Below are 57,671 nucleotides of genomic sequence, written 5' to 3'. Positions count from 1 at the left end.
GTTGCGGGGGTGGACGTTGTTCCGGGCCGTGGAGTCGGGGGTGCGGGCTCGGCGGGTGGGACGGCCGCGGGACGCGGAGCTGTTGCTGGAGTTCGCCGGCTGGCTCTAGGGCCCTTCTGATGGATCTCCGTGGGAGAAGGAGCGGCGTCGTGGGGGTCCCTCCCGCTCGAGCGGAGCCGAGAGTGGGGGAGCGTGCGCTCGGCGTGCGGCGTGGAGGGTCTTGTGGCGGAGCCACCTGGCCCTTCGCGGCGTGCGGCGAGCGTGCGTGCCGGACGCCGCGACGCCGCGGAGATCCATCAGAAGGGCCCTAGCTCCCAGTCGTCCTGACCGTCCCCCTCCGTAGTGGCGTGCGGTCACGTCCTACGGTCGGGGAACGGTCCGGGAGGGGTCGGTGAGGCGGTCCTACGCCTCACCGGAACTCTCTGCGAGGTTGCTCAGACCGTCAGGCGGGCGATCGCCTCGTCGACCGTCAGCTCCTCGCGCTCACCGGTCCGGCGGTCCTTCAGCTCCAGGACGCCCTCGGCGGAGCGGCGGCCGGCGACCAGGATCTTCGGTACGCCGATCAGTTCGGAGTCGGTGAACTTCACGCCCGGGGAGACACCCGCGCGGTCGTCGACCAGGACGCGGAGGCCGGCGGCCCGCAGCTTCTCGGAGACGTCGAGGGCCAGTTCGGTCTGGAGGGCCTTGCCCGCCGCGACCACGTGGACGTCGGCCGGGGCGACCTCGGCGGGCCAGCACAGGCCCTTGTCGTCGGCGGACTGCTCGGCGAGGGCGGCCACCGCGCGGGAGACACCGATGCCGTACGAGCCCATGGTGACGCGGACGGGCTTGCCGTTCTGGCCGAGGACGTCGAGCTTGAGGGCGTCGGCGTACTTGCGGCCGAGCTGGAAGATGTGGCCGATCTCGATGGCGCGGTCCAGCTTGAGGCCGGTGCCGCACTTCGGGCAGGGGTCGCCCTCCTGGACCACCACGACGTCGACGTACTCGGCGACCTCGAAGTCCCGGCCCGCGACGACGTTCCTGGCGTGCGTGCCCGGCTTGTTGGCGCCGGTGATCCAGGCGGTGCCGGGGGCGACGCGCGGGTCGGCGATGTACGTGACCTTCTCGCCGAGGCCCTGCGGGCCGACATAGCCGCGGACCAGGTCGGGACGGCCGGCGAAGTCCGCCTCGGTGACCATCTCGACGGCCGCCGGGGCGAAGTGCGCCTCGACCTTGCCCAGGTCGACCTCGCGGTCGCCGGGGACGCCGACGGCGACGATCTCGCCGTCGACCTTGACGAGGAGGTTCTTCAGGGTGGCGGAGGCCTCGACACCGAGGTACGCGGCGAGGCTCTCGATGGTCGGGGTGTCCGGGGTCGGGATCTCCTCAAGGGCGGGCACGCCGTCGGCGTCCACCGGCTTCAGCTCGAAGGTGATCGCCTCGGTGTTGGCCGCGAAGTCGCACGCCGGGCAGTCCGCGAAGGTGTCCTCGCCGGCGCCGGCCGGGGCGAGGAACTCCTCCGACTTCGAGCCGCCCATCGCGCCCGCCGTGGCGGCGCAGATGCGGTAGTCGAGGCCCAGGCGCTCGAACACCTTCTGGTACGCCTGGCGGTGCAGGGCGTACGACTGGGCGAGGCCCTCGTCCTCGGTGTCGAAGGAGTACGAGTCCTTCATCAGGAACTCACGGCCGCGCAGGATGCCGGCGCGGGGGCGGGCCTCGTCGCGGAACTTCGTCTGGATCTGGTAGAGGATCACCGGCAGGTCCTTGTAGGAGGACGCCTGGTCCTTCACGATCAGCGTGAAGATCTCCTCGTGGGTGGGGCCGAGGAGGTAGTCGCCGCCCTTGCGGTCCTGCAGACGGAACAGCTCGGGGCCGTACTCGTCCCAGCGGCCGGTCGCCTCGTACGGCTCCTTCGGCAGCAGCGCGGGGAGCAGTACCTCCTGGGCGCCGATCGCGTCCATCTCCTCGCGGACGATGCGCTCCACGTTGGCGAGGACCTTCTTGCCGAGCGGCAGCCAGGTCCACACGCCGGCCGCGGTGCGGCGGACGTATCCGGCGCGGACGAGGAGCTTGTGGCTGAGGACCTCGGCGTCCGCGGGGTCGTCGCGCAGCGTCTTCGCCATCAACTGGGACATGCGCTGGACCGGTGCGTTCGCCATGGTTGTCGTACTCCTGCCGGGGTTTGGTTGATGGCAGGAGGTTAGCCGGGGGGCGGGTGCCCGTGGAAATCCGGTGGTGGCGGTGGGGGTCGGGCCGGCTACCGGCGGCGCAGGGGCAGGGGCGCGCCCATCACCGCGTACGGCTTGGGGGCGCTGGGGAAGACGACCCGGCGGGCCAGGTCGGTGTAACCGAGGGAGTGGTACAGGCCGCGGGCCGGGCTGTCGACGTCGATCGCGGAGAGGATCGAACGGGGTTCGACGGCGCTGTCGGTGATGGTGGTGATGAGGGCGCGGCCGACGCCGTGGTTCTGGTGGCGGGGGTGGACGTGCAGTTCGGTGATGACGAAGGAGTCGTCCAGCCAGTGGTCGTGGCCGAGGGCGCGGAGGTAGGGCTCGACGACGGTGGACCACCAGTGGGTGCGGTCGTTGGGCATGCCGTAGACGAAGCCGACGAGCCGCCCTTCGGACGTGGCGCCGAGTGCCCTCGCCCCCGGGTACGTCATGTGGCGGAGGACGATCTGGCGGCGGACGGCGACCTCGTCGGGGCCCAGGCCGAAGGCTACGGCTTGGACTGCCAGGGCCTCGTCCACGTGGGCGGAGAGGTCCAAGGGGCCGATGACGAGGTCCATGGCCGGGAGCCTACAGGGGGGTGCGTGTTGTCTGCGGGGTGCGGGTTGTTTGTGGCTGGTCGCGCAGTTCCCCGCGCCTATGGGGGGCGCGATCCTCGTCCGGAGTCCAGAAGTTGAGCCCTCCGCAGCCGATCCCTCAGAGCGGCTCGCTCTTGAATCAGAACAGGACGCTCATGAAGGCGCCCACCTCTTGGAAGCCCACTCTCTGGTACGTGCGCCGTGCCGCCGTGTTGAAGTCGTTGACGTAGAGGCTGACCAACGGGGCCACGTCGGCGAGGGCGTAGCGGAGGACCGCTGCCATGCCGGGGGCCGCGAGGCCCTGGCCACGGTATTCGGGGGCGACCCAGACGCCCTGGATCTGGCAGGCCTGGGGGGTGGCGGCGCCGATCTCGGCCTTGAAGACGACGCGGCCGTCGGCGTCGAGGCGGGCGAAGGAGCGGCCGGAGCCGACGAGTTCGGCGACCCGGGCCTGGTAGAGGAGGCCGCCGTCGCCGGCCAGGGGGGAGACGCCCACCTCCTCGGTGAACATCGCGACGCACGCCGGCATGATCGTCTCCATCTCGTCCTTGCGGATCCGGCGGACGTACGGGTCGGGCGTGACCTCGGCGGGGTCGGGCAGCCGGTCGGTGACCATGAGGGGCTGGTGCGAGCGGACCTCGCGGGCCGGGCCCCAGCTGGGTTCGAGCAGGCGCCAGAGCTGGGCGGTGGGTTCGGCGGGGCCGACGACCGAGGAGCAGCGGCGGCCGGCCCGGCGCGCGCGGTCGGCGAAGGCGCGCACGGCGCGGGGGGTGGCGCAGATGGGGACGAGGTTGGCGCCGGCGTAGCAGAGGGAGGTCAGGGCGCCGTCCTCGTACCAGCCCCACATCTCGCCGCCCAGCCGCCATGGGTCCAGCCCGGCGACCTGGACACGGGAGGTCACGAAGGCGTTCGCGACCGGGTCTCGGTCCAGGACGGCGAGTGCGGCGTCCAGGTCACTCGGTTCGAGGACCCTGGTGGTGGTCTGGGTCAACACGTGCGGGGGCCTCACCCTGGGGTCTGCGCTGGTCCTGGCACGATACCCTGCCGGGCTGTGGCGGGGGCGCCTCGGAACTCGGGGGCTCCTGTGCATTGGCGGGTGCGGGTGCGTCGTGGCTTGTCGCGCCCACGCGGCGGAGCCGCACATCGATACAGCCCCGCGCCCCTGAAGACGGCCCTGACGGGCCTGTCTTCAGAAGGCGCCGAGTCCTCCTCAGCCCGCCACCGCCACCGTCGGTTCGCCCGAGGTAATGCCGTCTGCCTCCATCTGTTCGGCGATCTTCATCGCCTCCTCGATGAGAGTCTCGACGATCTTGGACTCGGGGACGGTCTTGATGACCTCGCCCTTGACGAAGATCTGGCCCTTGCCGTTGCCGGAGGCGACGCCGAGGTCGGCCTCGCGGGCCTCGCCGGGGCCGTTGACGACGCAGCCCATGACGGCGACACGGAGGGGGACCTCCATGCCGGTGAGGCCGGCGGTGACCTCTTCGGCGAGCTTGTAGACGTCGACCTGGGCGCGGCCGCAGGAGGGGCAGGAGACGATCTCCAGGCGGCGCGGCTTGAGGTTCAGCGACTCCAGGATCTGGTTGCCGACCTTGATCTCCTCGACCGGCGGGGCCGAGAGGGAGACGCGGATCGTGTCGCCGATGCCCTCGGAGAGGAGCGCGCCAAAGGCGACGGCCGACTTGATGGTGCCCTGGAAGGCGGGGCCCGCCTCGGTGACGCCGAGGTGGAGGGGGTAGTCGCACTGGGCGGCGAGCTGGCGGTAGGCGTTGACCATGACGACCGGGTCGTTGTGCTTGACCGAGATCTTGATGTCGCGGAAGCCGTGCTCCTCGAAGAGGGAGGCCTCCCAGAGGGCGGACTCGACCAGCGCCTCGGGGGTGGCCTTGCCGTACTTCTGCAGGAGGCGGCGGTCCAGGGAGCCGGCGTTGACACCGATCCGGATCGGGGTGCCGTGGTCGTTCGCCGCCTGGGCGATCTCCTTGACCTTGTCGTCGAACTGCTTGATGTTGCCCGGGTTGACGCGGACGGCGGCGCAGCCGGCCTCGATCGCGGCGAAGACGTACTTCGGCTGGAAGTGGATGTCCGCGATGACCGGGATCTGCGACTTCCTGGCGATCACCGCGAGGGCGTCGGCGTCGTCCTGCGTGGGGCAGGCGACGCGGACGATCTGGCAGCCGGAGGCCGTCAGCTCGGCGATCTGCTGCAGCGTGGCGCCGATGTCGGACGTACGGGTGGTGGTCATCGACTGGACCGACACCGGGGCGTCTCCACCGACGGCCACGGACCCGACCTGGATCTGCCGGCTCTTCCGGCGTTCGGCGAGCTTGGTCGGAACGGACGGCATGCCGAGAGAAATCGCAGTCATCTGCTGTGCAACCCCAAGTTGTGGATCAGGATCGGGTCCCGGTACGGGCGGGCTCCAGGCTTCGAGATTACGGCACCGGCAGGCTCCCGAGCACATCACCGTCCCCGGCGGCCGGGCTCCACCGTGTGAGTGTGCCCGGCCGTCGTGAACGTCGGGTGGCTACGAGATGCGTACCGGGTTCACGAGGTCCGCGATCAGGACCAGGAGGGTGAAGCAGACGAAGATGCCGGCCACGACGTAGGCGACGGGCATCAGCTTCGCCACGTCGAACGGGCCGGGGTCGGGCCGGCGGAGCACCTTCGCCGCGTTCCGGCGCAGCGACTCCCACAGGGCGCCCGCGATGTGGCCGCCGTCGAGCGGCAGGAGCGGGAGCATGTTGAACAGGAAGAGGGAGAGGTTGAAGCCGGCCAGCAGGATGAGGAAGCTGGCGAGCTGCTGGGTGGCGGGGATGTCCATGGTGAAGATCTCACCGCCGACGCGGGCCGCGCCGACCACGCCCATGGGCGAGTCGGCCTCGCGTTCGCCGTCGCCGAAGGTGGCGTCCCACAGGGCGGGGACCTTGGCGGGCAGGGAGAGCAGGGACTCGACGCCGTTCTCCATCATGTCGCCCATGCGGTCGACCGACTCGCCGAAGGAGAGCGGGACGATGCCGGAGGCGGGGGTGAAGCCGAACCAGCCGGCGGAGACGTACTTGTCGGCGACGTAGCCGCCGTTGCCGTCGGTCTTGCTGACCTGGTTCTTCACCAGCGTGGCGGTGAGGTCGAGCTGCTTGCCGTCGCGGTCGACGGTGACGGTGACCTGCTGGCCGGGGTTGGAGCGGATGTCGGACTGCAGGGAGGCCCAGTCGTCGACGGGCTCGCCGTCGAACGCGACGATCTTGTCGCCCGGCTTCAGGCCCGCGGCCTTGGCGGGGGCCTCCTCGTCGCCGGACCGGCACTTGGAGCGGTTCTCGCTGGCCTCGATGACGCAGTCCGAGACCTTGCTGACCGTGGTGGTCTGGGTCTGGGCGCCGAAGGTCATCATCACGCCGACGAAGATCACGACGGCCAGGATCAGGTTCATGAAGGGGCCGGCGAACATCACGATGACGCGCTTCCAGGGCTTGCGCGTGTAGAACAGGCGCTTCTCGTCGCCGGGCTGGAGCTCCTCGAAGGAGGCCGCGCGGGCGTCCTCGATCATCACGCGCCACGGGGAGGTCGAGCGGCTCTCGATGCGGCCGTCCTCGCCGGGCGGGATCATGCCGATCATGCGGATGTAACCGCCGAGCGGGATCGCCTTGACGCCGTACTCGGTCTCGCCCTTCTTCTTCGACCAGATGGTCGGGCCGAAGCCCACCATGAACTGGGGCACCCGGACGCCGAAGAGCTTGGCGGTGGAGAAGTGGCCCAGCTCGTGCCACGCGATCGAGAACGCCAGGCCGATCACGAAGACCACTATGCCGAGGATGAACATCAGGGTCGTCATGCACGGGCCTCCGCGGTCGTCCGCTCGGTGGGTTTGCCTGTCGAGGTGGTCGAGTTGGTCAGTTCACGGGCCCTGGCGCGCGCCCAGGTCTCCGCTTCGAGGACGTCCGCCACGGTCAGGGAAGTTCCCGCGGCGGGGGTGCCGTGCTCCTGGACGACCCGTGTGACGGTCTCCATGATCGCGTCGAACCGGAGACCCCCGTGCAGGAACGCGTCGACGCACTCCTCGTTCGCCGCATTGAACACCGCCGGGGCGGTGCCCGCGAGCTCTCCCACGTGCCGGGCGAGCCCGACCGACGGGAACGCCTCGTTGTCGAGGGGGAAGAACTCCCAGGTGGACGCCTTGGTCCAGTCGAAGGCGGGCGCCGCGTCGGGGACGCGCTGCGGCCAGCCGAGGCCGATGGCGATGGGCCCGCGCATGTCGGGGGGCGTCGCCTGGGCCATCGTCGATCCGTCCGTGAACTCAACCATCGAGTGGACATACGACTGGGGGTGCACGACGACCTCAATGCGGTCGAAGGGAATGTCGTAGAGGAGGTGCGCCTCGATGACCTCCAGGCCCTTGTTGACGAGGGTCGCGGAGTTCACGGTGATGACCGGACCCATGGCCCAGGTGGGGTGCGCGAGCGCCTCGGCGGGCGTCACATCGGCCAGCTCCGCCTTCGTACGGCCGCGGAAGGGACCCCCGGAGGCGGTGACGACGAGCTTGCGCACATCGGCGCGGGTGCCGGAGGCGAGGGCCTGGAAGAGGGCGGCGTGCTCGGAGTCGACCGGGATGATCTGGCCGGGCTTGGCCACGGCCTTCACCAGCGGGCCGCCGACGATGAGCGACTCCTTGTTGGCGAGCGCGAGGGTGCGGCCCGCCTCCAGGGCGGCGAGGGTCGGGGCGAGGCCGATGGAGCCGGTGATGCCGTTGAGCACGGTGTGGCAGTCGGAGGCGGCGAGAGCGGTGGCGGCGTCCGGGCCGGCGAGGATCTCGGGCAGCGGCTCCCCGGCGCCGTACGCCGCGGTCAGGGCCTCACGCAGGGCCGGTACGACGTCCTCGCGGGCGACGGCGACGGTCCGCACCCGCAGGCGGTGCGCCTGCTCGGCCAGCAGCTCCACCCTCCCTCCGGCGGCGGAGAGCCCGGTGACGCGGAAGCGGTCCGGGTTGCGCAGGACGAGGTCGATGGCCTGGGTGCCGATCGATCCGGTCGATCCGAGGATCACTGCGTCCCGTACGCCGTCGACCGGGTCGTAGACGAGATGCGGATCGGCGAGAGGGGCTGGACTGTCGCTCATCCCCCCATTGTGGCCGCATCCGGTACCCGTCAGGACCGCGCATCCCCCTGATGACCCGCTTCGTGCCGTCTGTGATTGACGGTGCCGTTTCTCCGTTTGTGAAGCACGCGTGAAGAAGGGGTGATATGACTTCTGACCTGTTGATCCGATTGTCGGATCAATCGACGTGAACGAGGACCCTGGGGGGACCCATGCACAAGCGCATACGCGCTGCCCTGCCCGCGCTCGCCGGAGCCGTCGCCCTGACCGGCACGCTGCTCAGCAGCCCGGCCGAGGCCGCGGGCGGGGTGATCATCTACCGCGTGTACTTCGACAGCCCGGGCAAGGACACGCGGACGAACGCGCAGTACAACGCGGAGTGGGTGCAGATCAAGAACACGAGCTCCTCGGCGATCTCGCTGAAGGGCTGGGTGCTGAAGGACCTCGACAACCACAAGTACACGTTCCCGAACATCAAGATCGGGGCGAAGAAGTACATCAAGGTCCGTACGGGGTCGGGGACGGACACGACCGCGACGAAGTACCAGAACCGCAAGGCCTACGTCTGGAACAACACGAGCGACACGGCGAAGCTGACGAAGGCGAGCGGGTCGAAGGTGGATTCCTGTTCGTGGACGACGCGCGACGCCAGCGACAAGTACTGCTAGGGCCGTGATCGCGTAGGTTCGCCGGGGCGGCGGTCGTAGCGATCGGGCGTGTGGGTGACGAGGACACCGTCCGGGCTACTTGACCAGCCGGAAGGCGGGGTGCCCGACCCAGGCCCGGAGGAACTCCGCCGTTCCCAGCGCCATCCAGTCCGCGAACCCCAACACCCCCGGAAGTCCGGCGACGACCGACTCCTGCCCGTCCGGCAACTCGGCTTTGGCCACGCCCCCGATGACGTCCATGACAGCGGCGGTCAGCAGGGCCGTGGCCACGTGATCGATCTCGCGATTGCAGCAGGCGCTGACGTTGACGGCATGAGTCGGCCTGAAGCCGAGGAGGGCCTCCGCCTCTGGCTCCTCCTCGTGCTCAGCCTCGAAGATGCTCTCGTCGCCGACGCCCGGCCCCATGAGGTAGACCAGGAAAGGCCGGTCCCGGTCCTCGCGCTGCGGACCGAACCCCACCAGGGCCGTGAGCTCCTCGTCCGCGGAGGCGTTGCCTAGTGCCGCGTCAGGCAACGTCTGCCCGTCAAGGAGCGGCGTCCGGTGCGTGCTCTCGGTGTGTCGGCCGAAAGCCCTCGTACTGGATGTACTTGGGTTTTCGGCCGGTGCGGCGAGAGGGCGTGCCGGGCGTCGCGACGGGGCGAACGTTGCCTGACGCGGCACTAGGAGCGGAAGCGGGAACGGCTTCCGCCAGTCCTCCTCTCGCCTGTCCTCGACGCCCAGTCGCTCCGCGGGCACGTTGACGTCGAAGAACCCGGGCCGCTTCTCCGCGAAGCGGGAGGAGAGCCCCACCATCAACGCGCGGAACTCCCGCAGCTGAGCCGGGGAGAGCGGCTCCGCCAAATCGATCACCAACGTCGGACCGGACATGCCGGGAGCCTAGTTCCTGGCGTACCCCGGACTGTCGTCGGGCGGGGCGGCGCCGCATGTCAGCACAGTCCCGCGCCCCTGGAAGGGGCGCGGGGAACTCGTGCGGCAGGTCAGCGGATGCGGCGGTGGACGTTGTCCTTCTCGGTCTCGCCCGGGGTCGCGTCCGCGATCCAGGGGCCCTCGCCCGAGGGGTCGATGACGCCCTCTTCCAGCCACTCGTAGGCGCCGCCCAGGACGCCCTTGACGACCTTGTGGTCGATGTCGTCGGTGTTGGTCCACAGGCGGCCGAAGAGTTCCTCGACGCGGATGCGGGACTGGCGGCAGAAGGTGTCGGCCAGTTGGTAGGCCTCGCGGCCGTGGTCGGTGGTGGTGCGGAGCAGTTCCGCGCGCACGACGGCCGCGCTCATCGCGAAGAGTTCGGCGCCGATGTCGACGATCCGGCCCAGGAACCCCTGCTTGGTCTCCATCCGGCCCTGCCAGCGGGACATGGCGTAGAAGGTGGAGCGGGCGAGCTTGCGGGCGCCCCGTTCGACGTAGCGCAGGTGGGCGGCGAGGTCGGGGTGGCCCGCCGGGTGGAAGTCGCCGTAGGTGCGCGGGAGTTGGCCCGGTCCCGCGACCAGCTTGGGCAGCCACTTGGCGTAGAAGACGCCCGCGTTCGCGCCCGCCTTCGCCTTGTCGGTGAGGGACTTCTCCGGGTCGATGAGGTCGCCGGCCACGGTGAGGTGGGCGTCGACGGCCTCGCGGGCGATCAGCAGGTGCATGATCTCCGTGGAGCCCTCGAAGATCCGGTTGATGCGCAGGTCGCGCAGCATCTGCTCGGCGGGGACGGCCCGTTCGCCGCGCGCCCGGAGCGAGTCCGCCGTCTCGAAGCCGCGGCCGCCGCGGATCTGGACCAGCTCGTCGGCGATCTTCCAGCCCATCTCGGAGGCGAAGAGTTTCGCGAGGGCGCCCTCGATACGGATGTCGTTGCGGTCCTCGTCGGCCATCTGCGAGGACAGGTCCAGCACCGCTTCCAGGGCGAAGGTGGTCGCCGCGATGAAGGAGATCTTCTGGCCGACCGCCTCGTGGTGGGCGACCGGCTTGCCCCACTGCTCACGGGCCGCCGACCACTCACGGGCGATCTTCAGGCACCACTTGCCGGCGGCCACGCAGGACGCGGGCAGGGAGAGACGGCCCGTGTTGAGGGTGGTCAGCGCGATCTTCAGGCCCGCTCCCTCGGGGCCGATGCGGTTGGCGGCGGGGACCCGCACCTGGTGGAAGCGGGTGACGCCGTTCTCGATGCCGCGCAGGCCCATGAAGGCGTTGCGGTTCTCGACGGTGACGCCGGGTGAGTCGGACTCGACGACGAAGGCCGTGATGCCACCCTTGTGGCCTTCCGACCTGGGCACGCGTGCCATGACGACCAGGAGGTCGGCGACCACGCCGTTCGTCGTCCACAGCTTCACGCCGTCGAGGATGTAGTCGTCGCCGTCGGGGACCGCCGAGGTGGCCAGTCGGGCGGGGTCGGAGCCGACGTCGGGCTCGGTGAGGAGGAAGGCGCTGATGTCGGTGCGGGCGCAGCGCGGGAGGAACTTCTCCTTCTGCTCGGGGGTGCCGAACAGTTTCAGCGGCTGCGGTACGCCGATCGACTGATGCGCCGAGAGCAGCACACCGATGGCCGGGCTGGCCGAGCCGACCAGGGCCAGGGCCTTGTTGTAGTACACCTGGGTGAGGCCGAGACCGCCGTACTTGGGGTCGATCTTCATGCCGAGGGCGCCGAGTTCCTTGAGACCGTTGATCACCTCGTCGGGGATCCGGGCCTCGCGTTCGATCAGGGCGCCGTCGACCTTCGTCTCGCAGAAGGCGCGCAGCTTGGTCAGGAACTGCTCGCCGCGCCGGACGGCCTCGTCGGTGGGCAGCGGGTGGGGGTGGATCAGGTCGAGGCGGAACCGGCCCAGGAACAGTTCCTTGGCGAAGCTGGGCTTGCGCCAGGCCTGCTCGCGGGCGGCCTCCGCCACCTGGCGGGCCTCACGTTCGGTGACGACGGGCTTCTTGAGGGGTGGGGCGGACATGAGGGTCACCTCGCCGCGAATCGGGATCTTGTACCGGATGGGTACCTGAATGGTTACCGATGGGTGCTACTCGATCGTTGGTACCCGATCCGGACCGACCCCGCCACCCCTCGCGTGCGCGCTCAGCCGATGTTCACCGAGTACGCCTTGGTGTCCAGGCGCCCGGTCCCCTTGAAGACCTCGGTGCCCGCCTCGATGCCGGAGACGTACTTGTCGTTGCTCAGCAGCTTGCGGCGGACCAGGGCCTGGGTGAAGTCGTCCAGGTTCAGGTTCGCCTTGGTGGTGTTGGTGCGGCGGACGAAGGAGAACACCTTCCAGCCGATGTCACCGGTGTAGATGTCCCACATGGCCCCGCCGAGGCTGACGCTCCCGTACTTGGTGCCGAGCGGGCCCGCGCCACCCTGCCGGTTGAGCCAGATCATGACCTCGTCGGTGGGCTGGTCCTGCCAGTCGGCGGTGTTCTTGGAGTGCAGCCACAGGTCGTAGGCGACGTTCATGGTGCCGGGGTTCGAGCTGACCGAGAACTCCCAGCCGGTCCGCACCGGCTTGCGGTCGCCGACCCGGACGGGCAGCTGGGTGGCCGCCTTGTCCACCTTCCAGCCCCAGTGCCAGCCGAGCACACTGCTCGCGTAGGACTTGACGTCGTAGTCCTTGCCGGCGCCGCTGTTGGCCAGGCTGTAGCTGGTCCCCCACGAGATCGTCGATCCCGAGCGGGAGTTGTCCCAGACGCACTGGGTGCCGGTGGCCTTCTCGCGGTTCCAGACGTTGTTGTTCACGTAGTACTTGCCGAGCGTGATCGTGTCGAAGTCCGTGCACTTCTTGGCCTCCTCCCCCGCCATCGCCACGGTCACGGAGGCCCCGACCGCGAGCGCGGTGACGACGGCCGCGCCGATCTTGGCCGTACGGGTCAGGCGAGGACGACGGTGTTGCATGGCGGTTCCTTCCGGGGGCGGTGCGGTTACGGGTGCTGGTCGCCGCCGCACCCTCGGAAAGTTGCCTCCGAGTTCTAAACTGGGGCGACAACAGCGCCCTGAAGGGCGCGGGGAACCGCGCGAGAAGCCCCACCGACCCGCGGTCGCCACCCCACACACCCCCACCACCCCCCAAGGCGCACGGCGAATAATCGAAGCGCTTCGACAACCTATGGACACCCACCCAGCGCCGAGCTACTGTCGAGCCACCCTCACTCGCCTTTGTTCAGAGACAGCGCGCTGTCGAAGCGCTTAAACACGCTTGGAGAGCTGGATGGTCACCCTCGCCGAGGTCGCCCAGCACGCCGGAGTCTCGGCGAGCACGGTGAGCTATGTCCTCAGCGGCAAGCGGTCCATCTCCGCCGGCACCCGGCAGCGGGTCGAACGGAGCATCCAGGAGCTCGGCTACCACCCGAACGCGGGGGCCCGCGCCCTGGCGAGCAACAGGTCGAACATCGTCGCCCTGATGGTCCCGCTGCGTACCGACATGTACGTCCCGGTGATGATGGAGATCGCCATCGCGGTGGCCACCACGGCCCGTACGTACGGCTACGACGTGCTGCTGCTCACCGGTGAGGAGGGCCCGGACGCGGTGCGCCGGGTCACGGGCAGCGGGCTCGCCGACGCGATGATCCTGATGGACGTGGAGCTCGACGACGAACGGCTGCCGCTGCTGCGCGGCACCGACCAGCCGTCGGTGCTCATCGGACTTCCGGCCGACACCAGCGGCCTGACCTGCGTCGACCTCGACTTCGGGGCGACGGGCGCACTGTGCGTGGAGCATCTGGCGATGCTCGGCCACCGCGACATCGCCGTCGTCGGCGAGGCACCCGCGGTGTACGAACGGCACACCGGGTTCGCCGAGCGCACCCTCGACGGACTGCGTTCGCGCGCCAGGGAGCTGGGCCTGCGTGTGCTGCACCGCCCCTGCGAGGGCGGCTACGACGCGATGGCCGCGACCCTGGCCCGCATCTTCGACGAACGGCCCGGCACCACGGGGATCGTCGTGCAGAACGAGTCCGCGGTGGAGCCGCTGCTGGCGCTGCTGCGGCAGCAGGGGCGCGCGGTGCCGGAGGACGTCTCGGTGATCGCGGTCTGCCCCGACCAGGTCGCCGTGCAGGCCTCGGTGCGGTTGACGTCCGTGGCCATCCCCGCCCAGGAGATGGGCCGCCGGGCCGTGGAGCAGCTGGTCGCCAAGCTGGAGGGCCGGGACACCGACGAAGTGGTGCTCCTCGCCCCCGAGTTGACGGTCCGCGCGAGCACGGGACCGCTGTCCCCCACCGGCTGAGCCGACGTCGTGGTTCCCCTTCCGCCTCCTCCTTCGCTCCGCCCGCCTTTCCTCACTCCTCCCTTCCAGGAGACCTCTCGTGAATCAGCCTGCCGAGAACCAGACCCCGACGGGCGCGGTCAGCCTCGCCCAGTCCTCCCCCACCGTCGGCACGTTCCGTGAGCGGGACGGTGCCCTGGAGTGGAGCGGACGTCAGGAGACCCTGCGGATCGAGCCCTGGGGGCCGGACGCGGTCCGGGTCCGCGCCCGCCTCGGCGGCCCGGTCCTCGACGGGCTGCCGGGCGCCCTGCTCGACGAGGCCGAGTCCACCGAGAGCAGCGTCAAGATCGAGGACGGGCTGGGGCGGCTGATCGTCGGCGCGCTGACCGTCGAGGTGAACGCGGAGGGCCTGATCCGCTACAGCCGCACGGCCGACGGCGGCGAGCTGCTGTCGGAGGCCCGCGCCCACTTCTGGTGGCCCGGCCCGCGCCTCTACACGGCCGTCGGCAACGGCTACCACCGCCTGGAGCAGCGCTTCGCCGCGTACGACGACGAGAAGCTGTACGGCCTCGGTCAGCACCAGCACGGGCGGCTCGACCAGAAGGGGCTGGTGCTGGACCTGGTGCAGCGCAACGCGGAGGTCGGCATCCCGGTGCTCACCTCCAGCCGCGGCTACACCCTGCTGTGGAACAACCCGGCGATCGGCCGCGTCGAGCTGGCCGGCAACGGCACCCGCTGGGTCGCGGACTCGGCCCGGCAGATCGACTACTGGATCACCGCGGGCGATCCGGCCGAGGCGCAGCGCCGCTACAGCGCGGCGACGGGCCGTACGCCGATGCTGCCGGAGTGGGCGGCCGGGTTCTGGCAGTGCAAGCTGCGCTACCGCACCCAGGACGAACTCCTGGCCGTGGCACGGGAGTACAGGCGGCGGGGCCTGCCCCTCGATGTCATCGTGTGCGACTTCTTCCACTGGACGCATCTGGGCGAGTGGAAGTTCGACCTCGACGAGTGGCCCGATCCGGCGGCCATGGTCCGTGAACTGGACGAGCTGGGCATCAAGTTGGTGGTGTCGGTGTGGCCGTCGGTGTCGCCGCTGAGCGAGAACCACCCCGTGATGGAGCAGCGCGGGTACTTCATCGGGACGCAGTACGGCCCGATGGCGCACGCCGACTGGCCGGACAAGGAGGTCGCGTCGACGGTCCAGGTGGCCTTCTACGACGCGACGAACCCGGAGGCCCGGGAGTTCGTGTGGTCGCGGGTGAAGGAGAACTACCTGGACCGGTACGGCATCGACGCGTTCTGGCTGGACGCCTGCGAGCCGGAGCTCAAGCCGGGCTTCCAGGAGAACCTGCGCTACTGGGCCGGGCCCGGTCTGGAGGTCGGCAACATCTATCCGGCCGAGAGCGCGCGCACCTTCTACGAGGGGCTGCGGGCGGCCGGCCGGGAGGAGATCGTCTCCCTCAACCGTTCGGCGTGGGCGGGCAGTCAGCGGTGGGGGGCCGCGCTCTGGTCCGGTGACATCGGGACGGACTTCCCGACCCTGCGGCGGCAGATCGCGGCGGGGCTCAACACGGCGCTGTCCGGCATCCCGTGGTGGAACACCGACATCGGCGGCTTCCACGGGGGCGACCCCGACGATCCGGCGTACCGCGAGGTGATGGTCCGCTGGTTCCAGTTCGGGGCGTTCTCGCCGCTGATGCGGCTGCACGGGTTCCGGGAGCCCGGGATGCCGCTGGGGCCGGACATGACCGGCGGGCCCAACGAGGTGTGGTCGTACGGTGAGGAGGCCGGGGCGATCCTGGAGTCGTATCTGCGGCTGCGGGAGCGGTTGAAGCCGTATGTGCTGCGGGTGATGCGGGAGGCCCACGAGGAGGGGCTGCCGGTGATGCGGCCGCTGTTCCTGGAGTTCCCCGAGGACGAGCGGGCCTGGTCCGTGGACGACGCGTATCTGTTCGGGCGGGATGTGCTGGTGGCGCCGGTGCTGGAGGCGGGGGCACGGCGGTGGACGGCCTACCTTCCGGCGGGGGCGCGGTGGACGGACGCGTGGACCGGGGAGACGTACGAGGGGGGTACGTCGGTGACCGTCGACGCGCCGTTGGAGCGGATCCCGGTGTTCCTGCGGGACGGGGCGTCCCTGCCGATCGCCGGGTAGCGCGCCCGTGGTGGGGGCGGGGTGGGTGGGGTTCCGCTGCTCGGCGGTCGCGAGGTGCCGCCTGCGCCCGCGCCCACCCGTGCCGCCCCAGCGGCACGATTGCCCGCAGTCGAGTCGGCGGCGACGCAGGCGACGGCACCCTGGCGGCCCGGTCTACGCTATGGCGCCACGGCCATCCCATGATCCTCAGGGGGTGTGCGCGACCTCCGAGTGAGTGGAGATGACAGAGGATGAGCAGCCGTACGGGAGACTCCCGCGCAGTACGCGGGGGACGGCCCGGTCGTGGGCGCGGGCCCGCGCGCAGACCGGTTCATCGGACGCGTACGACGATACGGACCACCGGCGGGTACGCCGGGTCCGGCGGGTACGTGGAGGTGCCGAGGGCGGTGCCGACGCCCTCGGAGCCGGTGGCGCCCCGGGGGTTCCTGCCGGGGCCCGCGCGGCACATCGCGGTGTGGAGCGCGCTCACCCTGCTGGTGACGGGTGTCGTCTACGTGGGCGTCTGGATCTGTGTGACGTTCCAGACGGCGGTCACGCCCCTGCTGATCGCGCTGCTCGGCACGGCGTTGCTCGGCCCGTTGTACCGGCGGCTGGTGGCGATGCGGTTCAACAAGTCCCTCGCCGCCGGGCTGACCTGCGCGGCCGTGCTCGTGGTGATGGGCGGGGCCGCGTACATCGTGGTGGCCGCGCTGATCGACACCGGTGACCAGATCATCTCGTCACTCAGGGACGCGGCGAAGTCGCTCAGCGAGGAGTTCGGGCCGGCGGGGACGTCGTTGGACGACCTCGCGAAGAACGCCAAGGAGCTGCTGTCGAAGTTCGGCGGCACCGCGGCCTCCGGGGTGCTCACCGGGGTCAGCGCGGTCGGTGGGTTCGTGGCCAGCGCGGTGCTGGCGATGCTGCTGATGTTCTTCTTCCTGCGGGACTCCGACAAGGCGGTCGCGTCCCTGCACTCGCTCGCGCCGCGCGGCTCCGGTGACACCCTGGAGGTGATGGCCCGGCGCGCGTTCCGTGCGATCGAGGGCTATATGCGCGGGACGACGCTCATCGCCTTCATCGACGGCGCCCTGATCGCCGTCGGCCTGCTGATCCTTCAGGTGCCGGGGGCCGTGGGGCTGGGCGCGCTGGTGTTCGTCGGCGCGTACATCCCGTATCTCGGCGCGTTCCTCTCCGGCGCGGTGGCGATCCTCGTCGCGTTCGCGGACCGCGGTCTGGTGACGGCGCTGTGGGCGGTCGGGGTCGTCTTCGCGGTGCAGTTGATCGAGGGGAACGTGCTGCAGCCGATGATCCACAGCCGGACCGTGCAGATGCACCCGGCGGCGATCCTGCTGGCCCTGACGGCGGGCGCCTCCATCGCCGGCATCCTCGGCATGCTCCTGGCGGTGCCGCTGGTCGCGGCGGCCACGGGGGTGCTGTCGGAGCTGCGGACACGGTACGGGGACGGGCAGGGGGCGGCCGTCCCGGCGGAGTAGGCGTACGCGACGGTCCCGGGGCCCGCGTCGGGCACCGGGGCCGTCGGCGGATGCACGGTGGCAGTTAAACGGGGACCACTCCCTGTTTATGCTGGGGGTCCCAGCCGGTCCGACGAGACGCGCGCCGTCCGTCGTTTCCCCGGAAAGGACACACCTGTGCCCTCCACGCCGTCCGCCCTCGCCCTGGCCAACCTCCTGCTCCGGCCCACGCTCCGTTCCCGTCGCGATCCGGACCGGGTCCTCGCGCGGATCCTCGACCGGGCCGGGTGGGCGGAGGGCGACGAGGAGTTCGTGGACGGCTTCCGGTTCCTGCTGCGCCAGTGGGCGCGGGACCCGGACCTGTCCCCGGTCGGCTGGCAGTCGGCGCAGGCCCACGCCCGCCGGCATCTCACCAACCGGGCCCGGATCCGGCGGCTGATCGCCGAGAACCCGGCCATCGAGGAGGAGCCCGTCGAGCGCCCGGTGTTCGTGGTGGGGCTGCCGCGCACGGCCACCACGCTCACCCACGGCGTCCTCTCCCTCTCGGACGACCATCGCTGCCCGCGGCTGTGGGAGTTGCTCGCTCCCGGTCTCGAACCGTCGCCGGAGCAGCGGCGGAAGGCGATCACGTCGGCGCGCCGGATGCTCGACGGCACCCATCGGCTCGCTCCGCGCTTCCGTGAGATCCATCCCATGACCGCCGAGGGCCCCGAGGAGGACACGTTCCTGCTGCCGCACGCCCTGGTGCCGCTGTCCCAGGCCCAGCTGCCGCGCTACCACGCCTGGCACTTCGAGCGGGACTTCCTCCCCGACTACCGCCACCTCAAGCAGTGCTTCCAGGTGCTCCAGTACGGCCGCCCGCGCCGCCGCTGGATCCTGAAGTCCCCCTTCCACACCGGCAATCTCGACGCCCTGCTCTCGGTGTTCCCGGACGCCACGCTGGTGTGGACGCACCGTGATCCGGTGACCGCCGTCGCCTCGTTCTGCAGCCTGGTCGAGGTGGGCATGGTCCTCTCCCGCCGGACGGTCGACCCGCACCACCTCGGCGCCACCTGGCTGGACCTGCTGAGCCGGTCGGTGCGGCGAGGCCTCGCCGCCCGTGCCGGCCTCCCCCGCGAGAGGCTGGTCGACGTGCCGTACTCCTCGCTCGGCACCGATCCGGCCGCGGGCGCCCCGAAGCTGTACGAGGCCGTCGGCGCCCGCTGGACGGAGGCCGACGCCGCGCGGCTCCCGGCGGCCGCCACCCACTCCAGGGGCAGCCGGCCGCACCGCTACGACCTGGCCCGCTACGGTCTGACCCGCGAGGGCGTCGAGGCCGAGTTCACGGAGTACAACGCGCTGCGGGCCGAGGTCGACCGGGCCTGAGGACGGTGAACGCGCAGGGCCTCGGCCACCGACGGGGGAAATGCTCCCCCACCGGCGGCCGAGGCCCGGTGTCCGTCCTGGCCCACGACCCGGCTAGCCCACGACCCGGCCGACCTCGATCCGGTCGATGTTCGGCGCCCAGGCGCCCGCGTTGCCGAAGGTCACCGTGTTGGCGCCCTTCTTCAGGTCGACGGGGACGCCCACGGTCCAGTAGTCGTCCCAGCCCCAGGTGTTCTTGAAGGTGACCGTGCGCGGTGCGCCGTCCCCGACGGTGATGTCCGCCGTGCGGGACATGATGTCGGTGTTGTAGGCGTGGCCGTTGTCGCGGCGGTCGTTGTGCGCGTAGTGGACGACCAGGACATGACGGCCGGACGTGGGTGCGTCCACCGTGAACTCGGCGGTGGAGTCCGCGCCGTTGCCGAGCCAGCCGATGTACGAACCGGCGGAGGCGTGACGGGAGTCGACGAGCCTGGCCCCGCCCGCGAGCGTGGCCGTGGCGCCCTCGTAGTTCAGGGTCCCGGTGGTCGAGCCGGCGCCCGTGACGTCGAGGGCGCGGACGGCGGTGTGCTTGGCGGTCGCGGTGATCCGGTTGTTGCCCGCGACCAGGTAGAGCCGCAGCGGCCGGTCGGGCACCGCCGCCACCGACTGGCCGTGCAGGGCGAGCGTCACGGGCGCCGACGCCCGGGGCACCACCCGGTAGTAGCCGTCGCGCGGGGCGTACACGTCGAAGACCGCCTTGTCGCCGGGGCGCAGCACGAGCGCGCCCGTGCCGACACCGGCGGAGGACGAGTAGTCGTACGACGGCTTCCCGCTGATGTCCGCGAGGGTGGCCTCGTAGGAGGCGGCGGGCTCGGCCGTGCGGGCGGTGAGGTCGATCCGGTCGAGGGTGACCTCGGTGTCGCCCTTGGCCAGGGTCAGCCGGTGGGTGCCCGCGGTGAGCCGGACGGTGAGGTCCTTCTTGGCGCGGTAGGTCCAGTTCTCGGTGGAGGGGTAGGTGACCGTGACCGGTTCGCCGCCGTCGACGGAGAGTTTCTGGGTGGCCGGGGTGCCGGACTGGTTGCCGTAGAGGACGGCCAGGTCGTAGGTGCCGTCCTTCGGGACGGACACGGTGAAGTCGACCTTGCTGCCGGGCTGGTTGAGCGAGCCGACGTCCTTGGTGCCGGAGGCGGCGTAGCCGTTGGCGTTGCTCACCGTGCCCTGGGTGTAGACCTTGCCGTCGGTGATGGCGGCGTCCTCGGCCTCGTAGGAGGCGGTCCAGGGGACGGAGGGCGCGGTGGGGGTGCCGGTGCCGCCCGGGGTGAGGACGACGCGGTAGGCCGACATCTTGTGCAGGCCGCGCAGCGGGACGGTCACCGTGCCGTCCTCGGCGATCCGCACCTTCGTCCGGGTCAGGACGCGCGGGGCGGCGTGCTGTCCCTCGTAGCCTGACCAGGCGGCCTCGGCGACGGTCGCGGTGACCGTACGCCCGAAGAGGGAGCGGGGGACCTTCCGGACCACGACGTCCGTGTCACCGGCGGAGCCGCCGAGGACGACCTGGGCCTGGCGGCGGGAGGTGTCGAGGGAGGCGAGGCCCTGGAGGGTGTCGATCGTGTCGGCCTGCGGCGGGGTGACCCTGACGGTGTCGCCGGTCAGGCCCGCGTACCAACGGAACAGCCACCAGCCGCCGTTGGGGATGTTGGAGCGGACGACGTTGCCGTCCATGTTGCCGGCGGCGTCCCAGTAGGCCTGGTTGGCGTACACCTTGTTGCGCTCGAACATCGAGACCCACTGGACGAGTTGGCCCGGGACGGAGAGGTCGCGGCGGTTGGCGTACTCGTCGATGTTGATCTTCAGGGGCTTGATGCCCAACTGCCGCTCGATGGAACGGTAGTTGTCGTAGTGGCCCTGGAAGTCGCGCAGCGAGCCGGAACCCAGCTCGTGCCAGGTCATGACCTGCGGCAGGACGTTCTCGCGCTGGGCGAAGGCGAGGAAGTCGGTGATCAGGCGGGTGTGGTAGGCGGCCTCGTTGGGGCCGGCGATCCGGGCGTCGGGGTCGATGGCGCGGATGCGCTGGTAGACCGTCTTCCAGTCGCGGAAGAAGCGGTCGCGGTTGATCTCGTACTGCGCCTGGTCGGCGACGTCGAGTTTGTACCAGATCTGGTCGGGCTCGTTGAAGGGGATGTAGACGAAGCGGTCGCCGTTGGGGTCCGCCGACACCTCCTTGACGATCTTGTCGACCTTGGGGAGGTAGTCGTCGATGCCGAGGTCCTCGTAGGGCCACTTGGCGTAGATGTCCTGCATCATCACGTTGATCTCGCCGCCGCCGTTGCGGAAGAACGACTTGGAGACGGTGAGCGCGTCGCCGTTGGGGTGCTGCGCACCGCCCTCCGGCTTCTGCGAGATGCTGGTGATCTTCAGCGGCGCGAGGGCCGCGTCGCTGGGCACGCCGTCGTCACTGAGCCCGTACAGCGCGCCGTTGGCGCCGCGCATCACCGGGCCCTCGGAGGCGGAGAGGTCGACGGTGAGGCGCTGCGGGTCGGCGGCCGCTGCCGCTGCCGATCCGGTGGCGGGGAGGGTGCTGCCTGCCATGGCGGTGACTCCAAGTAGTGCTGTGACCAGGGCGGTTCTCGTTCGGGACCTGGTGCGGTGCCGGGTGCGGGCTTTCGTGCGGGTGGGGGTGATCACGCGGCTGGACCTCCGGTCATTTGACGGCTCCACTGGTGATTCCGGACACGATCTTTCGCTGGCCGACGAGGAAGACGGCGACCATCGGCAGGCTCATCACCACGACGTACGCGAAGACGAGATGCCAGTTGTTGAGGTAGAGCTGGGCGCTCGCGACCTTGTAGAGGTTGAGCGGGAGGGTGGCCCGGTCGCCGCCGCCGAGGACGAAGAAGGCGTAGAAGATGTCGCTCCAGGCGTAGAGCATCACCATGATCGTCGCGGTGGCGATGACGGGCCGGAGGAGCGGGAGGACGATCCGGGCGAAGATCCGCAGCGGCTTCGCGCCGTCGATGCGGGCCGCCTCCTCCAGCTCCATCGGGATGGCGCGGATGAAGCCGGTCATGAAGAAGATCGACGTGGAGAGGTACATCCCGGTGTACACGGCGATCATCCCGGGCCGGGTGCCCGCCAGTCCGAGCTGCCGCAGCTCCATCACGATGGTGATGACCGCGGGCGGCAGCAGCAGTCCGCTGATGCACAGCGCGTACGCCGCCGAGACGAGCCTCGACTTCCGGCGGGCGAAGACCCAGGCGGCGCCCGCGCCGAGGATCAGCACGAGGACCACCGAAGGGACCACGACCAGCAGGGAGTTGAGCAGGCCGCGCAGCATCTCGCCCTGGGCGACGGCGTCCTCGTAGTTGGCGCCGGGCTGCCAGTGCGCCGGCGCGTCCAGGTTCGGCCTGATGGCCTCGGCCTGCGGCTTGGCTGAGGTGACGAGCACCAGCCACAGGGGGACGCCGACGGCGAGCCCCGCGAGGAGCAGGACCAGGGCCGGACGGCCGTAGCGCCACAGCACCGCGCTCACAGCAGCTGCTCCCTTCGGCGCAACCCGATGACCAGCGGAATCGCGACGGCCACCACGATCAGGAAGAGGACGAGGCTCATCGCCGAGGCCTGTGCGTACAGGCCCTGTCCGAAGATCCGGAACATGTAGATGTTGAAGACCTCGGTGGAGGCGGCCGGGCCGCCGCCGGTGGTGGCCTGCACGATGTCGAAGGTGTTCATCGAGCCGATGAGCGCGGTGGTGACGTTGAAGGTGAGGGCGGGGGCGAGCATCGGCCAGCGCACCGACCAGAAGGTCCGCCAGGGCCCCGCCCCGTCCATCCGGGCGGCTTCGAGCATGTCGCCCGGGATGCCCTTCAGCCCGGCCAGGTAGATCAGCATCGACAGGCCCATCCACTTCCAGCCGTGGATGACGGTGACCACGACGAGGGTCCAGGTCGTCGAACCCAGCCAGGGGATGTCGGTGCCCAGGACCGCGTTGACGGCGCCGTCCTGGTCGAGGAGCGCCTGGAAGACGTACCCGGTGGCGAGGGCCGAGATGAGCACCGGCAGGAAGAAGACGGCCCGGAAGAACCGGTTGAAGCGGGTGTCGTCCTCCAGCAGCAGCGCCAGCCCCAGCCCGAAGGCGTTCTGGAAGACGGCCGCGAGCAGCGCGTAGAGCAGGGTGGTGCGGATCGCGCGGACGAGGGTGCCGTCGTCGGCGATGGTCGTGAAGGTGTCGAGGCCGGTGAAGGCGATGTCCGGGTGGTACGAGGACCAGTTGGTGAACGGGTAGTAGAAGTTGAGCAGGTTGGGCACCAGGAAGAAGCCCGCGAAGACGACGATCGCGGGGAGCGCGAACCACCAGGGGTGGTGCACGGCGGCGCGGGGCAGCCGCCCCGCCTTCCGGGATGCGCCTCTCATGGGCGCCTGTGCGCGTGTACGTACGGCCGTGTCCGCCATGGTTGAGCCCTGTCTCCCGCCCGCTAGAAACCGGGCGCGCCCTGGGCCTTGGCCACCTGCGCGAACTGGTCCTGGATGGCCTGGGCGACCTGCTGGGGGCTCTTCTTGTCGAAGAGCATGTCGGCGAGGTAGAGGTGGGCGTCCGGGGCGACGATCGCCTTGGCCTGGAAGACGCCGATGGCCGTGGGCAGGGCGGCGACCTGGGCCTTCGACGCCTCGGGGAGGCCGTCCGGGGTGGGCACGGAGGGCTGCACGGACGGGATCTTCATCGCCTTGATGTAGTCCGGGTAGTCGGGGCCGAGCCAGAAGGCGAGGAACTGCCGGGCCGCGTTCTGCCGCTTCTCGTCACCCGTCCGGAACGCGACGACACCGTTGGTCTGGTCGGGCGAGTACAGGCCGGTGGCCGCCGAGTTGGCGACGGGGAACCAGCCGATCCTCTGGTCGATCTCCGCCGTGGAGTACTTGGCCTGCAACTGGCTCTGGAAGGAGGTGACGTTGAGGACCATGCCGGCCTCGCCCTTCCACAGCGCGTCGGCCTGCCCGGTGAAGGTGCCCGTCCGGTAGTTCTTCTGGGCGAGCCCGGCGTCGAGCAGCTTCTCCTTGTACTTCTTGATCGCGCCGACCACGACCGGGTCGGTCCACTTCTCCTTGTTCGCGTTGAGGTCCGCCCACCACTGCTGGTCGAGGTCGGTGAGCTGCACCTGCATCTGCCACTGGAGGGGCCACTTGTCGCCGCCGGCCTCGTAGAAGGCGGCCGCGTCGGTGTCGTCGACGACCCGGTGGCCGAGGGCGAGCAGCTCGTCGTAGGACTTCGGGAAGTCCTTCTCGGCGATGCCGGCCTTCTTGAAGACGTCCTTGTTGTAGTAGACGCCGAGCATGGCGGGGCTGGTGACGACGGCCGCGTACCGCTTGCCGTCGATGACGCCGAGCGACTTCTCGGTGTCGCCGAGCCGGGAGACCCACTTCTCACCGTCGAGGGTGAGCAGGTTCTGCTGCGGCTGGACGAACGGGAGCGTGGAGACGGACGGCTGCCAGAACATCAGGTCGGGGCGGTCGCCGGAGGCCAGCTTGGTCGGCACGTTCGACTCGTAGGGGTCCGGGATCGCCTGCGTCTCCACCTCGGCGCCGGTGGCCTTCTCGAAGGCGTCGATGACCTGCCGGGGCGCGCCGACCGTGTTCTGCGCGGTCCACATGGTCAGCTTCACGCCGTCGAGCCGGGCGGTGGGATCGACGGCCGTCCGCCCGGTGTCCGAGTCCGCGCCGGAGGCCCCGGCCGTGGGGTCACTGCACGCGGTGGCGGCCAGGCCGAGGGCACATATGAGGGCCAGCGTCGGAAGAGCTCTTGTTTTCATCACGTGCCTTTCGAGAACAACAGGTGGTTCAGGGCAGGGCAGGATGCGGAACAGCGGTGCGCGGTCGAGGAGTTCGGGCGGGTGTCCGTGGGTTGCGGGGAGTTCGGGTGGGGTGCCCGTGGACGTCGGGCGGAGGGTCCGCGCGGCCAGGGGGCACCGGGAGGTTCAGGGCCGCGCGGGCGGGGGCCCGACGCTCTCCCGCACCACCAGCTCCGGTACGGAGACGGGGTGCGGGGCGATCTGCGCGGACTCCTCGACCACCCCGTGCAGCAGGGCGAACGCGGCCCGTCCCAGGCCGGTGAAGTCCAGGCGCACCGTCGTGAGGGACGGGGTCAGATAGGCGGAGTGCGGGGCGTCGTCGAACCCGGCGACGCTGACCTCGCCGGGCACGGACCGGCCGGCCTCGTGGAGCGCGCGCAGCACACCGAGCGCGAGGTCGTCGTTGCCGCAGAGGATCGCGGTGACCGACGGGTCCCCGGCCAGGGCGAGCCCGGCCGCGTGGCCGCCCGCCGGGCCCCAGCTTCCCTGCACCGGACGGGGTTCGGGGGCTCCCGCCTCCTTGAGCGCCTGCTGCCAGCCGGTGGTACGGGCGCTGGTGCGCCGGGTGCTGGACGGGATCGCCACGTAGTGCACGGTCTCGTGGCCGAGGGCGAGCAGATGCCGGGTCGCCTCGTAGGCGGCCGCGCGGTCGTCAGTCCACACCCAGGGGCGGTCGCCGCCGGGCGGGGCCGCGGGTGTCTCCACCACTCCCACGACGGGCAGGGTGGCGGGCACGGCCCCGAGCGCCGCGACACCGGCCGGATCGTAGGCGATCACGATGAGACCGCCGCCCGCGTCCGCCGCCCGCTGCACCTCGGCGGCGACCGCGGCCTCGTCCGGCGACTCCAGGACACCGATGCCGACCGCGTACGACGCCGCCCGCGCCGCCTCCTCGACGCCCTGGAGGATCGAGGCGTAGCCGTAGTGCGTGGTGTTCGCGGTCAGGACGGTCACGGCCCGGCTGCGCCCGCTGGCCAGCGCGAGCGCGGTGGCGTTGCGCCGGAAGCCCAGCTCGTCGATGGCCGCCATCACCCGTTCCCGTGTCGACGGCTTGACGCTCGGGTGGTCGTTGATCACCCGCGAGACCGTCTGGTACGAGACCCCGGCGGCGGTCGCGACGTCCCGGATGCTCGCCGGGCGCCTTGTGTGACCGGTCACATTCATGCCAGGATTGTGACCGGTCACACAGCGGGCGTCAAGAGAACGTAACGGCGGATTCACGCGGGGGCCTCCGGCTCCGGACGCGCGGGCGGGATGGTCGGGGCCCATCGTCGGGGCCGATGGCCGCGGCCTGGGCGGCTCGGCCTTGGGCGGTTGGGCCTGGGGCGGCTGGGACGGCTGGGGTCGGCTTGAGGCAAGGTGGCTCGGGACGGCCGGAGCGGCTCAGGGCTGCTCGCAGGACGGCGAGCAGCAGCTCACGCCCGGCGCCGGCCGCCGCGGTGGCTCGCGGGACGACTCGGGACGACTCGGGACGGCCAGGACGGCTCAGAAGGGGAAGCGACGTGGACTCGGGTGCGAGCGACTTCGGCGAAGGCGGGCCGGTGGGTGGGCCGGCGGGCGGCGTGGCGGGTGGGCCGGTGGACGGCCCGTCAGGTGGGCCGCAGGGCGACGCGGTGGGGGGTGTGACGGGTGGTTCGGCCGGTGGCGACCGCCTGGGCGCGTCCTTCACCTGGGGGCATCCCGGTGTCGAGAGCGTCTTCGCGACGGCCTCGGACGGGACGCTGCGGCTCGTGCGGCTCGGGCCCTCCGGCGACACCGTGGATGTCGAGACCGCGCTGCCGCTCATCGAGTTGACCGCCTTCGGGCACGGCAGTGGCTGGTCCGGGCCTCGGTTCACGGGGACGGCGTTCGGGGCGCGGCTCGTGTACCGGGGGCACCGGGATGACACGGGGGTGGGTGACGGTGGCCGGGGCGGTGGCGGCGCGTGGGCGCGGTTGACCGTCGAACTCCACGATCCCGCCACCGGGTTGACCGCGCTCGTCGAGCTGTCCGCCCCCGCCGGGGTCGCCGTCCTCCGCTCCCGGGTGCGGCTGCGCAACGACGGGGCCGAGCCTCTTGTCGTGCAGTCCGTCAGCAGCCTTCTCCTCGGCGGGCTGCCCTCCCCCGACCTCCTGGACGTGCACCGGGCCCGCAACGACTGGCTCGCGGAGTGCCGTTGGTACGCCGAGCCGCTGCGGTCGACGGTCGCCGACATCAACGTCGGCGCCCATCAGCACGACAGCCGGGCGGCGCTCGCCCTCACCGGACGCGGGAGTTGGCCCACTGACGGGCATCTGGCGATGGGGGCGCTCACGGAGCGAGGAGGGGACCGGGCCTGGGTCTGGCAGGTGGAGTCGCCGGCCGGTTGGCGCTGGGACCTGGGGGAACGCGAGCACGGCACATATCTCGCGCTGAACGGGCCCACGGACGCGGAGCACCAGTGGCGGGTGCGGCTCGCACCGGGCGACACCTTCACGACCGTGACGGCGGCGCTCGCGCTGGGGGCGCGGCGCGGCGCGGGGCTCGACGACGCGTGGGCGGCGCTGACCGCGTACCGCCGTGCCGTCCGCCGTCCCCATCCCGACCACGACACGCTTCCGGTCGTCTTCAACGACTACATGAACACGCTGATGGGCGACCCGACCACCGCGAAGCTGCTGCCGCTGATCGACGCGGCGGCGGACGCGGGCGCGGAGTACTTCTGCATCGACTCCGGCTGGTACGACGACACGGTGGACGGCGGCTGGTGGGACGGCGTCGGCGCATGGCTGCCGTCGGCGCGCCGGTTCCCGACGGGCAGTGTGGAGGGCGAGGCTGCGGTGGAGGCGGGGGAGTACGGAACTGCGGCCGGAGCCAAGGCCGGAACCGAACCCGAGGCCGGAACAGCCGCCCCCTCCGGCGACGGGATCCGGGCCGTGCTGGGCCGGATCCGGGAGCGCGGGATGGTGCCCGGGCTCTGGCTGGAGCCCGAGGTCGTCGGCGTGCGCAGCGCGGTCGCGGTGGAGCTGCCGCCGGAGGCCTTCTTCCAGCGCGACGGGGTGCGGCTGACCGAGCAGGGCCGTCACCAGCTCGACCTGCGCCACCCGGCGGCCCGCGCCCACCTCGACAAGACGGTGGACCGCATCGTCGGGGACTGGGGCGTGGGCTATCTCAAGCTCGACTACAACATCGTGGTCGACCCCGGTACGACCGCGCCGGGCGACCTCTCCCCCGGCGCCGGCCTCCTGGGGCACGCCCACGCCTACCTGGGCTGGCTCTCCGACGTCCTCGACCGCTACCCGCACCTCGTCGTCGAGAACTGCGCCTCCGGCGGCATGCGCATGGACGGCGCCACCCTGGCCGTGGCCCAGCTCCAGTCCACCAGCGACCAGCAGGACCCCCTCCGCTACCCGCCGATCGCCGCCGCCGCGCCCACGGCGGTCCCCCCGGAACAGGGCGCCGTGTGGGCCTATCCGCAGCCCGAGTACGAGGACGAGCTGATCGCCTTCACCCTCGGCGGCGCCCTCCTCGGCCGTATCCATCTCTCGGGACACCTGGACCGTATGACGGAGGCTCAGCTCGGTCTCGTGCGCGAGGCGGTGGGCACGTACAAGGCGATCCGGGGTGACCTGGCCCGGTCCGTGCCGTTCTGGCCGCTCGGCCTGCCGGGCTGGACGGACGAGTGGCTGGCTCTGGGGATGCGCGTGGCGGGCCGGGACGGGCGGTCGTACCTCTCGGTGTGGCGGAGGGGTGGTGAGGCCGAGGTGCGGCTGCCGGTCGCGCACCTGGCGGGCCGGGGCGGCGCGGTCCGCGCGGAGATCCTGCACCCGTCCGCCGCGCGGGCGGAAGCGACAGCGGTCTGGGACCCGACGGCCGGCGAACTGCGGGTGTCGGTGCCGCGTACCCCCGCCACGCTTCTGCTCCGCCTGACAACGGAGGCCGGGCCGGAGGACTAGGACGACCCGAGCCGGTGTCGCGTGGGGGTGCGGCACCGGCTCGGGCTTGTGTTCTCCGTCTTCGCGCCTGGCTACGGCTCAGTGGCCGTCGGAGATCAGCTGCTGCTGACCGTCAGGTTGTTGGTGACGAAGTCCAGGCCGCCGGAGGACGAGGTGATCTCGAACCCGAACTGCACGTCGCCGATGGTCTCGTTGCCCATCCAGCCCTTGGTGTCCTTGATCCACTTGAGGATGGGGAGGATCTGGACCGTGCCGGAGTTCGAGTCCGAGGTGCGCAGGAACGAGAAGACCTCGTTGGCTCCGTTGCTGCCCTTGTAGACGCTCCAGGTGTGACCGCCGAGCGTCACATTGCCCTGGGCGGTGCCGAGCGGACCGACGGCCCCGTTGTAGTTGACCCAGAGCATGATCTCGTAGTCGTAGTCCGTGTCCCAGATGTCGTACGAGGTGTTGTACGCGCCCGAGGACGGGACGGTGACGTTGTAGCTGCTGTTGAGCGAGCCGAGCGAGGTGATCGTCTTGTTGATCACCTTCTTGGAGTCGGGGTACGACTTGATGCCGCCGGTGTTGGGGTGGTTGGCCCAGACTCCCCAGTTGGTACCGGAGTTGGCCCAGATGCACTGGCTGCCGGCGCCGGAGCCCCAGATGTTGTTGTAGAGCGTGTAGCCGTTCAGGCTGGTGTTGCCCCACTGGTCGCAGGAGTTCCAGACCGCGGCAGAGGCGGGGGCGGAGGCGAGGCCGATCGTGGCGCCCAGCGCGAGCGCGGGGGCGAGCAGGGCCTTGCCGATCCGGCCCAGGGTTCGGGTGCGTGTTGCCATGGGTGTCGGTTCCTTCCATGGGTGGGGGGAAGTGCGGGGTGGGGAGCTACCGCGGCCTCGTGGGGAGGCCGCGGTCTTCTCCGACGTCGAGGCCGATCGCCGCGGACGTTCGTCCGATCGCTCGTCCGATCGTTCGTCCGACCGCTGCGCGGGACCCTGCGCCGGAGAAAGTCATGGGCACGGCTTCAGTACCGCCACGCCGTACCGGCCGAGCGTCAGCGATCCGGTGACGGTCGCCTCCGTCAGCAGGTCGCGGTGGGTACCTGGTACGTCGACGGTGACCTCGTCGCGGCCGTGGTTGAGCACGAACAGCGCCTCGCCGCGCCGCACCGCCTCGACCCCGCCGGGCAGTCCGTCCAGGACCGGCCGTACCCCGGCGTCGGCCGCGATCCGCCCCAGCAGCCGGCGCAGTTCGTCCGGTTCGGGCAGTGTGGAGAGGTACCAGGCGCGTCCCTTGCGCAGCACCGCCGGCAGGCCGTCGAGCTCGCCGCCCTTGTAGGGGACGACCTCGTCGGCGTCCGCCGCCTCGATCTCCTCGGACCACAGCGTCCCCCGGAAGACACCCCGGGCGCCGTCGCACTCGACCTCCTCCCCCGCGTCCAGCGGCCACCACTCGTGCAGGGTGCGGATGCCGAAGAGGTCGCGGAGCCGGGCGTCCATGCCGCCGGGGCGCACCCGGTCGTCCTCGTCGGCGACGCCGGTCAGGAAGCCGCTGACGAGGGTGCCGCCGCCTCGTACGTACGCGAGGAGGTTGTCGACGGCCGCGTCCGTGAGCAGGTAGAGCTGGGGGACGACGACGAGCCGGTGGGCGGAGAGATCGTGCTCGGGGTGGGCGAAGGCCGTGGTGAGGTTCGCCTCCCACAGGGCGCGGTGCCAGGAGCGTACGACCTCGGGGAGATCCACCTCGGACGACAGCCGGCCGTCGTGGGCGCCGGCCCACCAGGAGTTCCAGTCGAACAGCACGGCGATGTCGGCGTCGAGGTGCCGGCCCGTCACCTCCGGCCCGACGACGGCGAGTTCGCGGCCGAGTTGCTTCACCTCCTGGAAGGTGCGGCCCTGTTCGCCCGCGTGAGAGACCATGCCGGAGTGGAACTTCTCCGCGCCCTGACGGGACTGCCGCCACTGGAAGTAGCAGACGGCGTCCGCCCCCCGGGCGACGGCCTGGAAGGACCACAGACGGTTGAGCCCACGGGGCTTGGGATGGTTGACGCCGCGCCAGTTGACGGGTCCGGCGGCCTGCTCCATCAGCATCCACGGGCCGCCACCCGCCTGGGAGCGGGTCATGTCCTGCACCAGGGCGCCGTGCTGCGCGCCGAGCGGGTCACGCGGGTCGGGGTAGATGTCGACCGAGACGACGTCCTCCTCCTCGGCCCACCGCCACGCGTCCTGGCCCACCCACATCGGCATGAAGTTGGTGGTGACCGGCAGGTGCGGGGTGTGCCGGCGGACGATGTCGCGCTCCATGACGTAGCACTCCAGGAGCATGTCGCTCGTGAAGCGTTTGAAGTCGAGCACATGGACCGGGTTCTTCATGTAGTGCGCGCGGCGCGGCGGCAGGATCTCGTGCCAGCCGTCGTAGCCCTGGCTCCAGAAGGCGGTGCCCCAGGCCTCGTTGAGCGCGTCGAGCGTCCCGTACTTCCGCTCCAGCCACGTCCGGAAGGTCCGCGCCGCCTCGTCGCCCCAGTCGTAGGTGCAGTACTCGTTGTTGATGTGCCACATCGTGAGGGCCGGGTGGTCGCCGTAGCGGGCGGCGAGATCCTCGGTGATGGCGGCGGCGTGACGGCGGTACACGTCGCTGGAGTGCGAGAAGTGCTGCCGGGAGCCCCACCACTCGACCTGGCCGTTCTCGTCGCGCGGGAGTGTCTCGGGGTGCAGGCGTCCCAGCCACGGCGGCGGGGAGGAGGTGGGGGTGGCGAGGACGACGCCGACGCCGCCCGCGTGCAGCAGGTCCATCAGCCGGTCCAGCCAGCCGAACTCCCGCGCGCCGGGCCGGGGTTCGAGCTTCGCCCAGGAGAAGACGCCGACGGTGACGGAGTTGACGCCCGCATCCCTCATCAGGCGTACGTCCTCGTGCCATGTCTCCTCGGGCCACTGCTCGGGGTTGTAGTCCCCGCCGAAGAGGATCCGGCCCCGGGTGGCGTCGGCCAGGCTCGGCCGTGCGGGACCGGCCATCAGACCGGGTCCCCGTACTGGATGCCGCGCCCGTTGGTGGCCAGGTAGACGCGGCCGTACACGCGCGGGTCGCCGACGACGACCTCGCCGGTCCAGCCCCACTGGTGGGCGTCGTCGTTGATCCGGGTCCAGGTCTTCGCGCCGTCGTCGGAGCGGAGGACGGCGGTGCCGGTCCCCGTCGAGCCGACCTGGTAGATCGCCGGGTAGTCGGCGCCGGCGGCGGCCTTGCCGAAGCCGAGGGTGTGCGAGGCCCGGCAGCTGTCGACCTTCACGAAGGTGACCCCCGCGTCGGTGGACCGGTACAGCCCGTTGTCCTTCACGCTCAGCCACAGGTCCCCGCCGCGTCCGGGGGCCGCGACCAGCTTGAACTGGCTGTCCCCCCGCGGCAGTCCGGTCGCCCGGGCCACGAAGGAGACGCCGCCGTCCGTGCTGGCGTACAGCGTGCCCGTGTCGGTGTCGTAGGCGTAGAAGCGCGTCCGGTCGACCGGGTCCGCGACCGGTGTGGCGCCCTTCGGGAAGGAGTCGATCTCGGTCCAGGTCGCGCCGTGGTCGGCGGAGCGGTGGGCCGGGTACTTCGTGCCGTCCCAGTGCACGAAGGACCACAGCAGCACACTGCCGTCGGCGTTGACGGCGATCGGCCCGGGCGCGTCCTTGGCGATGGCGGGCTGGGCCACGAAGGGGGCCCAGGTCCGGCCGCCGTCCTCCGAGTGGGCGCCGTTGCCGTGGTCGCCCCAGCCGCTGCGGACCACGTACGACGGCTTCGCCGAGGCCTGCGCGAGTCCCGTCGACGACCCGAACACCGGGTTCGACGCCATGCCGCGCGACGGGGACGCCGTGAGGCGTTCGTGGTACATCGTGCCGATGTCACCGGATCCGCTCAGCAGATGCGCCTGCCCGACCGGAGGCGAGATCAGCTGGCGTACGGACGTCTCCTCCAGCCCTCGGATCTGCGGCGCCCAGTGCTTCAGGTCCCGGGTGCCGTAGAGGGTCGCGCCGGTGCCGTACACGAGATGCCGGGAGTCGTACGGGTCGAGGGCGAGCGCCTGGATCCACCAGCCGAACTTCGGCTTGTCGGCACCCCACTTGAGATAGGGGGTCTCGGACACGTCGAGGACCGCGGAGTCCTTGAGGGACGTCCAGGTGCGGCCGCCGTCCGTGGACCGGAACAGGGTGTCGATCTCGGCCCAGCGGTTGTTGGTGGACACGACGACCGTGCCGGGACGGCGGGCGTCGACGGCGACCCCGCCGTAGCCGAAGGTGTCGCTGCCGCCGTCGGTCGTGGTGCCGCCCGGCTTCACCGGGGTCACCTCGGCCCATGTGCCGGTGGTGGTGCGGAGCTTGTGCACGCTGCCGTCGGACTGGCCGTTGGGACCGGGGGCGTCGGCGTACGTCACGTACAGCTCGCGGGTGTGCCGGTCGTACGCGGCGCGGATCGGGACCCTGGCGGCGGTGCCGGTGGGGCGGCCGGGGACGGCTTCCCAGGTGGTGCCGTCGGTGGTGCGGTAGAGGTTCGCCGTCGCGGAGGTGCCGTCCGCGTCGCCCCAGCCGGCGTAGAGGGCGCGACCGGCGGCCACCAGCAGGGTGACGCCCTGGCCGGAGCCGCTCGGGGTCGCCGGGAAGCCGGTCGCGGGCGCCCAGGTGGCGCCCCGGTCCGTCGATCTGAGCAGGCCGTCGTGCCGGGTGCCCAGCCACAGGGTGTCGCTGTCGCGCGGGTCGACGAGGAGACGCTCGCCGGCGCCCCGGCCGTCCTCGTTGGCGCCGAGCTTGACGGTGAGGTCGCTGCGGGCCCAGGTGGCGCCGCGGTCGTCGGAACGCAGGATCGCGCCGTTGCCGGCCCAGGGCTGGGCGTAGGTGCCGAGGGCGAGGTAGACGCGGTCCGGGTGGGCGGGGTCGAGGGCGATGGCCTCCACACCGAGGAGGTTCCAGTCGTCCCAGCCGAGGTGGTCCGTCAGCGGGATCCAGCGGGCCCGGCGGTCGTCCCAGCGGTAGGCGCCGCCGATGTCGGTACGGGCGTAGGCGAGCCCGCGCCTGGCCGGGTGGAAGAGGACGCCGGTGACGAATCCGGTGCCGCCGATCACCGCGTTGCGCCAGCGGTAGCCGCCGGCGGTTTTGCGGGTTGGGGCCGCGGTGGTGTGGGGCTCCGCGTGGGGCTCCGCCGCGAAGGGCTCCGCCGCGTGGGCCGGGGTGCCGAGGGTGGGGAGGGCCGTGAGGGCGGCGGTGGTTGTGGAAGCGGCGAGGACGGTGCGGCGGGTGGGGTGGGGGGTGTGCATGGGATACCTCGTTCGTACGGGGAGGGGGTGGGTGGGCGCCTGATGACTCGGGGGGCGGGCGGTGCGAGGGCGGGTGCGGCGCGGTGGGGCTTCTCGCGCAGTTCCCCGCGCCCCTGAAAAGCAGGGGCTGCGCCCCGTGCTTTTCGGCCCGAAAGGGCCGGAGGCCCTTTCGGGGGCGCGGGGAACTGCGCGAGCAACCACGAACCACCCGCATCCGCCGACGAACCCGAACCCCCGAGTCCATGGGCGCCCCGGTCAACCCTTGACCGCGCCGGTCAGCATCCCCTTCTTGAAGTGCTTCTGGACGAAGGGCGAGAGCACGGCGACAGGCAGCAGGGCCATGACCATGACCGCCATCTGGATGGCCAGCGGCGAGAGTTGGCCGGTGTTGATCTGGGCGGAGAGCCCGACGGGGCGTTCCTGTTTCTGGACGAGCTGGATCATGACGTTCTGCAGCGGCATCATGTCCTGGTCGGTGAGGTAGATGGAGGCGTTGAACCAGGCGCTCCAGTAGCCGACCGCGTAGAAGAGGGCGATGACCGCGAGGACCGCACGGGAGAGCGGCATCACGATCTGCCACAGGATGCGCCAGTCGCCGGCCCCGTCGATGCGGGCGCTGTCGATGAGTTCCTGCGAGATGCCCATGAAGAACGCGCGCAGGACCAGGATGTTGAAGACGCTCACCGCGCTGGGGAGGATCAGGGCGAGGTAGGTGTCGGTGAGGCCGAGGCCCTGGACCAGGAGATACGTGGGGATGAGGCCCGCGCCGAAGAACATCGTCGCGAGCAGGGTCATCAGGATCCAGCGGTGGCCGAGCGAGCCGACGCGGGAGAGGCCGTAGGCGCACAGGACCGAGACGGTCATGCTGAACAGGGTGCCGACGAGGGTGATGCCGACACTGACCAGGGCGGCCCGCTGGACCTGGCCGCCGCTGAGGAGTTCCTGGTAGGCGATGAAGGTGATGCCCTTGGGGACGACGACCAGACCGCCCGCGTCGTCGATGGTCTTCTTCGTCTGGAGGCTGGTGACGATGACGATCCACAGGGGGAAGAGGATCGCGAAGCAGGCGAAGCCCAGGGCGATGCCCTTGCCCGCGAGTCCCGCCTTCGCGGGTTCCTCCTCCCAGACCGGGCGGGGCGGCGCGGCCCAACGGCTCGGCTTCGGCGCCGTCGGCCGCCGGTCGGCCTGCTCGGCCGTCCTGCCCGTCTCGTCGACGAGTGCGCTCATTTCTTGTACACCCCCTGCTCACCCATGAGATGGGCGACCTTGTTGGCGGTCAGGACCAGCGCGAGGCCGACCACGCCCTTGATGAGTCCCGCGGCGGCGGCGTAGCTGAAGTCCTGGTTGCGGATGCCGTTCCACCACACGTAGGTGTCGAGGACATCGGAGGCGTCGACGCCCACCGCCTGCCGTTGCAGGAGCAGTTGTTCGAATCCGACGGTGAGGGCGTCGCCGACGCGCAGCACCAGCAGCAGGGCGATCACCGGGCGCAGGGCGGGCAGGGTGATGTGCCACATGCGCCGCCAGCGGCCGGCGCCGTCCATCGCGGCGGCCTCGTACAGGTCGTGGGAGACGGAGGAGAGCGCGGCGAGGAAGACGATGATGCCCCAGCCGGCGTCCTTCCAGATCATCTCGACCGTGACCAGGTACTTGAAGATCTCCGGGTTGGTCATCAGGTCGAAGCCGTCGTAGCCGTGCTGGCGGAGCGTCTGCGCGATGACGCCGGCCCCGCCGAAGATCTGCATGAACACGGTGACGACGAGGACCCAGGAGAAGAAGTGCGGCAGGTACATGATCGCCTGGGCGACCGCCCGGATCCGGGGCCTGACGATGCTGTTGATGAGCAGCGCGAGCAGGATCGGGATGGGGAAGAACAGCACGAGTTGGAGGAAGAACAGCACGAAGGTGTTCTGCACCGCGTGCCAGAAGGCCGAGTCCGCGAAGATCCGTTCGAACTGCTCGACGCCGACCCAGGGGCTCTGGAAGATGGCGACGAAGCCGTTCTCGCTGAGGTACGGGTCGTAGTCCTGGAAGGCGACCACATTGCCGAGAATCGGTATGTAGTTGAAGACCAGGATCAGCAGGACGGCCGGCAGCGTCATCAGGATCAGCGTGCGGTCGCGCCGGAATCTGAGGCGAAGGCCCCGCTTGCCCGCGCGTCCGTCTCCCCCCGACGGGGGCCGGGCCCTGGACCCGGCGGCGTCGTCGGACGCCACCGGGGTCGTCTCGGGGGTCTTGGCCCCGGCCCTCGACCGGGGCACCGTGCTGTGGGACACGGCCTTCTCCTTGCCTCGGCCCCGGGTCAGTTCGCCGAACCGGTGTCGTCGAGCAGCTTCTTGTACCAGTCGCGCAGGCCGTCGCCGCCCTTGCTCTTCCAGTCGGACACCGCCTGCTGGACGTCGCTGATCTTCTTGCGCCCGCGCACGACGTCGTCCTCCAACTGCTCGAAGTTGTCTGCGAGGTTGGCCCAGCGGTTCGGCTCGGTGATGGTCAGCCCGAAGAAGGAGGTCTTCTTGGTGAAGGCGCCCATGCGCTGCTGCCACTCGACCATGCCCTTGGTGACCTCGGGGAAGTCGGGGTAGGCGACGTACGGGGCGGGGTTGCCGGTGTAGTCGTATGCGCCGTTGACCTCGTTGACGCCCTGGGTGGTCTTGACCGGCAGGCCCTTCTTCGTGTCGTAGTCCGTGCCCTCGACGCCGTAGGAGGTGAGCATGAACTCCTTGGTGCCGTAGGGCGCGGCGCAGTAGTTGGCAAGGGCGAGGAAGTCCTTGATCTGCTGCTCGGTCGCCTTCTTGCTGACGAAGGTGAAGATGTTGGCGGGCTGCACCGCCCACAGGCTGGGGTCGCCGCCGTCGGGGCCGAAGATGTCGAACGCGGCCATGTCGAAGTCGGAGTTCTGGGTGGCCTGTTCGGAGACCGAGCCCCACCAGGCGGAGATGTTGTCGTTGAAGACCAGGGACTGACCGGCGGTGAACCGGTTCCTGGCGCTACCGCCCGCCTTGCCGGAGACCGCGTCCGGGTGGACCACGTCGGCGGCGTAGAGCTTGCGCACCCACTCCAGGGCTTCGAGGTACTCCTCGGTCTCGACGCGGTTGACCAGCTTGCCGTCGACCATGTTCCACCACAGCGCCTTGTCGCTGCCGGGGAAGACGCTGTAGATGTTGAACGCCGTCCACTTCATGTCGTCGCAGGCCCACACCTTCGACTTGGCGTCTGTGGCCTCCTTCGCCCAGGACAGGAACTCGTCGGGACTGGTCGGGACGCTGTAGCCCTTCTTCTCGAAGATGTCCCGGCGGTACATGGGCGCGATGTCGGTGACGTACGGCGCGGGAAACGGGATCGCGCGCAGCTGGCCGCCGAAGATGCCGCGCTGCCAGGCCTCGCTGGGGACGGCCGCGAGGTTCGGGTAGTCCTTGACCTTGTCGCCGGAGAGGTACGGGCCGAGGTCGGCGAACTTGGCGTTGATGGCGCTGGGTATCTTGCCCATCAGGTTCCAGCCGGGGACGACCACGACGTCGGGGATGTCGCTGGAGGCGAGGACCGCGCCGAGCTTCTGGTCGTAGGTGACACCGTCCTGGTTCTGCCAGGTGACCTCGACGCCGACGGCCTTGTTCATCGCCGTGTAGTAGGGGTTGTCACCCTTCGGCGGGGTGCCCCAGAACGGTGCCATGACCTTGAGCCTGCCGCCGCTGCCGAGCGCCTTCGGGACCGAGGTCTTCAGGTCGGCCGTGGCGATGGCCTTGCTGAAGCCGGCCGCCGAGCCGTTCTTGGCCGGGATGTCGGGCGCCACGACGGTCGACGCGACGAACGTCGGAAGGATCTTCTGCGCGTCCTTGCCCGACGTCGTGCCCTCCTTGCGGCCTTCCTGCGAGCCGCCGCAGGCGGACAGCAGCGGCACACCCCCCGCCACTACGGCGGCGGCGACCGCCGTGGAGGCGAGGAAGCTTCTCCGGCTGGGCGCGGCGGAGGTGGCGGAGTTCGGCGTCATTGCGTCAACCCTTCATGGCGCACACCAGGACACCCGGCGGTGGCCGTCGGCTGCGGTGTCTGAGTGGATCTGGCTGTGCTGAAGCGGTGAACCCTCGGGCGGCGGAGGGAGGTGAGCACGCGAAGCGTTTCCCTCCACAGTCGAAGCGCTTCGATGTTGCTGCGAGGTTAAGTGAACGACCGGGGGTGCACAAGGGTCGATTCCCAGATTCCTCGGCGGTGCGGACGACCGGAACACCCCCCTCCGACCTTCGATATCTCGGCCTGTATGACGGCGAGGAAACGGATCTGTTGCGCCTTGGTCTCTTGACACCCACCCCACGGTCGAATGAGCATCGAAGCGCTTCGAAAGCGCCTCGCCGCTCCACCGCAAAGGGATGCCCAACGTGACCGCACAGACGACGCCCACGCCGCCTTTCCGCGATCCGCAGCTGCCGCTCGCGAAGCGCATCGACGATCTGCTCCAGCGGCTCACCCTGGACGAGCGGATCGCGTTCCTGCACCAGTTCGCCCCCGCCGTCGACCGGCTCGGGGTGGCCGCCTTCCGCACCGGCCAGGAGGCCCTGCACGGCGTGGCCTGGATGGGCCCCGCGACGGTGTTTCCCCAGGCGGTGGGCCTCGGCGCGACCTGGAACGACGACCTCGTGCGTCGCGTCGGTGAGGCGGTGTCCACCGAGGTCCGCGCGATGCGGGCCCGCGACGACCGCATCGGCCTCAACGTCTGGTCCCCCACGGTCAATCTGCTGCGCCACCCGCTGTGGGGCCGCAACGAGGAGGGCTACTCCGAGGACCCGAAGCTGACCTCGGCGATCGCCACCGCCTACACCCGCGGCCTGCGCGGCGACCACCCCACGTACTGGCGCACGGCCCCCGTACTCAAGCACTGGCTGGCGCACAACAACGAGACCGACCGCTCCACCACCTCCTCCTCGGTCCGCCCACGCGTCCTGCACGAGTACGACCTGCGCGCCTTCCGCGAGACCGTCGAGGCGGGGGCCGTCGCCGGCGTCATGCCCGCGTACAACCTGGTCAACGGCCGCCCCAACCACGTCTCGCCCTATCTGGCCGAGCATCTGCGCCGTTGGACGGACGAGCATCTGCTGGTCTGCTCGGACGCGGGCGCACCGTCGAACCTCGTCGACTCCGAGCACTACTTCGCCACCCACGAGGAGGCGACCGCCGCCTCGCTGCGCGCCGGGGTCGACAGCTTCACCGACCACGGAACCGAGAGCGCGACGATGACCGGCCGCATCCGGGGCGCCCTGGACAAGGGCCTGTTGACCGAGGAGGACATCGACGAGGCGGTCCGCCGCCAGCTCTCGGTCCGCTTCCGCCTCGGCGAGTTCGACGGCGACGCCGACCCGTACGCCGGGCTCACGGACTTCGACACCCCGGCCCACCGGGACCTCGCGCGGGAGGCCGCCGAGCAGGCGGTCGTCCTGCTGAAGAACGAGGGCGACCTGCTGCCGCTCGCGGCCGACACCCGGATCGCCGTCGTCGGGCTGCTCGCCGACGAGTGCAAACTCGACTGGTACAGCGGCACCCTGCTGCACCGTTCCACCCCGCTCGAAGGGCTGTACGACCGTTTCGGCGCCGAGCGCGTGACGTTCGCGGAGGGCGTGGACCGCGTACGGCTGCGGGCGCTGTCCACCGGCGCGTTCGTCGCCGTGCCCGAGGCCGCCGAGGCCGACGACGAGGTACGGGGCGCGGAGGGCGCCCTCGACCCGGCGCTGCTGGCCGGCCGTACCGACCTGCCGCCGCTCACCACCGACCCGGACGGCACCGAACTGGCCCTGGTCGACTGGGGCGAGGGCGTCCTCACCTTCCGCGCCCCCGACGGCCGTTACCTCTCGGTCGCCGAGGACGGGTACCTGCGCGCGTCGGCGGACCAGCCGGGCGGCTGGATCGTCCAGGAGACGTTCAGCCTGGAGCCCTCCGGATCCCACGGGAACGGTCACCTCCTCAAGCACACAGGGACGGGCCGGTACGTCACTGTCGGCACCGACGGCGTGAAGGTTGCCGACGAGAATCCGGAAATCTTCGAGCTCATGGTGGTCCAGCCCGGCGAGGAGGCCGTCACCAGGGTCGCCGCCGAGGCCGACGTGGTCCTCGTCGTCGCGGGCAACGACCCGCACATCAACGGCCGCGAGACCGAGGACCGCACCGGCCTCGCGCTCCCCGCCCACCAGGAGCGCCTGCTGCGCGCGGCCCGCGCCGCCAACCCGAACACCGTGCTGGTGCTGGTCTCGGCCTATCCGTACGCGGTCGACCCCGCCGACCTGCCCGCCGTCCTGTGGACCGCGCACGGCGGCCAGGCCGTCGGCACCGCCCTCGCCCGGGTCGTCGCCGGCGACGTCTCCCCCGCCGGCCGCCTCCCACAGACCTGGTACGCCTCCGACGCGGACCTCCCCGGCCTCCTCGACTACGACGTGATCGGCGCCCTTCAGACGTACCTCTACTTCGAGGGCACCCCGCTCTTCCCGTTCGGCCACGGCCTGTCGTACACGGAGTTCGCGTACGGAAACCTGGTCGCCCAGACGGGCGATGACGGCCTGACGGTCTCCTTCACCGTCACCAACACGGGAGCGGTGACCGCCGACGAGGTCGCCCAGCTGTACGTCCGCGCCGCGGACCCGTCGGTCCCCCGCCCCCGCCGCGAACTGGCCGGCCACCGCCGGATCACCCTGGCCCCCGGCGACTCGACGGAGCTGACCTTCCGACTCCCGCTGTCCGTCCTGGAGTTCTGGGACGTGGCCCACAGCACCTGGCACCTGGAGCCCGGCGCGTACGAACTCCTCGCCGGCGCGTCGAGCGAGGACATCCGCCTCCGTACGACCGTCACGGTCGAGGGCGAACCGGTGGCTCCCCGCCCAGTCGTCACCCACGGCCTGGACGCGGCGGACTTCGACGAACAGCGGGGCACGGAGATCGTCGACCGCACCAAGGTGTCGGGCGACGCCGTGACGCCGACGGACGGCGGCTCCGGTGAACTGCTCTTCCGCAACTGCGACTTCGGCGCGGGGATCACGTCCGTCGAGGTGGAGGTGTCCGGGTCGGGCACCGTCGAGTTCTCCCTGGTCGGCGGCCCGGTCCTCGCGACACTGACCCCGGAGCGCCCCACCGGCGACCCGTACGCCTACACCACGGCGCGCACCGGCGTGACGGCCGCCGGCGTGCACGACGTCCACCTGAAGCTGCGCGGCCCACTGCGGCTGGCGCACGTCGGCTTCTCCGGTTGAGGGTCCGGAAGCAGGCCGACACACAGAAGGGGCCCGGCACCGGAAGGCATCGGTGCCGGGCCCCTTCATCCCGGGATCTGCCCCCAGGCTACCTGAAAACGATTGTCAGATGCTAGGGGTGGGGCGGGGTGATCTCAGTGGTGCGTCAGAGCTGGATCCCCGTGAGGACCATGACCCGCTCGTAGGTGTAGTCGTCCATCGCGAACTTCACGCCCTCGCGCCCCACTCCGGACTGCTTCACACCGCCGTAGGGCATCTGGTCGGCCCGGTAGGACGGCACGTCGCCGATGATCACGCCGCCTACCTCCAGCGCGCGGTGGGCTCGGAAGGCGGTCTGCAGGTCGTGGGTGAAGACGCCCGCCTGGAGTCCGTACTTGGAGTCGTTGACGGCGGCGAAGGCCTCGGCCTCGCCGTCCACCTTGCGCACGGTGAGGACGGGCCCGAAGACCTCCTCGCAGGAGACGGTCACGTCGGCGGGCACGTCGGCCAGGACCGTCGGCGCGTACGTGGCGCCGTCGCGCTTGCCGCCGGTGAGGAGGGTGGCCCCGGCGTCGACCGCCTCCTGGACCCACGCCTCGACCCGCTGGGCGGCGTTCTCGTCGACCAGCGGCCCGACGTCGGTGGCGCCGTCGGAGGGGTCGCCGGTCACCTGGGCCTCGACCGCGGCGACGATGCGCGGCAGCAGCCGCTCGTACACGGACGCGTCCGCGATCACCCGCTGCACGGAGATGCAGGACTGGCCTCCCTGGTAGTTCGAGAAGGTCGCGATACGGCTCGCGGCCCAGTCGAGGTCCTCGTCGCTCGCGTAGTCGGCCAGCACGACCGCCGCGCCGTTGCCGCCCAGCTCCAGGGTGCAGTGCTTGCGCGGCACCGAGTCCATGATCGCGTAGCCGACCTTCTCGGAGCCGGTGAAGGAGATCACGGGCAGCCGCTCGTCCTGGACGAGGGCGGGCATGCGGTCGTTGGCGACGGGGAGGATGCTCCAGGAGCCGACGGGCAGGACGGTCCCTGCCGCCACTCCCGCCACTCCCGTCGCGCTCGCCGTGTGGGCCTCGGCCTCGGCGAGCAGCTCTCCGATGATCAGACCGGAGAGGGGGGTGGCCGGGGCGGGCTTCAGGATGATCGGCACGCCGGCCGCGATCGCCGGGGCGATCTTGTGAGCGCAGAGGTTGAGCGGGAAGTTGAAGGGCGCGATACCGAGGACGGCGCCCTTGGGGAAGCGGCGCGTGAGGGCGAGGCGGCCCTGGCCGCCGAGGTCGGTGTCGAGCCGCTGCGCCTCGCCGCTGTTGAACCGCCGGGCCTCCTCGGCCGCGAACCGGAACACGGACACGGCCCGGCCGACCTCGCCGCGCGCCCACTTGATCGGCTTGCCGTTCTCGGCGGAGATCAGCTGCGCGATCTCCTCGGTCCGCTCGACCAGACGCCTGCTGACCCGGTCCAGGACCGCGGCCCGCACGTGCGCCGGCGTCGCCGCGAACTCGTCCCGCACGGCGTACGCGGCGGCCACGGCCTCTTCGACCTGCTCGTCCGTCGGCACGCTCACCCTGCCGACCGACCGGCCGCCCCAGGGCGACGTCACATCGAACGTGGTCTCACCGCTGGCCTGACGGCCGGCGAGCCAGAAGGCGTGAGTGGCGGTCATAGTCGTTCCCGGCCCTTCGATAAATGACACTTCGACGTCCGCTCCACGGTAGGGCCGACACGGCCGGGGGTCGCTTGTCCGGCACGTATGAGAAGGGCCGGGTGTTACGCCAGTTTGGACGGGTGGGGGGACTGCGGCGAGCGGATGAGGGGCAAGCGGGGCGCCTGGGGGCATCTCTCCGCCATGCCACCTGCGACGATTTCCCCGTGAGCCATGACCTTGCCGTGTGGGCCGGTGCGCGCCCGCTCGACGACGACCGGGCCGGCGCGGTCTACGACGAGCTCTACGAGCGCTACCTCGATTCGGACGACGAGGTCGTGCCGCCGGCCCCGCCCATCGTGGCCTACGTCGAGGCGCTCCTGGAGCGCTACCCGGATGACATCGACGGCGACATCGTCTGGGCGTCCCCGCCGGTCATCAACGAGGCCGCGGGACCTTTCGTGTACCTGCTCATGTCCTACAGCAGGGCCGAGGAGGTCTCCGAGTACGCCGCTTCGGTGGCACGCGCGCACGGGCTCGTCTGCTACGACCCACAGGGAGAACGCCTGCTGACGTGAGCCGCCCGCGCGGTGTCGCCGCTCGGGCTCAGGTCAGGGCCGCGACCAGCAGGGTGAGGGCCGCGACGATGACGGCCACGCGGGCGTAGTGGAAACGGTCCCAGCGGGCCGCCTGCTGTTTCCAGTCCTCGGGGCGGTTCTCGGGCGTCCAGGTCCTGCCCCGGTTGTTGATCGGGACGAGCAGCAGCAGCGACATGATCACACTGACGATCAGCAGCCCGCCGGCGGTGACCACGAGGCCCGTGCCGTCGTGCTCCCGCCCGGCGACGGCCCAGACCCCGACGAGGACCAGCGAGGTGATGTACCAGACCGGCATCACCGCGCCCAGCATCCGCCCCCCGTGGGCTCGGCCGAGCACCACGCTGTCGTCGGGGAGCGCGTTGAGGATCGGGTTGATGACGAAGGCGACCGAGAACTCCACCCCCACCATCAGTCCGGTGACCACGATGGTGAACACCGCGAGTGCGTCGAGCATGACGAGCCCTCCAGGAATCTAGCGCCGCTAGCTGATGAGGCAACGCTAGTACTGCTGCTGCTCGATTGTCTAGCAGTGCTAGAATCGGGTCATGTCGGTACAGGAACGCAAGGAGCGCGAGCGGGCGGGCCGCGAGCGCCTCATCGTGACCACGGCCCGCGAACTCGCCGAGCAGCAGGGCTGGGACGCGGTCACCACCCGTCGGCTCGCCGAGCGCATCGAATACAGCCAGCCCGTCCTCTACAGCCACTTCCGCGGCAAGCGCGAGATCATCGGTGCCGTCGCCCTGGAGGGCGCAGCCGAGATGGCGGCGGCGCTCAGGGCAGCGGCCTCCGCCGCCGACGGCCCCCGCACCCGGGTCACCGCCCTGGCCCGCGTCTACCTGGACTTCGCCGAACGCAACCCGGCGGTCTACGACGCCATGTTCCAGCTCGACGGCGGCCTGGCGTTCGCGCAGGAGGACACGCCCGAGCCGCTGAAGGACGCCTTCGCCGCCCTGCTGGAGAACCTCAGCGAGGTCGCCGGGGAGGGAGTCCACCCCGCCCTCTTCACCGAGATGTTCTGGGCGGCCCTGCACGGCCTGGCCACCCTCACCCGGGCGCGTCGCCTCCCGCCGGAGGACACCGAACGCAGGGTGGAGCTGCTGGTGGACCGGCTCGCCATGTTCTGACGGCGGGGGGGACGCGACCTACCACCTGCCGCAGCCCACCCCCTGCCGGGTGGGCTACTCCCCCGCCGCGGCCGTCGCCTTCAGCGCCAGCCACAGCTCCATCCGTACGTCCGGATCGTCCAGGGACCGGCCGACGATCTCCTCCACCCGGCGCATCCGGTACCGCAGCGTGTGCCGGTGCACCCCCAGGTCCGCAGCGGCCGCGTCCCACTGTCCGTGGCGCGACAACCACGCCCGCAGCGAGGCGACCAGATCCCCCCGCCCCGTCGCGTCGTGCTCCCGCAACGGGCGGAGCAGGCTGTCGGCGAAGGCCCGTACGGCGTCGTCCCCGAGCAGCGGCAGCACCGACCCCGCCGCCAGCTCCTCGTGCTCGACCAGACAACGCCCCCGGCGCCGAGCCACGGACAGTGCCTGCTCGGCCTGCTTGTACGCCGCGGCCGCCGCGATCGGCCCGGCGGGCGCGGACAGCCCGACGACGAGCTCCTCCTCCTCGACCGGACCACCGGCGGCAGCGGACCCGGGCACCCCGGCCCCGGTGGACGACGCGCCGGCGGACACCGGATCCCGCCCCGCCGCCCTGGCCGTCTCCAACGCCACCGCGAACTCCCCGCACGCGGCGACCGCCGCACCCCCGTCCACGGCGAGCACGACGAGCCGCTCCCCGTCGGGCACCACGAGCACCGCCTCCCCGGCACGCGCCGCAGCCGCCTCCACCACCTCGACGAGCTGCCCGAGCAGTTCCCCGCCCGAGTCACCCCCGACGGCCCCGCCCGCCGAGACCCGTACGACATCGGCGGCCACGCCCGCAGCCGCACCCCCCGCCCCGGAGGCACGGGCCCCTTCCCTGCCCCTGCCCCCGCCGGCGACCGCGGCCCGAGCCTCTTCCCCGGCCACCCCCTCCGCGGTACTCACCGCACCCACCGCCCCTTCCACCCGCGCCCGCGCGGCCGAAGCCGACGCCGCCTCCGCGAGGATCAGCCGGAACGGGGCGTCCAGGAGGTCGCCGTACAGATCCCCGGCGACGGCACGCGCGTGGTCGCACTCCCCGGCCAGCAGCATGCGCAGCACCGCCGCGCCGATCCGCTGCTCGGCGGCGTACAACGGGCGCGACCGTTCCGTCGTGAGGGTGAGGAGGGCGATCGCGGAGTGGACGGCGTACCGCTCGGCCGTCCCGAGGGCCGCCGCCGTGCCGACGGCGAGGGCGGCACGGGCCCGGCGGCCGGTGCCGAGGGAGTGCAGTTCGACGCGGTCCTCGCCGCCGACGACCGCGCTGGCCGGAGCGGGCCGGTCCCGCAGCCGTTCGACGTCGGCGACGAGCCGTCCGGCCCGCCGCTCCGCCCACTCCGGCGCCACCGCGACGACCGCGCCGGAGGCGTCGTACAGCGCCGCCCACCCGTCGACCTGCCCGGCGAGCGCGCCCAGCAGCCCTTCGGGTCCGGCGGTCAACGCCTGTCTGGTGAGTTCCCGCTGCGCGGCGAACCCGGCCGTCACCGCCCGGTACTGCTCGGCGGCGATCGCGGCCGACACCGCCTTGCTGATGGCCAGGAAGGGCGTACGCCGGGGCACTTCCAGGAGGGGCAGCCCCTCCCCCGAGGCCGCGTCGACGAGCGCCTGCGGGATGGCCTCGTAGTGCACCCCGACGGCGAACCCGAGCCCCACGACCCCGGCGCCCGCGAGCCTGCGCACATAGCGCCGCATCGCCTCCGGATCCTCCGCGTCCAGCTTCAACGCGGTGATCAGCAGCAGCTCCCCGCCCTCCATGTACGGCACGGGGTCGGCCAGCTCACTGGCGTGCGCCCAGCGCACCGGCACGTCCAGGCGGTCCTCGCCCGCCCGCACGGTCAGCTTGAGCGCGGAGTGGTGGACGAGCGAGGCGAGCGTCGGGGGCATGGGACCTTCAGGTCGACGTCGGAGGCGGAGGGAAGGGCGGCCGAGGGACGGGCCACACCTTTTGGCCGCCGCGTATGAACGGCCTGTCCCGATTCTGCCTCACCGTACGATCACAAGTCCCACGCACCGCACACTCAATGGCTCAAATCGAACGGCGCCCGGACGGCCCGGCGCGCCCCGGGCCTCCTCGGACCCGGGCCGCTCCGCTCAGCCCCGCAGGTCCACCAGCAACGGCGGCGCGTGCTCGCCCCGCACGTTCGTGAGCGACAGCACCGCGTGCCCCGGCGGCACCCCGTGCGCCAGTTCGGACGCGGACCACCGCTCCCGCTCCACCTGCCGTACGGTCACGGCCCGCGCGGTGGGGGCGTGGCCGGTCATGACCCGGCGCAGCGCGTGCCAGGCCTTGCCCGCCGGGGAGTCGGCGATGATCTGCCGGTCGGTGACGTCCCGCGCCTCGGTCCACTCCTTGCCCCAGACCTCGGCGAAGTCCTGCCCGTCCCACGGGGTGAGCCCGGACAGCGCCATCCGGCAGCCGGTGGCGCCGAGGAGCGGGCCGCGCAACGGCCGGGGCACGTCGTCGAGGGTGCGCAGGGTGAGGACCGCGCCCGCGTTGGTGGACCGCAGCCGCTGGATGCCGCGTACGGCCTCCGGCGTGACGACACCCGTGGCGTCGTCCAGCACGAGACAGGCGAACAGCGACCGGTCCTCCCGTACCGCGACGCTCGCGGTGAACTGCGCGAGCACCAGCCGCGCCAGGATGCGCGAGGCGTCGGCGTGACCGCGCTCGGGGAGGTCGATCCGGACCCGTACGGGGTGGTCGAGGGCCCGCAGGGAGAAGGGCCGGGACTGGCCGGAGGTGTCGAAGAACCCGGCGAAGGCGGGCCGGTCGAGCAGGGCGACCCGGTCCGCCAGGACGGCCCCGACGTCCCCGGGGTGCCCGAGCTGGCGTTCACGCGCGTCCAGCTCCCGCAGCAGCGACTCCTGCCCGGTGTCCTGGAGGCCCTCGCGCAGCTCGCCCAGCGGGCCGGGGGCGCCGTCCAGCAGCTGCCGCAGCTGCGGCACCGACGGGAACCGTCCGTGCACCGCCTTGAACGGGCCGAGCAGCTGGGCGAGGACCGTGGTGGAGCGCCGGCTGTCGCCGCCGGGGTGCGGGTCGGCGAGATCGCCGACGAGCGCCTCGGCGAGGACGGCCGCGGCCTCGTCGGGATCGGTGGTCCCGCCGTAGAGGTCGAGGTCGTACACGGACTCCGGGTTGCCGATCCGCACGACGACGTCGTACGCGTCGGCCGGCCCCAGGCCCGCCCCGGCCGCCCCCACGACCACGACGGCGGCCCGCCCGGCGAGCGCGTGCAGACACAGCGACTCGGCGACGGGCCAGACGACGCTGCCGGTCTTGCCCGACCCGGCGGGCCCGACGGCCAGCAGGGACGTGCCGAGCAGCTCGGGGCCCAGGGCGAGGCCCGTGCCGCGGTAGGCGTACGGGTTGCGCGGGTCGTCGACGGTGCCGCCCAGGCGGACCTGCCCGGTGACCAGGTCGTGCCTGGCGAGCCGGGCGGGCAGGTCACGCTCTCCGGAGGGGTGCAGGCACGCGGCCGCCCCGTCCTTCAGCACGGCGCCGGTGAACGTCGCCAGGCTGTGCCGGCCGCTGCGCACGCCCTGCCACGCCCGCATGATCCGCGCGTGGTCCACGTCCCGCATCAGCCCGGCCCCCGCCTCGGCCACCAGCCGCTCGGCCGCCTCCCCGGCCCCGGCCTCCCGAAGCTGGTTCCACTGGGCGGGGTCGTCCTCGGGAGCTGGAGTCGCCGGCTCAGGTTGCCGCTCGCGGAAGCGGGGAGCGACGAATCGGCGCCACACCTCGCCCCAGCGGCCGAGGCGGGCCACCGCCGCCAGGATCATCAGTGCGACGAGCAGCTCATAGCCGCGGTACAGGATGAATGTGCCGACCTGACCTCCCGCTCCCGAGCCGCCCTGCCAGGAGTCAGGGGCGATCAGGTCGAGCGGGATCCACCACCAGTAGCCGAGATAGCCGTTCTGCAGCAGCGACCAGACGAGCCAGCCCACGAGGAATGCGATCAGCGCGCCTCCGAGAAGCTGGCGTTTCGGGATCTCGTCGGGCTCCTCGTCAGGGCGCGGGGTGTGCCCGAACCGCCACACTCCTGGTGCCGCGTCCGGTCGCGGTGCCCTCAGCCAGGCGAGGAACGAAGAGCCGTCCGGCATGGGAGGGGCTCCCGGTGCGCGCGCCGGCCGGGGAGGCGCCGTCGGCATCTCCGGCGACCCCGCCGGACGCGGCACAGGATTCGCATGTGTCCCCCGCGCGTCCCGCGTCCCGTCGCTGTTCATCGCGGTTGCCCCCTGACCAGCCGTTCCGTCCACCATCAGCGAGCCAATCTAACGCTCCCGCATGGGGAGTTCACCGTTTACGCGGCCGGGCGAACCCGTGGGCTCACCGTATTACGCGGCCGGGCGCACACCCGTGCCACCGTTCCTCCATGTCCAACCCGGACAAGACGAACACCCGACAACGCCCACATGGAGCATGCCCACCCAGCGGCCCCCGCCCTAGCCTGCGAGAAACGAGACAAGCCGTCCGCACCACTCCAGGAGCCCCACATGAGCGCACTTCCCCAGGAGCGCCGCGTAGTCACCGCCATCCCCGGACCGAAGTCCCAGGAACTGCAGGCTCGCCGTGTCGCCGCCGTCGCGGCGGGCGTGGGGTCGGTGCTGCCCGTGTTCACCGCGCGCGCGGGCGGCGGCATCATCGAGGACGTCGACGGCAACCGGCTGATCGACTTCGGCTCGGGCATCGCCGTCACCAGCGTCGGTGCCAGCGCCGAGGCCGTCGTCCGCCGGGCCACCGCCCAGCTCCAGGACTTCACGCACACCTGTTTCATGGTCACCCCGTACGAGGGCTACGTGGCCGTCGCCGAGGCCCTCGCCGAGCTCACCCCGGGCGACCACGCCAAGAAGTCCGCGCTGTTCAACAGCGGCGCCGAGGCCGTCGAGAACGCCGTGAAGATCGCCCGGTCGTACACCAAGCGGCAGGCCGTGGTCGTGTTCGACCACGGCTACCACGGCCGAACCAACCTCACGATGGCGCTGACCGCGAAGAACATGCCGTACAAGCACGGCTTCGGTCCGTTCGCGCCCGAGGTGTACCGCGTGCCCGTCGCGTACGGCTACCGCTGGCCGACCGGTCCGGAGAACGCGGGCCCGGAGGCCGCCGCGCAGGCGATCGACCAGATCGCCAAGCAGGTCGGCGCGGAGAACGTGGCCGCGATCATCATCGAGCCGGTGCTCGGCGAGGGCGGCTTCATCGAGCCGGCCAAGGGCTTCCTGCCCGCGATCCGCGAGTTCGCCGCCGCCAACGGCATCGTCTTCGTCGCCGACGAGATCCAGTCCGGCTTCTGCCGCACCGGCCAGTGGTTCGCGTGCGAGGACGAGGGCATCGTCCCGGACCTGATCACCACCGCCAAGGGCATCGCCGGCGGTCTCCCGCTCGCCGCCGTCACCGGCCGCGCGGAGATCATGGACGCGGCGCACGCGGGCGGCCTCGGCGGCACCTACGGCGGCAACCCCGTCGCCTGCGCGGGCGCCCTCGGCTCGATCGAGACGATGAAGGAGCTCGACCTCAACTCCCGGGCCAAGGCCATCGAGGCGACGATGAAGGCGCGGCTCACCGCCATGGCCGAGAAGTTCGACGTCATCGGCGACATCCGCGGCCGCGGCGCCATGATCGCCATCGAGCTGGTCAAGGACCGTACGACGAAGGAGCCGAACCCGGAGGCGACCGCCGCGCTGGCCAAGGCGTGCCACCAGGAGGGGCTGCTGGTCCTGACCTGTGGCACCTACGGCAACGTCCTGCGCTTCCTGCCACCGCTCGTGATCGGCGACGGCCTCCTCGACGAGGGCCTCGACATCATCGAGCAGGCGTTCACCCACATCTGACACACGTCCGGGACTGTCGGACGGGTGTGCGAGGGCCCCGTTTCGCGGGGCGCTCGCATACGGAACCCCCCATCCGTCCCCGACGTCCCACGCTTCCCGGAACCGGAATCCGCCCCCGGATTCCGGTCCCTGTGGACAAGCGTCGGAGCACGTGAAGAAGGTGTGCAAGGTGCATGTCGGGTCGCGATTGCGCCTGTCGTCGCCGCGTTCCCTGCCGTAGGTTCTGATGCAGATGAGAGATACACCCCGCCCACAGGGGACTGTGGGTGACACCGGGTCGGGGCCTCCCCAGCTTCGCCCTGGTCGTGCCCTCGCGCACACACCCGGAGCTTCCGGCTCCGGATCTCCTCACCGATCGGATGGCCGCCCGCCCCAAACCCCCCGGGGCGTGCGGCACACCGATCAGGTCGGCCGTCCTCGAACCACCCCCCCTGTTCGAGGACGGCCGACCACCCCCTCCGGTCGCAGCGCCGCCCTCCTCCTTCTCGGCGGCGCCCCGGCCGTCCTCTTCGCGCTGATCACCTGGCAGGTTCTCGCGCGCGGCCCGCTGGCCCGCCTGGACGAACGCCTCAGCGACTCCCTCGTCCACCGGGCCGCCCCCACCCAGTTCCTCGCCGACCTCGGCAACATCACGGTCGCCGTCCCGGTTCTCGCCCTGGTGCTCCTGTTCGTCGCGTGGCGCACGCGCGCCACCGGTCGGGACCACTGGTGGCGGCCGTCCGCCGCCGCGGCCCTCCTGATGGCCGCGGTCCCCCTCTGGGTCGTCCCGCTGAAGGAGCTCATCGCCCGGTCCGGCCCGCCGGTCATGGGCCCGGGCACGGGTTTCTACCCCTCCGGTCACACCGCCACCGCCGCCGTCGCGTACGGCGGCGCCGTGCTGCTCCTGCTGCCCTGGCTGCGCGGCGTGCTCGCGCGCCGCGCGGCCGTCGTCCTCGCGGTCGTCGTGAACATCGGGGTCGGCTTCGGTCTGGTGCGCCAGGGCTACCACTGGCCGCTCGACGTGGTGGCGAGCTGGTGCGTGTGCGCGCTGCTGCTCTCCTCGCTGTGGTTCCTGGTGCGGCGCCGTCCCGGATGACGTCCGCGTCGGCCGCACGGGCGGCCGACGAGCGCGGTGCGGCCGGGGGGACGGCCGCTCGTCACGAGACGGGGCGGTGGGCCCCGGCTACCGGTCCTCGTCCCTCGCCAGGTTCGCCGCCGCCTCGTGCATCGCCAGTTCGAGGAGCGCCGGGTCGGTGAGGGTGCCGCTGCCGTCCGGCGGGACCAGCCAGCGGACGCCGCCGGTCTGCCGACCCGGGTACGGCACCACGATCCAGGTACCGCCGCCCGCGCTGCGCACCCCCGTGCCCAGCCACCGGGTCGCCGTGCCCGGCGGGACGAAGAACCCCATGCGGTCGTCGCCGAAGTCGACGAGCACGGGCCCCGGTTGATCGATGATGCGGGTCAGGACGTCGAGCGTGGGATAGCCGAGTTCGCCCGGCAGGATCAGCACGTCCCAGGCCCTGCCGGCCGGAAGCAGGGCGACCCCCAGGGGGTTGCGCTCCCACTCCCAGCGGCAGGCCTCGGGATCCGGTGACACGGATGCCAGCCACTCGACCGCCGTCTTGGCCCCAGTCATGACAGGGACCTTCCTCTCTCTAGAGCTCCTGCGGACGCGTTTTCGCGTCAGGAGCACAGACAGAGGTTCGGGCCGGGCATTACGCGGGTTCCGACCACTTCTTGGTGGTGAATGGGGTAACCCGGTCCGACAGGGCGTACGCCTGTTGATCACATGTGCGCCCGCACGCCCCGTCGGCCACGGTGCCGGGTGCTCGCTCCGTCAGCTGTCGAAGCCCAGCCCCAGCCGGTCCATGGCCTTCAACCACAGGTTGCGGCGGCCCGCGTGGGAGTCGGCCCGGGCCAGGGACCACTTGGTGAGGGCGATACCGGTCCAGGCGAACGGCTCCGGCGGGAAGGGCAGCGGCTTCTTGCGCACCATCTCCAGCTCGGTGCGCTCGGTGCGCTCCCCCGCGAGGAGGTCCAGCATGACGTCCGCGCCGAACCGCGTGGCGCCCACGCCCAGCCCGGTGTAGCCAGCCGCGTAGGCGACTCTGCCCTGGTGGGCGGTGCCGAAGAACGCGGAGAAGCGGGAGCAGGTGTCGATGGCGCCGCCCCAGGCGTGGGTGAAGCGGACGCCCTCCAGCTGCGGGAAGCAGGTGAAGAAGTGCCCGGCGAGCTTGGCGTACGTCTCCGGCCGGTCGTCGTACTCGGCGCGCACCCGGCCGCCGTACGGGTAGACCGCGTCGTAGCCGCCCCAGAGGATCCGGTTGTCGGCGCTGAGCCGGAAGTAGTGGAACTGGTTGGCCGAGTCCCCGAGCCCCTGCCGGTTCTTCCAGCCGATCGACGCCAGCCGGTCGGCGCCGAGCGGTTCGGTCATCAGGGCGTAGTCGTAGACGGGGACGGTGTACGCGCGGACGCGCTTGACCAGGCTGGGGAAGATGTTGGTGCCGAGCGCCACCTGCCGGCTGCGGACCTGGCCGTAGGGGGTGCGGACGGCCATCCCGGTGCCGTACGCCTTCAGCCGCAGCGCGGGCGTGTGCTCGTAGACCCGGACGCCGAGGTTCAGACAGGCCCGCTTGAGGCCCCAGGCGAGTTTGGCGGGGTGCAGCATGGCGACGCCCCGGCGGTCGTACAGGCCGGCCTCGAAGGTGGGTGAGGCGACCTGGTCGCGGACGGCGTCGGCGTCCAGGAACTCGATGCCGTCGGCGAGACCCTTGCGGGCGAGTCCGTCGTACCAGTCGCGCAGCTCCCAGGCCTGGTACGTCTCGGTGGCGACGTCGATCTCGCCGGTGCGTTCGAAGTCGCAGTCCAGGCCGTGGCGGGCGACCGCCGCCTCGATCTCGTCGAGGTTGCGGGCCCCCAGTTCCTCCAGCTTGTGGATCTCGTCGGGCCAGCGGGCGAGGCCGTTGGCCAGCCCGTGGGTGAGCGAGGCGGCGCAGAAGCCGCCGTTGCGGCCGGAGGCGGCCCAGCCCACCTCGCGGCCTTCCAGCAGGACGACGTCCCGTCCCGGGTCGCGCTCCTTGGCGTTCAGCGCGGTCCACAGTCCGCTGTAGCCGCCGCCGACGACCAGCAGGTCGCAGGTCTCGGCGCCGGTGAGCGCGGGCTCGGGGTGGGGCTTGCCGGGGTCTTCGAGCCAGTACGGGACCGGCTGTGCGTCGGAGAGAGACTTTGTCCAACGGTTCATGGCGCTCGGGGCCATGATTTCAACTCCCCACAGAGTCGTCGAAACGAGCGGCATTCATGCCTTCTGCCGCTTTCTGCGATTTCCGATGGCCATTCCGGCCACCACGAACAGTACGGCGACCAGGAACATGGCCGTACCGATGACATTGATCTGGACGGGTGTGCCGCGTTGCGCCGAACCCCAGACGAACATGGGGAAGGTGACGGTCGAGCCCGCGTTGAAATTCGTGATGATGAAGTCGTCGAAGGAGAGCGCGAAGGCGAGCAGCGCGCCCGCCGCTATTCCGGGTGCGGCGATCGGCAGGGTGACCCGGACGAAGGTCTGCACGGGCCCGGCGTAGAGATCGCGCGCGGCCTCCTCCAGCCTCGGGTCCATCGACATCACCCGTGCCTTGACGGCGACCACGACGAAGCTGAGGCAGAACATGATGTGCGCGATGAGGATCGTCCAGAATCCCAGCTGCGCACCCAGATTGAGGAACAGGGTGAGCAGCGAGGCGGCCATCACGACCTCGGGCATCGCCATCGGCAGGAAGATCAGCGAGTTGACGGCGCCGCGCGCCCGGAAGCGGTACCGCACCAGGGCGAAGGCGATCATCGTGCCGAGGGCGGTGGCGCCGAGGGTCGCCCAGGCGGCCAGCTGGAGGCTGAGCGAGAGCGAGCCGCACAGGTCGGCGACACCGCACGGGTCGGTCCAGGCGGCGGTGGAGAATTCCTGCCACTCGTAGTTGAAACGGCCCTTCGGCTGATTGAAGGAGAAGACCGTGACGACGATGTTCGGGAGCAGGAGATATCCAAGCGTCAGCAGTCCCGCGATGACGACGAGTCGGCGCTTGAGCCAGTTGACGAAGGTCATTTAAACCAGGTCCTCCGTCCCGGACTTGCGAATGTAGACCGTGACCATGAGGAGGATCGTGGCCATGAGGATGAAGGAGAGCGCCGCCGCCGTCGGATAGTCGAGGATGCGCAGGAACTGGCTCTGGATGACATTGCCGATCATCTGGGTGTTGGTGGAGCCCAGGAGTTCGGCGTTCACGTAGTCGCCGCTGGCCGGGATGAAGGTCAGCAGGGTGCCGGAGACCACGCCCGGCATGGAGAGCGGGAAGGTGACCTTGCGGAACGTGGTGAACGGTCGGGCGTACAGGTCGCCGGCCGCCTCGTGCAGCCGTCCGTCGATGCGTTCGAGGGAGGTGTAGAGCGGCAGGATCATGAACGGCAGGAAGTTGTACGTGAGGCCGCAGACCACGGCGAGCGGGGTGGCCAGCACCCGGTCCCCGGCGGTGAGGCCGAGCCAGCTGGTGACGTCGAGGACGTGCAGCGAGTTGAGGGCGCCGACGACCGGGCCGCCGTCCGAGAGGATCGTCTTCCAGGCCAGGGTGCGGATCAGGAAGCTGGTGAAGAACGGCGCTATCACCAGGATCAGGATCAGATTGCGCCAGCGGCCGGCCCGGAAGGCGATCAGATACGCCAGCGGATAGCCGAGCAGCAGACACAGGACGGTCGCCGTACCCGCGTAGAGCACCGAGCGCAGGGCCTGCGGGTAGTACTCGCTCAGCGCGTCCCAGTAGGTCGCGACATGCCAGGTGACCCGGTAGCCCTCCTCCAGGGAGCCCGTCTGCACGGACGTGGAGGCCTGGTAGACCATCGGCATCGCGAAGAAGACCAGCAGCCAGATCAGCCCGGGCGCGAGCAGCAGGTACGGCGTCCAGCGGCCCCTCCTGCGGGGCGGCTTCCCGGTGGCCGGGACGGGCGCGAGGGGCGGTGGCGCCTCGGCTTCGGTGAGGGTCGACATCAGGCGGCCGCCCCTTCGTCCACACCGGCGTCCACGCCCGCGTCGATGTCCTGGGCGGCATCCAGCCCGAACGTGTGCGCGGGGCTCCAGTGCAGGACGACCTCGGCGCCGGGCACGAGCCTGGTGTCGCGGTCGATGTTCTGGACGTAGACCTCGAACTCCGGGCAGACCGAGCTGTCGATCACGTACTGCGTGGAGACGCCGATGAAACTGGTGGCGGCGATCCGGCCGGTGATGCGGTTGCGGCCGGCCGGGATCTCCCCGGCGTCGTCGGCGTGGGTGAGGGTGATCTTCTCGGGGCGTACGCCGACGAGGACCTTGCCGCCGGTCCGGGCGGGCGCGGAACAGCGCGTCTCGGGGAGGACGAGCTGGTGGGCGCCCGCCTTGAGGACGATCTCGCCGCCGCTCCTGGAGTCGACCTCGGCCTCGATGAGGTTGGAGGTGCCGAGGAAGTTGGCGACGAAGGTGGTCCGCGGGTTCTCGTACAGGTCGGTGGGCGAGCCGAGTTGCTCGACGCGGCCGCCGTTCATCACGGCGACCGTGTCGGCCATGGTCATGGCCTCCTCCTGGTCGTGCGTGACATGGATGAACGTGATGCCGACCTCGGTCTGGATGCGCTTGAGCTCCAGCTGCATCTGGCGGCGCAGCTTGAGGTCGAGGGCGCCGAGGGGCTCGTCGAGGAGGAGCACCTTGGGGTGGTTGATCAGGGCGCGGGCGACGGCGACGCGCTGCTGCTGGCCGCCGGAGAGCTGGTGCGGCTTCTTGCGGGCCTGCTCGCCGAGCTGCACCAGTTCCAGCATCTCCTCGACCTGCTTCTTCACGCTCTTGATGCCGCGCCGGCGCAGACCGAAGGCGACGTTCTCGAAGATGTCGAGATGCGGGAAGAGGGCGTACGACTGGAAGACCGTGTTCACCGGCCGCTTGTACGGGGGCAGGTCGGTCACGTCCTGGTCGCCGAGCCGGACGCTTCCGCAGGAAGGTTCCTCCAGGCCGGCGATCATGCGCAGCGTGGTGGTCTTGCCGCAGCCGGAGGCACCGAGCAGGGCGAAGAAGGAACCTTCCGGCACGGTCAGGTCGAGCGGGTGCACGGCGGTGAAGGAGCCGTAGGTCTTGCCGATGCCGGAGAGACGGACGTCGCCGCTGCCCTCGGCTGTGCTCTTCTTGCTGGTCATCGTCCTCGTCACGCCCCTGTCAGCTTCGCGAACTTCTCTTCGTACGCCGTCTCTTCCTTCTGGCCGAGGGAGCGGAAGGCATGGGACTTGGCCGCCATGGCGGCGTCGGGAATGATCAGCGGGTTGTTCGCCGCGTCCGGGTCGATCTTGGCCAGCTCCGCCTTCACACCGTCGACGGGGCACACGTAGTTGATGTACGCGGCGAGTTCGGCGGCCGGCTTCGGCTCGTAGTAGTAGTCGATGAGCCGTTCGGCGTTGGTCTTGTGCCGGGCCTTGTTCGGGATCAGCAGGTTGTCGGTCGAGGTCATGTAGCCGCTGTCGGGGATGACGAAGTCGACGTCCGGGGAGTCGGCCTTGAGCTGGACGACGTCACCGGCCCAGGCGATACAGGCCGCGAGGTCGCCCTTGGTGAGGTCCGAGGTGTAGTCGTTGCCGGTGAAGCGGCGTATCTGGCCCTTGTCGACGGCCTTCTGGAGGCGGGCGATCGCCGCGTCGTAGTCGTCGTCGGAGAACTTCGCCGGGTCCTTGCCCATGTCGAGCAGGGTCATCCCGATGCTGTCGCGCATCTCGGAGAGGAAGCCGATGCGCCCCTTCAGCTTGGGATTGTCGAGCATGTCGGAGACGGACCGCACCTCCTCGCCGTCCAGTGCCTTCTTGTTGAAGGCGATGACGGTCGAGATGCCCTGCCAGGGGTACGAGTAGGCCCGCCCCGGGTCCCAGTCCGGGCTGCGGAACTGCTGGGAGAGGTTCATGAAGGCGTGCGGCAGGTTGGAGGGGTCGAGCTTCTGGACCCATCCGAAGCGGATCAGCCGGGCGGCGAGCCAGTCGGTGACACAGATGAGGTCGCGTCCGGTGTCCTGGCCCGCGGCGAGCTGCGGCTTGATCTTGCCGAAGAACTCGACGTTGTCGTTGATGTCCTCGGTGTAGTCGACCTTGATTCCGGTGCGCCGGGTGAACTGGTCCAGGCTGGGATGGTGCTTGCCGCTGTCGTCGACGTCCATGTACTCGGTCCAGTTGGAGAAGTTGACCTCCTTCTCCTTGGCCGAGTGGTCATCGGACGAGCCGCCCGAGGTGCTCTTCGCCGCGGGGATGCCGCAGGCGCTCAGCGCCCCGAGCCCGCCGGCCGCGAGTGCGCCGCCCGTTGTGGCGCGCAGCAGTGAACGACGGCTGAGTGCGGCCCTGCCGGCGGTGAGGCTGCGCCGCACGGCGGCCGCCCGGGCCGGTGAGAGGCGGTCGGGCTCGTACTGCTCCATGCGCGTGGTGCCCTTTCGGACGTGCCCTTTCGGGAGGGTGGGCGGGGACCGGCCGGGGGTCGGCCGGCCGGTCCCCCGGGCTGACTAGCGGTCCCCGAAGATCGTGCGGTGCCAGTCCTTTCTGGCGATCGCCGTATTGTCGAACATGACGTGCTTGATCTGCGTGTACTCC

At 71.0% G+C, this 57,671-nt stretch carries 43 protein-coding genes (2 of these 43 only partly in view); 12 read left to right on the top strand and 31 right to left on the bottom strand.

Going from position 1 to position 57,671, the window contains the following annotated elements; genetic code table 11:
* A protein-coding gene (locus HW837_RS28240) for an aminoglycoside phosphotransferase family protein (RefSeq protein WP_045561387.1) crosses the window boundary here: on the top strand, positions 1–109 show its 3' portion. Its footprint begins 824 nt before the window's first position; the window shows 109 of its 933 coding nt (coding positions 825–933); its start codon lies off the left edge, out of view; it ends in the stop codon at positions 107–109.
* A gap of 325 nt (positions 110–434) precedes the next feature.
* On the opposite strand, the gene HW837_RS28235 is transcribed toward HW837_RS28240, so the two are convergent.
* The 6 genes from HW837_RS28235 to dxr form a co-directional block, all read right to left on the bottom strand.
* Positions 435–2,138: a proline--tRNA ligase gene (locus HW837_RS28235; protein ID WP_045561388.1), complete on the bottom strand. Its 1,704-nt coding sequence runs from the start codon at positions 2,136–2,138 to the stop codon at positions 435–437.
* Between the two features lie 98 nt (positions 2,139–2,236).
* Entirely contained in the window at positions 2,237–2,767 is a 531-nt protein-coding gene (locus tag HW837_RS28230) for a GNAT family N-acetyltransferase (RefSeq protein ID WP_045561389.1), read from the bottom strand.
* A 157-nt stretch (positions 2,768–2,924) separates the two neighbouring features.
* A complete protein-coding gene (locus HW837_RS28225; RefSeq protein WP_045561390.1) occupies positions 2,925–3,779 on the bottom strand; it encodes a GNAT family N-acetyltransferase in 855 nt (284 codons plus the stop codon).
* 216 nt (positions 3,780–3,995) lie between these two features.
* Entirely contained in the window at positions 3,996–5,153 is a 1,158-nt protein-coding gene (gene ispG, locus HW837_RS28220; RefSeq protein ID WP_045561391.1) for a flavodoxin-dependent (E)-4-hydroxy-3-methylbut-2-enyl-diphosphate synthase, read from the bottom strand.
* Positions 5,154–5,312: 159 nt separating this feature from the next.
* A complete protein-coding gene (locus HW837_RS28215; protein ID WP_045561392.1) occupies positions 5,313–6,617 on the bottom strand; it encodes a M50 family metallopeptidase in 1,305 nt (434 codons plus the stop codon).
* Positions 6,614–7,897: a 1-deoxy-D-xylulose-5-phosphate reductoisomerase gene (dxr, locus tag HW837_RS28210; protein ID WP_193381592.1), complete on the bottom strand. Its 1,284-nt coding sequence runs from the start codon at positions 7,895–7,897 to the stop codon at positions 6,614–6,616. Before dxr ends, HW837_RS28215 begins: the two co-directional genes overlap by 4 nt.
* Before the next feature lie 191 nt (positions 7,898–8,088).
* Here dxr and HW837_RS28205 point away from each other — a divergent pair, with 191 nt between their 5' ends.
* Positions 8,089–8,544: a lamin tail domain-containing protein gene (locus HW837_RS28205; RefSeq protein WP_193381591.1), complete on the top strand. Its 456-nt coding sequence runs from the start codon at positions 8,089–8,091 to the stop codon at positions 8,542–8,544.
* Positions 8,545–8,619: 75 nt separating this feature from the next.
* Here the strand turns inward: HW837_RS28205 and HW837_RS48930 are convergent, their stop codons facing one another.
* The 3 genes from HW837_RS48930 to HW837_RS28190 form a co-directional block, all read right to left on the bottom strand.
* Positions 8,620–9,411: a DUF6368 family protein gene (locus tag HW837_RS48930; RefSeq protein ID WP_193381599.1), complete on the bottom strand. Its 792-nt coding sequence runs from the start codon at positions 9,409–9,411 to the stop codon at positions 8,620–8,622.
* 110 nt (positions 9,412–9,521) lie between these two features.
* Positions 9,522–11,462 (bottom strand): acyl-CoA dehydrogenase family protein, encoded by a 1,941-nt coding sequence (locus HW837_RS28195; RefSeq protein ID WP_045561396.1) that lies wholly within the window; start codon positions 11,460–11,462, stop codon positions 9,522–9,524.
* A 122-nt stretch (positions 11,463–11,584) separates the two neighbouring features.
* Positions 11,585–12,394: a GH12 family glycosyl hydrolase domain-containing protein gene (locus HW837_RS28190; protein WP_045561397.1), complete on the bottom strand. Its 810-nt coding sequence runs from the start codon at positions 12,392–12,394 to the stop codon at positions 11,585–11,587.
* Between the two features lie 313 nt (positions 12,395–12,707).
* Here HW837_RS28190 and HW837_RS28185 point away from each other — a divergent pair, with 313 nt between their 5' ends.
* The 4 genes from HW837_RS28185 to HW837_RS28170 all read left to right on the top strand — a co-directional run bounded on the left by HW837_RS28185 (position 12,708) and on the right by HW837_RS28170 (position 18,668).
* Positions 12,708–13,721 (top strand): LacI family DNA-binding transcriptional regulator, encoded by a 1,014-nt coding sequence (locus HW837_RS28185; protein WP_045561398.1) that lies wholly within the window; start codon positions 12,708–12,710, stop codon positions 13,719–13,721.
* 79 nt (positions 13,722–13,800) lie between these two features.
* The gene (locus HW837_RS28180; RefSeq protein ID WP_193381590.1) at positions 13,801–15,852 is read left to right on the top strand and encodes a glycoside hydrolase family 31 protein; all 2,052 of its coding nucleotides are present in this window, start codon (positions 13,801–13,803) and stop codon (positions 15,850–15,852) included.
* Between the two features lie 230 nt (positions 15,853–16,082).
* On the top strand, positions 16,083–17,324 hold the full coding sequence (locus HW837_RS28175; protein ID WP_237270402.1) for an AI-2E family transporter: 1,242 nt from the start codon (positions 16,083–16,085) through the stop codon (positions 17,322–17,324).
* Positions 17,325–17,480: 156 nt separating this feature from the next.
* The gene (locus HW837_RS28170) at positions 17,481–18,668 is read left to right on the top strand and encodes a sulfotransferase family protein (RefSeq protein WP_045561400.1); all 1,188 of its coding nucleotides are present in this window, start codon (positions 17,481–17,483) and stop codon (positions 18,666–18,668) included.
* A 93-nt stretch (positions 18,669–18,761) separates the two neighbouring features.
* On the opposite strand, the gene HW837_RS28165 is transcribed toward HW837_RS28170, so the two are convergent.
* The 5 genes from HW837_RS28165 to HW837_RS28145 all read right to left on the bottom strand — a co-directional run bounded on the left by HW837_RS28165 (position 18,762) and on the right by HW837_RS28145 (position 25,651).
* Positions 18,762–21,236, bottom strand: a complete 2,475-nt coding sequence (locus HW837_RS28165) for a carbohydrate-binding protein (RefSeq protein ID WP_045561401.1) — start codon at positions 21,234–21,236, stop codon at positions 18,762–18,764.
* Between the two features lie 112 nt (positions 21,237–21,348).
* Positions 21,349–22,176, bottom strand: coding sequence for a carbohydrate ABC transporter permease (locus HW837_RS28160; protein ID WP_193381589.1), 828 nt, complete (start codon positions 22,174–22,176; stop codon positions 21,349–21,351).
* A complete protein-coding gene (locus HW837_RS28155) occupies positions 22,173–23,096 on the bottom strand; it encodes a carbohydrate ABC transporter permease (RefSeq protein WP_045561403.1) in 924 nt (307 codons plus the stop codon). The genes HW837_RS28160 and HW837_RS28155 overlap by 4 nt, the downstream gene beginning before the upstream one ends.
* Positions 23,097–23,119: 23 nt before the next feature.
* A complete protein-coding gene (locus tag HW837_RS28150) occupies positions 23,120–24,448 on the bottom strand; it encodes an ABC transporter substrate-binding protein (protein ID WP_093790234.1) in 1,329 nt (442 codons plus the stop codon).
* A 165-nt stretch (positions 24,449–24,613) separates the two neighbouring features.
* A complete protein-coding gene (locus tag HW837_RS28145) occupies positions 24,614–25,651 on the bottom strand; it encodes a LacI family DNA-binding transcriptional regulator (protein WP_045561405.1) in 1,038 nt (345 codons plus the stop codon).
* A gap of 458 nt (positions 25,652–26,109) precedes the next feature.
* On the opposite strand from HW837_RS28145, the gene HW837_RS28140 reads away from it, so the two are divergent.
* Positions 26,110–28,401 carry an alpha-galactosidase gene (locus HW837_RS28140; protein WP_193381597.1) on the top strand — a complete coding sequence of 764 codons (2,292 nt, stop codon included), beginning with the start codon at positions 26,110–26,112 and terminating at the stop codon, positions 28,399–28,401.
* 95 nt (positions 28,402–28,496) lie between these two features.
* Here HW837_RS28140 and HW837_RS28135 read toward each other — a convergent pair whose 3' ends face one another.
* The 6 genes from HW837_RS28135 to HW837_RS28110 all read right to left on the bottom strand — a co-directional run bounded on the left by HW837_RS28135 (position 28,497) and on the right by HW837_RS28110 (position 37,646).
* Entirely contained in the window at positions 28,497–29,216 is a 720-nt protein-coding gene (locus HW837_RS28135) for a glycoside hydrolase family 12 protein (protein ID WP_045561406.1), read from the bottom strand.
* A gap of 171 nt (positions 29,217–29,387) precedes the next feature.
* Positions 29,388–31,388, bottom strand: coding sequence for a beta-galactosidase (locus HW837_RS28130; RefSeq protein WP_193381588.1), 2,001 nt, complete (start codon positions 31,386–31,388; stop codon positions 29,388–29,390).
* The gene (locus HW837_RS28125) at positions 31,388–33,658 is read right to left on the bottom strand and encodes a sialidase family protein (protein ID WP_193381587.1); all 2,271 of its coding nucleotides are present in this window, start codon (positions 33,656–33,658) and stop codon (positions 31,388–31,390) included. The genes HW837_RS28130 and HW837_RS28125 overlap by 1 nt, the downstream gene beginning before the upstream one ends.
* A 255-nt stretch (positions 33,659–33,913) precedes the next feature.
* A complete protein-coding gene (locus tag HW837_RS28120; RefSeq protein ID WP_193381586.1) occupies positions 33,914–34,885 on the bottom strand; it encodes a carbohydrate ABC transporter permease in 972 nt (323 codons plus the stop codon).
* Complete coding sequence (locus HW837_RS28115; RefSeq protein ID WP_193381585.1) at positions 34,882–35,934, bottom strand: ABC transporter permease; 1,053 nt, start codon at positions 35,932–35,934, stop codon at positions 34,882–34,884. The genes HW837_RS28120 and HW837_RS28115 overlap by 4 nt, the downstream gene beginning before the upstream one ends.
* 26 nt (positions 35,935–35,960) lie before the next feature.
* Positions 35,961–37,646 (bottom strand): extracellular solute-binding protein, encoded by a 1,686-nt coding sequence (locus tag HW837_RS28110; RefSeq protein ID WP_193381584.1) that lies wholly within the window; start codon positions 37,644–37,646, stop codon positions 35,961–35,963.
* Positions 37,647–38,031: 385 nt separating this feature from the next.
* Between HW837_RS28110 and HW837_RS28105 the strand changes: the two genes are divergently transcribed.
* Positions 38,032–40,884 (top strand): glycoside hydrolase family 3 C-terminal domain-containing protein, encoded by a 2,853-nt coding sequence (locus tag HW837_RS28105; RefSeq protein ID WP_193381583.1) that lies wholly within the window; start codon positions 38,032–38,034, stop codon positions 40,882–40,884.
* Positions 40,885–41,029: 145 nt separating this feature from the next.
* Here HW837_RS28105 and HW837_RS28100 read toward each other — a convergent pair whose 3' ends face one another.
* Positions 41,030–42,526 (bottom strand): aldehyde dehydrogenase family protein, encoded by a 1,497-nt coding sequence (locus HW837_RS28100; protein WP_193381582.1) that lies wholly within the window; start codon positions 42,524–42,526, stop codon positions 41,030–41,032.
* A gap of 206 nt (positions 42,527–42,732) precedes the next feature.
* Between HW837_RS28100 and HW837_RS28095 the strand changes: the two genes are divergently transcribed.
* The gene (locus HW837_RS28095; RefSeq protein ID WP_045561413.1) at positions 42,733–43,083 is read left to right on the top strand and encodes a hypothetical protein; all 351 of its coding nucleotides are present in this window, start codon (positions 42,733–42,735) and stop codon (positions 43,081–43,083) included.
* Between the two features lie 28 nt (positions 43,084–43,111).
* Here the strand turns inward: HW837_RS28095 and HW837_RS28090 are convergent, their stop codons facing one another.
* Positions 43,112–43,558 (bottom strand): anthrone oxygenase family protein, encoded by a 447-nt coding sequence (locus tag HW837_RS28090; RefSeq protein WP_045561414.1) that lies wholly within the window; start codon positions 43,556–43,558, stop codon positions 43,112–43,114.
* Between the two features lie 91 nt (positions 43,559–43,649).
* Between HW837_RS28090 and HW837_RS28085 the strand changes: the two genes are divergently transcribed.
* The gene (locus HW837_RS28085) at positions 43,650–44,228 is read left to right on the top strand and encodes a TetR/AcrR family transcriptional regulator (RefSeq protein WP_093790228.1); all 579 of its coding nucleotides are present in this window, start codon (positions 43,650–43,652) and stop codon (positions 44,226–44,228) included.
* Positions 44,229–44,282: 54 nt separating this feature from the next.
* Here HW837_RS28085 and HW837_RS28080 read toward each other — a convergent pair whose 3' ends face one another.
* Together HW837_RS28080 and HW837_RS28075 are read right to left on the bottom strand one after the other, a co-directional pair.
* Entirely contained in the window at positions 44,283–46,118 is a 1,836-nt protein-coding gene (locus HW837_RS28080; protein WP_045561416.1) for a PucR family transcriptional regulator, read from the bottom strand.
* Positions 46,119–46,325: 207 nt separating this feature from the next.
* Positions 46,326–48,458, bottom strand: coding sequence for an ATP-binding protein (locus HW837_RS28075; protein ID WP_193381581.1), 2,133 nt, complete (start codon positions 48,456–48,458; stop codon positions 46,326–46,328).
* A 270-nt stretch (positions 48,459–48,728) separates the two neighbouring features.
* On the opposite strand from HW837_RS28075, the gene gabT reads away from it, so the two are divergent.
* Positions 48,729–50,063 carry a 4-aminobutyrate--2-oxoglutarate transaminase gene (gabT, locus tag HW837_RS28070; RefSeq protein WP_193381580.1) on the top strand — a complete coding sequence of 445 codons (1,335 nt, stop codon included), beginning with the start codon at positions 48,729–48,731 and terminating at the stop codon, positions 50,061–50,063.
* A 388-nt stretch (positions 50,064–50,451) separates the two neighbouring features.
* Positions 50,452–51,138 (top strand): phosphatase PAP2 family protein, encoded by a 687-nt coding sequence (locus HW837_RS28065; protein ID WP_313895545.1) that lies wholly within the window; start codon positions 50,452–50,454, stop codon positions 51,136–51,138.
* An 87-nt stretch (positions 51,139–51,225) separates the two neighbouring features.
* On the opposite strand, the gene HW837_RS28060 is transcribed toward HW837_RS28065, so the two are convergent.
* The 7 genes from HW837_RS28060 to HW837_RS28030 all read right to left on the bottom strand — a co-directional run.
* Positions 51,226–51,678 carry a hypothetical protein gene (locus tag HW837_RS28060; RefSeq protein WP_045561419.1) on the bottom strand — a complete coding sequence of 151 codons (453 nt, stop codon included), beginning with the start codon at positions 51,676–51,678 and terminating at the stop codon, positions 51,226–51,228.
* A 201-nt stretch (positions 51,679–51,879) separates the two neighbouring features.
* Positions 51,880–53,298: an NAD(P)/FAD-dependent oxidoreductase gene (locus HW837_RS28055; protein WP_193381578.1), complete on the bottom strand. Its 1,419-nt coding sequence runs from the start codon at positions 53,296–53,298 to the stop codon at positions 51,880–51,882.
* Positions 53,299–53,337: 39 nt separating this feature from the next.
* Complete coding sequence (locus HW837_RS28050; protein WP_045561421.1) at positions 53,338–54,138, bottom strand: ABC transporter permease; 801 nt, start codon at positions 54,136–54,138, stop codon at positions 53,338–53,340.
* A complete protein-coding gene (locus HW837_RS28045; RefSeq protein WP_045561422.1) occupies positions 54,139–55,074 on the bottom strand; it encodes an ABC transporter permease in 936 nt (311 codons plus the stop codon).
* Positions 55,074–56,246, bottom strand: a complete 1,173-nt coding sequence (locus HW837_RS28040; protein ID WP_045561423.1) for an ABC transporter ATP-binding protein — start codon at positions 56,244–56,246, stop codon at positions 55,074–55,076. Before HW837_RS28040 ends, HW837_RS28045 begins: the two co-directional genes overlap by 1 nt.
* A gap of 8 nt (positions 56,247–56,254) precedes the next feature.
* Positions 56,255–57,499 (bottom strand): polyamine ABC transporter substrate-binding protein, encoded by a 1,245-nt coding sequence (locus tag HW837_RS28035; RefSeq protein WP_045561424.1) that lies wholly within the window; start codon positions 57,497–57,499, stop codon positions 56,255–56,257.
* Between the two features lie 84 nt (positions 57,500–57,583).
* A protein-coding gene (locus HW837_RS28030; RefSeq protein WP_193381577.1) for a gamma-aminobutyraldehyde dehydrogenase crosses the window boundary here: on the bottom strand, positions 57,584–57,671 show its 3' end. Its footprint extends 1,448 nt past the window's final position; 88 of the gene's 1,536 nt are visible here — the last part of the coding sequence; the start codon falls outside the window, past its right edge; its stop codon occupies positions 57,584–57,586.

Source organism: Streptomyces caniscabiei, from assembly GCF_014930365.1.
Taxonomy (GTDB): domain Bacteria; phylum Actinomycetota; class Actinomycetes; order Streptomycetales; family Streptomycetaceae; genus Streptomyces; species Streptomyces caniscabiei.
Note: the sequence above shows the minus strand (reverse complement) of the source record. Positions and strands in the feature narration are given on the sequence as shown.

Coding starts and splice junctions, on each gene's coding strand:
- HW837_RS28085 (WP_093790228.1), top strand. CDS start 43,650: ATGTCGGTACAGGAACGCAAGGAGCGCGAGCGGGCGGGCCGCGAGCGC.
- HW837_RS28040 (WP_045561423.1), bottom strand. CDS start 56,246: ATGACCAGCAAGAAGAGCACAGCCGAGGGCAGCGGCGACGTCCGTCTC.
- HW837_RS28155 (WP_045561403.1), bottom strand. CDS start 23,096: ATGGCGGACACGGCCGTACGTACACGCGCACAGGCGCCCATGAGAGGC.
- HW837_RS28035 (WP_045561424.1), bottom strand. CDS start 57,499: ATGGAGCAGTACGAGCCCGACCGCCTCTCACCGGCCCGGGCGGCCGCC.
- HW837_RS28205 (WP_193381591.1), top strand. CDS start 8,089: ATGCACAAGCGCATACGCGCTGCCCTGCCCGCGCTCGCCGGAGCCGTC.
- HW837_RS28165 (WP_045561401.1), bottom strand. CDS start 21,236: ATGGCAGGCAGCACCCTCCCCGCCACCGGATCGGCAGCGGCAGCGGCC.
- HW837_RS28145 (WP_045561405.1), bottom strand. CDS start 25,651: ATGAATGTGACCGGTCACACAAGGCGCCCGGCGAGCATCCGGGACGTC.
- gabT (WP_193381580.1), top strand. CDS start 48,729: ATGAGCGCACTTCCCCAGGAGCGCCGCGTAGTCACCGCCATCCCCGGA.
- HW837_RS28055 (WP_193381578.1), bottom strand. CDS start 53,298: ATGGCCCCGAGCGCCATGAACCGTTGGACAAAGTCTCTCTCCGACGCA.
- HW837_RS28185 (WP_045561398.1), top strand. CDS start 12,708: ATGGTCACCCTCGCCGAGGTCGCCCAGCACGCCGGAGTCTCGGCGAGC.
- HW837_RS28195 (WP_045561396.1), bottom strand. CDS start 11,462: ATGTCCGCCCCACCCCTCAAGAAGCCCGTCGTCACCGAACGTGAGGCC.
- ispG (WP_045561391.1), bottom strand. CDS start 5,153: ATGACTGCGATTTCTCTCGGCATGCCGTCCGTTCCGACCAAGCTCGCC.
- HW837_RS28230 (WP_045561389.1), bottom strand. CDS start 2,767: ATGGACCTCGTCATCGGCCCCTTGGACCTCTCCGCCCACGTGGACGAG.
- HW837_RS28050 (WP_045561421.1), bottom strand. CDS start 54,138: ATGACCTTCGTCAACTGGCTCAAGCGCCGACTCGTCGTCATCGCGGGA.
- HW837_RS28130 (WP_193381588.1), bottom strand. CDS start 31,388: ATGGCCGGTCCCGCACGGCCGAGCCTGGCCGACGCCACCCGGGGCCGG.
- HW837_RS28120 (WP_193381586.1), bottom strand. CDS start 34,885: ATGAGCGCACTCGTCGACGAGACGGGCAGGACGGCCGAGCAGGCCGAC.
- dxr (WP_193381592.1), bottom strand. CDS start 7,897: ATGAGCGACAGTCCAGCCCCTCTCGCCGATCCGCATCTCGTCTACGAC.
- HW837_RS28090 (WP_045561414.1), bottom strand. CDS start 43,558: ATGCTCGACGCACTCGCGGTGTTCACCATCGTGGTCACCGGACTGATG.
- HW837_RS28060 (WP_045561419.1), bottom strand. CDS start 51,678: ATGACTGGGGCCAAGACGGCGGTCGAGTGGCTGGCATCCGTGTCACCG.
- HW837_RS28175 (WP_237270402.1), top strand. CDS start 16,083: ATGAGCAGCCGTACGGGAGACTCCCGCGCAGTACGCGGGGGACGGCCC.
- HW837_RS28080 (WP_045561416.1), bottom strand. CDS start 46,118: ATGCCCCCGACGCTCGCCTCGCTCGTCCACCACTCCGCGCTCAAGCTG.
- HW837_RS48930 (WP_193381599.1), bottom strand. CDS start 9,411: ATGTCCGGTCCGACGTTGGTGATCGATTTGGCGGAGCCGCTCTCCCCG.
- HW837_RS28110 (WP_193381584.1), bottom strand. CDS start 37,646: ATGACGCCGAACTCCGCCACCTCCGCCGCGCCCAGCCGGAGAAGCTTC.
- HW837_RS28075 (WP_193381581.1), bottom strand. CDS start 48,458: ATGAACAGCGACGGGACGCGGGACGCGCGGGGGACACATGCGAATCCT.
- HW837_RS28190 (WP_045561397.1), bottom strand. CDS start 12,394: ATGCAACACCGTCGTCCTCGCCTGACCCGTACGGCCAAGATCGGCGCG.
- HW837_RS28235 (WP_045561388.1), bottom strand. CDS start 2,138: ATGGCGAACGCACCGGTCCAGCGCATGTCCCAGTTGATGGCGAAGACG.
- HW837_RS28215 (WP_045561392.1), bottom strand. CDS start 6,617: ATGACGACCCTGATGTTCATCCTCGGCATAGTGGTCTTCGTGATCGGC.
- HW837_RS28100 (WP_193381582.1), bottom strand. CDS start 42,526: ATGACCGCCACTCACGCCTTCTGGCTCGCCGGCCGTCAGGCCAGCGGT.
- HW837_RS28135 (WP_045561406.1), bottom strand. CDS start 29,216: ATGGCAACACGCACCCGAACCCTGGGCCGGATCGGCAAGGCCCTGCTC.
- HW837_RS28150 (WP_093790234.1), bottom strand. CDS start 24,448: ATGAAAACAAGAGCTCTTCCGACGCTGGCCCTCATATGTGCCCTCGGC.
- HW837_RS28045 (WP_045561422.1), bottom strand. CDS start 55,074: ATGTCGACCCTCACCGAAGCCGAGGCGCCACCGCCCCTCGCGCCCGTC.
- HW837_RS28125 (WP_193381587.1), bottom strand. CDS start 33,658: ATGCACACCCCCCACCCCACCCGCCGCACCGTCCTCGCCGCTTCCACA.